The organism is Nocardioides exalbidus (genome assembly GCF_900105585.1).
In the GTDB taxonomy this organism is placed as follows: domain Bacteria; phylum Actinomycetota; class Actinomycetes; order Propionibacteriales; family Nocardioidaceae; genus Nocardioides; species Nocardioides exalbidus.
In genome coordinates this window covers 1-56,921 of record NZ_FNRT01000002.1, presented here as the reverse complement: position 1 = coordinate 56,921, position 56,921 = coordinate 1, and the positions used below count along the sequence as shown (strand labels likewise).

Sequence of the window (56,921 nt, the reverse complement as noted above, 5' to 3'; positions counted from 1 at the left end):
TGACGACATGCACCAGGAGACATTTGTGAAGAGCGCCGTCGAGACCTTGAGCCCGACCCGGGCCAAGCTGACCGTCGAGGTGCCCTTCGAGGAGCTCAAGCCGAGCCTCGACGCGGCGTACCAGAAGATCGCGAAGCAGATCAACGTCCCCGGCTTCCGCCGCGGCAAGGTCCCGCCGGCGGTCATCGACCGCCAGGTCGGCCGCGGACCGGTCCTGGACGAGGCGATCAACGCCGTCGTCCCCCAGCAGTACATGGCCGCGCTCCAGGAGCACGACCTCGAGCCGCTGGCGCAGCCCGACATCGAGGTGACCAAGCTCGAGGACAACGACGTGCTCGAGTTCACCGCCGAGGTCGACGTGAAGCCCGACTTCGAGCTCCCCTCCTACGACGGCATCGAGGCCAGCGTCGAGGACATCGAGATCACCGACGGTGACGTCGACGAGCAGGTCGAGGCCCTGCGCGAGCGCTTCGGCACCCTCGCCCCGGTCGAGCGCGCTGCCGCCACCGACGACTTCGTGACCATCGACCTCGTGGCTGCCAAGGACGGCGAGACCGTCGAGGGCGGCGAGGTCACCGGCATGTCCTACAAGGTCGGCCGCGGCGGCATGATCGACGGCCTCGACGAGGCCCTGGTCGGCCTCTCGGCCGGCGAGGACAAGACCTTCGACTCCGAGCTCGTCGGCGGCGACCTGGTCGGCGAGCCGGTCCAGGTGACGGTCAAGGTGACCGCCGTCCAGGAGCAGCAGCTGCCCGAGTACGACGACGAGTTCGCGCAGCTCGCCTCCGAGTTCGACACCGCCGAGGAGCTCACCGCCGACGTGCGCGAGCGCCTCGGTCGCGGCAAGCGCCTCGAGCAGGCCGCCGCCGCGCGTGACGCCGTGCTCGAGGCCCTCCTCGAGAAGGTCACCATCCCGCTGCCCGAGGTGATGGTCACCGACGAGCTCAACGCCCGCCGCCAGAACGTCGAGCAGCAGCTCATGATGGCCGGCATCACCATGGAGAAGTACCTCGAGGACGAGGGCCAGACCCAGGAAGAGTTCGAGGCCGACCTCGAGCGCCGCGTCCGCGACGCCGTCGCCGCGCAGTTCATCCTCGACAAGATCGCGAAGAAGGAGGAGTTCGCCCTCGACCAGAGCGAGCTCTCCGAGCACCTCGTGCGCCGCGCCCAGCAGTCCGGCCAGGACCCGCAGGAGTTCGCGAACCACATGTTCGAGCACAACCACATCCCCGAGCTCGTGCAGGAGATCATGCGCGGCAAGGCCCTCGCCACGATCGTCGAGGCGGCGACCGTCAAGGACGCCTCGGGCAACGTGGTCGAGCTGAAGAACCTGCGCCCGGACGGCACCATCGGTGAGCCCGAGGCCGAGGTCACCGAGGAGGCGGCCGACGAGGCCGCCGACGAGGAGAAGGCCGACGCCTGATCGGCTCGTAGCGGCACGGACGGCGCCCACCCTGCGGGGTGGGCGCCGTCCGTCATTTCACGCTCGTGGACGCCGGTCCAGACCTCGTGCCCGCACCACTGACAACGCCCTGTCGCCGCTGGCAATCTCTCGGCGGGAAGTGACTCGGAGCGGACTGTCGTGGGGGTTGTCGTGGGATCTGTGGCTGGGGTGCGCGCGCGTGCGCGCCGGATGTTCGTGCGCGCCGTGGGTGCGGTCATGGTCGCGACCGGCCTGGTGGCCGTCGTGCCGACCGGACCGGCCGGTGCCGCCGAGTGGTGGGAGGGCTCCCAGACGGCGAACTGGTACGACGGGCAGGTCAGCTACAGCTCGGTGCTGAACTGCTTCTCGGTCATCCAGGGCAGCCCGGCCTACGAGAACGGCGTCGGTGCCTACATCGGCTACCTCGCCGACCCCGACAACGCGACCGGGCCGAAACCGGTCGTCAACGACAAGACCTGGATCCGCTACCGCGTCTACGGCATGGGCAACCCGTGCTCCGGCGGCAGCTACTTCCGCCCGAAGTTCTACCTCCCGGTCGGCTGGTCGTGGGACACCTCGCGCCAGATCGCGTGCGCGTACGACGGTTCCGGCGGCTCCGCCCCGCAGGCCAACTGCCCGGGCTGGTCCAACATGGACGCCTCCCACGCCTACTGGAACAACGGCTCGGGCTCGGGCGGCAACCTCTGGGGTGTCGCACAGGGCCACTACTGGGAGTTCCAGTTCCCGGTGAAGGTCGGTCCGAACGCCCAGTCCGGTGTCGTCCTCGACGCCCACCTCGACGTCGCCGACGGCAACTTCAACCCGCAGATGCTGCTGCGGACCAACAACGTCTACGTCTTCAACGGCACGCCGGGCGCCAACAACGTCGGCGTGATGTACGACCAGCCGTCGTCGTACGACCAGGCGACGCTGCCCTTCGCCCCCGGCGGGCCGACGAGGTACGGGATGCTCTCCGCCTTCCAGGCGGTCATCGGAGGCCGGGCCGGATCGGCGAAGTTCGAGATCAGCACCAACCCGGGCATGACGCCCGTCCTGGGGTCGGAGTCGTTCAGCTTCCCCAGCGGTCAGTTCCCGGGGTCGGCCAAGGCCATGACGGACTGGGCGGATGCCGGCGTCGCGCTCCAGCCGGGCGTCACCTACTACTGGCGCGGCAGCATCATCCCGACCAGCGGGTCAGCCGCGGTCGGTGAGGTCCAGTCGTTCACACTGAAGCCGGGCGGCGGTGTCGACGCCACGTCCCTCGGTGCGACGAACTCCGGTGGCGGTGTGGGCACCGGTTCCGGTGGAGTCCCCGGCGGCGTGATCACCCCGGTCCCGCAGCCCACGCCGCCCTCCCCGAACCCGCCGGTGGCTCCGAGCGCCACGCCGTCGGTCCCGAGGACCGCGACGGCCAAGAAGGGCGTCGTCGTCACCCTGACCTGCACGGGTGCGTGCTCGGCGAAGGCGTCGGCGACGGTGACGAAGAAGCTGGGCAAGAAGCTCGGCACGACCACGCTCGGCTCGGCGAGGGGGTCCCTCGGGGCCGCCGGCTCGACGACCCTCACGATCAAGCTGTCGAAGAAGCTGCGCGCCAGGCTGAAGAAGGTGGGCTCGGTCAAGGCGACGGTGAAGGTCACCACCACCGTCGCCGGGACGTCCACGACCACGACCGCGAAGGTGACGATCAAGGGCTGATCCGCGCCCGGTCCGCGCCTCGCTCGGTCGTGAGTCTCCAGGAGACTCAGGGCCGAGCGCGCCGCTCAGGTCGGCGCAGGTCGGCTCAGGTCGGCTCGGTGTCCGCGAGGACGTCGAGCGCGTAGCGGGCGATGCCCGCGCGCTGGCGGGCCATCTCCTCGTCGCCGAGGTCGAGGGGGAGGCTCGGCAGCCCGTTGAACAGCATGAGGCTGACGGCGTGGGCCCGCCGGACCTCGGCCGGGGGGACGTCGAGCCCCTCGTCGGCGAGCCCGGCGGCGTACGACTCGACGCAGGCCGCGGCGCGCCCGGGCAGGTCGGCGACGTCCTGGCGGCCGAGCTGGATGTCGCCGACGAGCAGCTGGGACAGGTCGAAGCCGACGGGCTGGGGACGCCAGAAGCCGAAGTCGATCAGCGTGAAGCCGGGGTCGCCCTCGCGGCGCAGCAGGTTGTTCGGGCATGCGTCGCCGTGCGAGGTCAGGTGGCGTGAGGAGGCGAACTCGTGGGCGAGCGCGTCGAGGCGATGCGCGGTCGCCGTCAGGCCGTCGCGCAGCTCGCCGAAATGGGTGGCGATCGCCGGGTGCCGCCACGTGCCGTCGTCGTGCAGGCCGGGCAGGACGGTGAAGGCCAGCCGTCCGGCGACGAAGTTCTCGATGTGCCAGGGCTGCGGGTCGATCGCCCCGAGCGGCTCGACCGCGGCGCTGGCCGAGAGCCGTCCGAGCAGGTGGGCGGCGCGGACGCTGTCGTCGTACGTCCAGGGCACGGGGTCGCACTCGACCGCCTCGATCCACACGACGGCGGTGTCGTCGGGGTGCTCGACGACGCGCAGCCCGCGCGGCATGGTGAGCCCGTCGGGGAGTCGGGCGGCCAGGTCGGAGGCGTAGAGCAGGGGCTCGGCCCGCCACGGCACGGAGGCGGCCGCCCACTCGCTGATCTCCACGGGGACGTGGACGAACTCGGGGGCGTGGCGCCAGCTGTGCACGCGCTTGACGAAGAGCGTGAAGGGCCGGGGCCCGTCGCCGGCGTCGGCGTGTCCGCGCACCCAGGTGCGCGCGCCGGTGAGGATGGACGGCACGTCGTAGGCCACGCGCTCGGCGCAGGAGTCGAGCAGCGTCACCGACCCGACGCCCCAGAGGTCGGCGACCATCGACTCGAGCTCGGCGTCGGTGACGTCGTCGTCCCCCAGCAGCTCACGCCGCGCCGCGCCCGGCGGAGGTGCGAAAGTTGCTTTCATGATCCGAAAAGGTAAGTTGCTTTCATGACTGGTGTCAAGAGGCTCCCGGCCGCCGAGCCGCACCTTCCGATGCTGATGGGCATGGTCTTCGACCAGCTCCGCGCTCGGCTCGCCGAGGACGCCCCCGAGCTGCGCCCCTCGCAGCTGCGGGTGCTGGAGTGGCTGCCGCCGGAGGGCATCACCATCAGCGAGCTCGCCGAGTGCGTCGACATGACCACCCAGGGTTGCGGCCAGTTCGTGCGCCAGCTCGCCGCGCTCGGGATGGCCGAGGTCACGGTCGCCGAGCACGACGCGCGCGCCAAGGTCGTACGCCTCACGGCGGCGGGGCAGCAGGCGCTGGACCGGTCGAACGCCGTGCTCGCCGCCTGCGACGAGGCGTGGGTCGCGCGGGTCGGGGTCGAGCGCTACCGGGTGTTCCGCGAGGTGCTCGAGCAGGTCGCCCTCGGCTGAGCCGCGACCCGGCGGCAGCGGTCGTACGCCGACTCGTCCCGCTCCCGCCCGCGAATCCGCTGTGGGCGAACAGGGTGGGTTTGCGCGTGGATGTGTCCGACCTTCCGGCTAGTGTCGCCAGCGTGAACCAGAACTCCAGCCCAGCCCTCTCGCCCGAGATGAACGGCGCCGGTGGGATGTATGGCCTCGACGACCACATCTACCAGCGCCTCCTCCGTGAGCGCATCGTCTTCCTCGGCTCGGAGGTGCGCGACCAGAACGCCAACGCGATCTGCGCCCAGCTCCTGCTGCTCTCCGCCGAGGACCCGGAGGCCGACATCTTCCTCCACATCAACAGCCCCGGTGGCTCCGTGGACGCCGGCATGGCGATCTACGACACGATGAACTACATCCCCAACGACGTGGCGACCGTCGGCATGGGCCTGGCGGCCTCGATGGGCCAGTTCCTGCTCTGCGCCGGCACGAAGGGCAAGCGCTACGCCCTGCCCCACGCGCGGATCATGATGCACCAGCCCTCGTCCGGCATGGGCGGCTCCGCCTCCGACATCAAGATCCAGGCGCAGCAGTCGCTGCACATCAAGAAGGTGCTGCTCGACCTCATCGCCGAGCACACCGGCCAGACGGTCGAGCAGGTCGTGACCGACGCCGACCGCGACCGCTGGTTCACCGCCGACCAGGCCCTCGAGTACGGCCTGGTCGACAAGGTCATCACGAGCGCCCGCGAGGCCGCTGACGAAGGTCGCCCGGCCCGACAGGCCGGATCGAAGCAGGAGGACTGACACATGAACTACTACATCCCGCAGTGGGAAGAGCGCACCTCCTACGGCTTCCGTCGGATCGACCCCTACGCGAAGCTCTTCGAGGAGCGGATCATCTACCTCGGCACCCCGATCAGCGACGACGTGGCCAACGCGGTCATCGCCCAGCTGATGTGCCTGGAGACGATGAACCCCGACACCGACATCAGCATCTACATCAACAGCCCCGGCGGCTCGTTCACGGCGCTGACCGCGATCTACGACACGATGCGGTTCATCAAGCCCGACGTGCAGACCGTGTGCCTGGGCCAGGCCGCCTCCGCGGCCGCGATCCTGCTGGGCGCCGGCGCCAAGGGAAAGCGGATGGCGCTGCCCAACAGCCGCATCCTGATCCACCAGCCCTACACCGAGGGCACGTTCGGCCAGACCTCCGACATCGAGATCCAGGCCAACGAGATCCTGCGCATGCGCGAGCTCCTCGAGCAGATGATCGCCGACTCGAGCGGCAAGACGGTCGAGGAGGTCAGCGCCGACATCGAGCGCGACAAGATCCTCACCGCGCAGCAGGCAGTCGACTACGGCCTCATCGACGCCGTGATCGAGTCCCGTAAGGGCGTGCCGGCCCTCGTCTGAGGACCGGACCGCTCCGCATGACCATCAAGTCTCGCGACATCCCGTGTCCGGCCCCCACCCGGGGCCGGCACGGGGTACCGTCGTGAGGCCCGTTGTGAGATACCGGGACCCTCGCCCGGCAAGACTGGAGGACACGACTCGTGGCACGAATCGGTGACGGCGGCGACCTGCTCAAGTGCAACTTCTGCGGAAAGAGCCAGAAGCAGGTCAAGAAGCTCATTGCTGGCCCCAACGTCTACATCTGCGACGAGTGCATCGAGCTGTGCAACGAGATCATCGAGGAGGAGCTCGCCGAGGGCTCCGAGGTCAGCCTCGAGGAGCTGCCCAAGCCCCGTGAGATCTTCGAGTTCCTCAACTCCTACGTCATCGGCCAGGAGCACGCGAAGAAGTCGCTCGCCGTGGCGGTCTACAACCACTACAAGCGCGTCCAGGCCGGCCTCCAGCCCGTCAGCGGCAAGGCCAAGGACGACGTCGTCGAGGTCGCCAAGTCCAACATCTTGGTGATCGGCCCGACCGGCTGCGGCAAGACCTACCTCGCCCAGACCCTCGCCCGGATGCTCAACGTCCCGTTCGCGATCGCCGACGCCACCGCGCTCACCGAGGCCGGCTACGTCGGCGAGGACGTGGAGAACATCCTCCTCAAGCTCATCCAGGCCGCCGACTACGACGTCAAGAAGGCCGAGACCGGCATCATCTACATCGACGAGATCGACAAGGTGGCCCGCAAGGCGGAGAACCCCTCGATCACGCGCGACGTCTCCGGCGAGGGCGTCCAGCAGGCGCTGCTCAAGATGCTGGAGGGCACGACCGCGTCGGTGCCCCCGCAGGGTGGTCGCAAGCACCCCCACCAGGAGTTCATCCAGATCGACACCACCAACATCCTGTTCATCGTGGGTGGTGCCTTCGCCGGGCTCGAGCAGATCATCGAGCAGCGCGTCGGCAAGAAGTCCCTCGGCTTCACCGCCGAGGTCCGCGGCGCCGCCGAGCGCGAGGCCGACGACCTGCTCGCCCAGGTCCGCCCGGAGGACCTCACCAAGTTCGGCCTGATCCCCGAGTTCATCGGTCGACTCCCGCTCATCGCGAGCGTGAGCAAGCTCGACCGCGAGGCGCTCGTGCAGATCCTCACCGAGCCGCGCAACGCGCTGGTCAAGCAGTACCAGAAGCTCTTCGACCTCGACGGCGTCGAGCTCGAGTTCACCCCCGACGCGATCGACTCGATCGCCGACGCGGCCCTCGAGCGTGGCACCGGTGCCCGCGGCCTGCGCGCGATCATCGAAGAGGTCCTGCTCTACGTGATGTACGACGTGCCCTCCCGTGGCGACGTCGCCAAGGTGATCGTGACCCGCGAGGTCGTCGAGGACGACGTCGCCCCGACCCTCATCCCGCGCGAGGCCGAGGGCCGCAAGAAGAAGTCCGCCTGACCCGGTCCAGACAACTTCTGGAGAAAGTTCCGGAAGTCACGTCATGCCCGGGTGAGTGGCCCGTCTAGTTGTCATGTGGGCGGAACCAATGGGCAGTGGCTCGAAGCGACCCTTCGTCGGGTTCGCGCTCGTGGCACTCCTCTGCGTCGTGCTGATGGTCTTCGCCTTCGGCGCAAGCTGAGCGCGGCTGCAGACCGTCGTCGACCCGGGCGTGGGGGCCAGTGTCGACGGCGGTCAGTGGCGCGCCCGACGCCGTACCCCCGCTGCTCGAGCGGTGAGTGAGCCACATTCCTGGCCGCTCCGACGTGGGTACGACACCGCCGGCCCGCGTGTCGTACCCGACTCGCCGCGTGGGCGGTGCGTGAACCACCTTCCCGCCGTGCGACATGTGGCTCACTCACCGCCCGCCCGCCCGCCCGCCCGCCGGCCCGCCCTCCGCCCGCCGCCTGAGTAGGCCGGCGCGCTCGCGAGCGGTGGCTGAGGGGCGTTCCGGTGTGCAAGAACCCCCTCACGAACCGCTCCGGGGGCGCGAGGGGGTTCCGGCGGGCGTCAGTCCTCGGTGGGCGCGAGCTCGGCGGTGACCGAGAGCTCCCTGGCCTGGTCGTCGGCGACGAACTCGAGGTCGCCGACGATGGTGCCGACGGCGCGGAGGTCGTCGGAGGCCTGCTGGGCACCCTCGACGAGCAGGGTCGGGCCGGTGATCACCACGCGGGAGAGCGGGGCGCGCATCTTGGCCTTCGCCTGCGACTTGGCGCCGCGGATGCCGGTGAGGGCGGCGGCGACGGCGTCGAGGACGAGCGGCTGCGACGCGGCCGCGGAGCCGAGGTCGGCCGCGGTCGGCCACGGGCTGTGGTGGATCGAGCCGTCCTGCCACCACGACCAGACCTCTTCGGTCGCGTAGGGGAGGAACGGCGCGAGCAGCCGGAGCTGGACGTGGAGCGCGATCGCGAGCGTGGCGCGGGCCGAGTCGGTGCCGGCGCCGCCGTCGGTGTCGTACGCACGCTCCTTGACCAGCTCGAGGTAGTCGTCGCAGAACTCCCAGAAGAACTTCTCGGTGACCTCGAGCGCGGTCGTGTAGTCGTAGGCGTCGAACGCCTCGGTGGCCTTGCGGACCACGACCTCGAGGCTGCCGAGCAGGGCGCAGTCCACCGGGGCGCTGACCGCGGCCGGGCTGAGCTCGGTGGCGCCGACGTTGCCGAGGACGAACTTCGAGGCGTTGAGGACCTTCATCGCCAGGCGGCGGCCGACCTTCATCTGCGACTCGTCGAAGGGCGAGTCCATGCCGGGACGGCCGATCGCGGCACGCCAGCGGACGGCGTCGGCGCCGTACTTGTCGAGGATGTCGGTCGGGACGACGACGTTGCCCTTGGACTTCGACATCTTCTTGCGGTCGGGGTCGACGATGAACCCGGAGATCATCGCGTGCGACCACGGCACGACCTGGTGCTCGAAGTCGGCGCGGACGACGCGGGAGAACAGCCAGGTGCGGATGATGTCGTGCGCCTGGGTGGCGAGGTCGAACGGGAAGACCCGGGAGAAGAGGTCGTCGTCGACGCCCCACTGGCCCGCGATCTGCGGGGTGAGCGAGGAGGTCGCCCACGTGTCCATCACGTCGGGGTCGCCGATGAAGCCGCCGGGCTTGCCCCGCTGGTCCTCGGTGTAGCCCTGCGGCGCCTGCGTCGACGGGTCGATCGGGAGCTGGTCCTCGGTCGGCATCAGCGGGTGGGCGTGGTCGGGCTCGCCGTCGGCGTCGAGCGGGTACCAGACCGGGAACGGGATGCCGAAGAACCGCTGGCGCGAGATCAGCCAGTCGCCGTTGAGGCCGCCGACCCAGTTGTCGTAGCGGTGCTTCATGTGGGCGGGGATCCAGGTGATCTCCTCGCCGCGGACGAGCATCTCCTTGCGCAGCGCCGCGTCGCGGCCGCCGTTCTTGATGTACCACTGGCGCGTGGCGATGATCTCGAGGGGCTTGTCGCCCTTCTCGTAGAAGTTCGCCATGCGCTGCGTCGCCGTGGGCTCGCCGTCGAGGTCGCCGGACTCGCGGAGCAGGGCGACCATCGCCTCGCGGGCGGAGAAGGTCGTCTTGCCGGCCAGCTCGGCGTAGGCCGTCGAGGCGGCGTCGGCCGCGAGCCACTCGGGCGTCTCGCGGGTGAGCCGCCCGTCGCGGCCGACGACCGTGCGGACGGGCAGGTCGAGCTCGCGCCACCACATGACGTCGGTGAGGTCACCGAACGTGCAGCACATGGCGATGCCGGCGCCCTTGTCGGGCTCGGCGGCGGGGTGGGCGAGCACCGGGATCTCGACGCCGAAGACCGGCGAGGTGACCGTGGTGCCGAAGACGCCCTGGTAGCGCTCGTCGTCGGGGTGCGCGATGAGCGCGACGACGCTCGGGATCAGCTCCGGACGGGTCGTCTCGATGTGGATCGGGGAGCCGTCGGCCTGGTGGAACGCGACGCGGTGGTAGGCGCCCGGGTAGTCGCGCGCCTCGAGCTCGGCCTGCGCGACCGCGGTCTGGAAGGTGACGTCCCAGAGGGTCGGTGCCTCGGAGAGGTACGCCTCGCCGCGGGCGAAGTTGCGCAGGAAGGCGCGCTGGCTGACGGTGCGCGAGTGGTCGCCGATCGTCGTGTAGGTCGGGTTCCACTGGACCGACAGGCCGAGCTGGCGCCACAGCGCCTCGAAGGCCTTCTCGTCCTCGACGACGAGCTGCTCGCACAGCTCGATGAAGTTGGGCCGGCTGATCGGGACCTGCTTCTTCGGGTCCGGCTTCTCCGGCGGGGTGAAGTCGGCGTCGTAGGGCAGGGCGGGGTCGCAGCGGACGCCGAAGTAGTTCTGGACGCGACGCTCGGTCGGCAGGCCGTTGTCGTCCCAGCCAATCGGGTAGAAGACGGCCTTGCCCTGCATGCGCTGGTAGCGCGCGATCAGGTCGGTGTGGCTGTAGGAGTAGACGTGGCCGACGTGCAGCGAGCCGCTGACGGTCGGCGGGGGAGTGTCGATCGAGTAGACGTTCTCCCGCGGCTGCGTGCGGTCGAAGGCGTAGGTGTCGTTCGCGGCCCACGCCTGCGACCACTTGTCCTCCAGCCCCTCCAGCGCCGGACGCTCGGGTACGACGACGGCACGCGGCTCGGTGCTCGTCGTATCCGTGGTCGGGGTGCTGGGGTTCTCAGTCATGCCGTGAAGTCTATTGATGGGCCTCCTGCCTGCGAAAACGAGTATCGAGGTGCGCGCTGCGCGACCTAGCGTGACGACATGACAGAGGCCTACACGCTGGAGTTCTTCGACGCCCCGCAGTCCTTCCTCGACCAGGCCGGTGAGGTGCTCGCGGCCGAGCCCGTGCTGGGCAGCGTGATCGCCAGCGTCAGCGAACGCACCGCGCGCGAGATCGCCGACGGCATCGACTCGTGGGCGGACGTCGACGCACCCTTCGAACGCTGGTGGGTGGTGGTCCGCGACGGCGCCGGTACGCCGGTCAGCGCCGCGATGCGGACCGCACCGTTCCGGCCGTACCCGTCCTTCTCGATGCCGATGCCCGAGGCGGCCGCGCGGCTGCTCGCCACCGCGGTGCACGAGCGTGGCGAGCACCTCGGCGGCGCCAACGGCGCGCTGCCGGGTGCGGAGGTCCTCGCCCGGACGACCGCCGAGCTCGGCGGCGGCGAGCTGGTGACCGACAAGGCGACCCGGCTCTGGGAGTGCACGACCGCCGTGGTCCCGCCCGCTCCGGAGGGTCGGCTCCGCCTCGCCACCGAGGACGACGCGGAGCTGGTCCTCGCGTGGTTCACCTCCTTCCACGAGGAGGCCGACGAGCAGGCCGGCCGCGAGCCGGACCCGGGCTCGGGCGAGCACAACACCCTCGACAGCGTCCTGGTCCGGATCCGCGAGGGCGTCGAGTGGCTGTGGGAGCTCCCGGACGGCACGGTCGCGCACCTGACCGGGTCCGGGCTACCGTCCTTCGGCGTCGGGCGGATCGGGCCGGTCTTCACGCCCCGCGAGCACCGTGGCCGCGGCATCGCGTCGTACGTCGTCGGCGAGCTCACCCGCCGCGGGCTCGAGGCCGGGCACCGGATGTGCCTGTTCACCGACATCGCCAACCCGACGTCGAACAAGATCTATGCCGGCCTCGGCTACGAGCCGGTCGTCGACATGGCCGAGCACCTCGTCACCGACCCCGCGAAGCCCTAGCCTCGGCAGATGCGCAGGTTCGCGGCCCTCACCCTGTCCCTCGTCGTGACGGCCACGGCGTCGTCGCCGGTCCTCGCCGGGGAGGCACCCGAGCGCCGGGCGCCGGTGCACGCGGTCGGCGGGTGCGAGCTGTTCCCGGCGAGCAGCCCGTGGAACCAGCGGGTCGACCAGCGGCCGGTGTGGAGGCACTCGCAGGCGATCGTCGGCACGCAGGCGGCCGGGCACGAGCTGCACCTCGACCTCGGCACGACCGAGGAGTACTACGGCATCCCGGTCAACGTCGTCGACGAGGAACAGCCGCTGCTGCCGCTGCAGTTCGGCGTCGGCGGCGAGGACTACCGCGACGAGAGCGACCGCGGCCCGGTCTTCGTGCCGGCCGACGCGCTCATCGAGGGCGGCAGCACGCGCGACCCCGACCCGGCCGAGGGCGACCGTCACGTGCTGACCGTGCGGCGCGGCACCTGCGACCTCATCGAGCTCTACGCCGCCGAGCGGGTGCGCGACGCGGCTGGCGACGTGGTCGCCTGGCGGGCCGCGTCCGCCGCCCGCTGGGACCTCTCCTCCACCCGGCTGCGGCCGGCGGGGTGGACGTCCGCCGACGCGGCCGGGCTGCCGATCCTGCCCGGGCTGCTCTCCTACGACGAGGCGGCCTCCGGCCGGATCACCCACGCGCTCCGCTTCACCCTGCCGAGCGCCCGCAGCGCCTACACCTGGCCGGCCCGCCACTGCGGCCCCAGCGGCAACACCGCGCGGAACCTGCCGGCGTACGGCATGCGCTTCCGGCTCAGGAGGTCGTTCCCCACGAAGGGCTACACCGGGGCGGCCAGGGCGATCGTGGTGGCGATGAAGCGGTACGGCCTGGTCTACGCCGACCAGGGCTCCTCGATGTACGTCACCGGCACCGCCGACCCGCGCTGGGAGGACGCGATCGACCAGTTCCGGGCCCGCCCGCTCGACGGGAGGTCGCTGGAGGTCGTGAAGCCCTGGCGGCGGATCGTCTCCTGCTGACCCGCGGCCCATAGACTCGGCACGAGATGACTGAGACCCCCGACGCACCCCGCCTCGCCCAGACCTTCGCCGAGGTCGAGGACGCCCTGCTCTCCCGCTGGCCGGAGACCAAGCTCGAGCCCAGCCTCGACCGGATCGAGGCGTTCACCGAGCTGCTCGGCGAGCCGCAGCGCTCCTTCCGGTCGATCCACCTGACCGGCACCAACGGCAAGACCAGCACCAGCCGGATGGTCGAGACCCTGCTGCGCGCGCTCGACCTGCGCACCGGCCGCTTCACCTCCCCGCACCTGGAGAAGATGAGCGAGCGGATCAGCATCGACGGCGAGCCGCTCGACGACGAGACGTTCGTCCGCGCGTTCAACGACGTGGCGCCCTACACGCACCTCGTCGACGCAGAGCAGGACCACCCGCTGAGCTTCTTCGAGACCATCGTCGGGATGGCCTACGCCGCCTTCGCCGACGCCCCCGTCGACGTCGCGGTCGTCGAGGTGGGGATGGGCGGCGCGTGGGACGCGACCAACGTGATCGACGCCGACGTCGCCGTCGTGCTCCCGATCGCCGTCGACCACGAGAAGTACCTCGGCGCGGATCCCGCGACGATCGCGGTCGAGAAGTCCGGGATCATCAAGCCCGGATCGGTCGCCGTGCTGGCCGAGCAGACCCCCGAGGTCGCCGCCGTGCTGCTCGCGCGCGCGACCGAGGTCGGCGCGACGATCGCGCGCGAGGGAGTCGAGTTCGGCGTGGTGCACCGCACCCCCGCCGTGGGGGGTCAGGTCATCTCGCTCCAGGGGCTCCGCGGGCACTACGACGACATCTTCCTGCCGCTCTACGGCGCCCACCAGGCGCAGAACGCCTCGCTCGCGCTGGCCGCGGTCGAGGCGTTCGGCTCCGGCGAGCTCGACGCCGACCTCGTCCGGTCAGCGTTCGCCGAGGTCACCTCGCCCGGCCGCCTCGAGATCATCCGGCGCAGCCCCACGATCGTGCTGGACGCGGCGCACAACCCCCACGGCGCCGAGGCGCTCGGCGAGGCGCTCGAGGACTCCTTCTCGTTCAGCCCGCTCGTCGGTGTGATGGGCGTGATGGAGGACAAGGACTACGAGGGCGTGCTGGCCGCGCTGGAGCCGCACCTCGCCTACCTGGTCTGCACCCAGAACTCCACGCCGCGCTCGATGTCCGCCGCCGCCCTCGGGCGCGTGGCCGTCGAGATCTTCGGCGAGGACCGCGTCAGCGTCGTGCCCGACCTGGGCGAGGCCATCGAGCGGGGCGCCACCCTCGCCGAGGCCGGCGAGGCGATCGACGTGTCCATCGGCTCCGGCGCTGTCCTGGTCACCGGGTCGGTGGTCACCGTCGGCGAGGCCCGCGCGCTCCTGAAGGCCCGCCGATGAGCGACGGGAGCGACGGGGCCGTCGGACCCGCCACTGCCGTCGCCACCCCCGAGCGCTCGCCGCGGCGGGGCATGGCGGCTGCGGTCCTGACCCTCGAGGCGATCACGCTCGGCCTCACCACGCCGGTGATGATCACCATCGCCGACGTCGACACCGGCACCGCCCTCGGCGTCGGCCTCGGGCTGGCCCTGGTCTGCATCGTCCTGGCCGGAGCGCTGCGCGCCGAGTGGGCCTACGCGGCCGGGTACGTCGTCCAGGTCGCCGCGATCGCGCTGGGCTTCGTGGTGCCGGTCATGTTCGGCCTCGGCGCCGTCTTCGCCGCGCTCTGGGCGGGGGCGGACGTCCTCGGTCGCAAGATCGAGCGCGAGAAGGCCGCCGCGTGGGCGGCGTACCACGCCGAGCAGGCCGCGCTGGCCGAGCAGGACAGGGACCCCCGGGCGGACCAGCCGGGGGACCAGCAGGAGTGAGCCCGGTCACCGCTGGCTAGGCTGCGCGCATGACCGACGTCCAGCGTTCCCTCGTCCTCGTCAAGCCCGACGGCGTGCGCCGCGGCCTCTCGGGCGAGATCCTCCGCCGGATCGAGGCCAAGGGCTACACGCTCGTGGCCGTCGAGCTGCGCGAGGCCACCGAGGAGATCCTCGCCGCCCACTACGCCGAGCACGAGGGCAAGCCGTTCTACGCCCCGCTCGTGGAGTTCATGCTCTCCGGTCCGGTCCTCGCCGTCGTGATCGAGGGCCAGCGCTGCATCGAGGGCTTCCGCTCCCTCGCCGGCGCCACCGACCCGACCACCGCCGCGCCCGGCACCATTCGCGGCGACCTCGGTCGCGACTGGGGCCTCGCCGTCCAGCAGAACCTCGTCCACGGCTCCGACTCCGAGGAGTCCGCCGCGCGCGAGATCGGGATCTGGTTCCCATCGCTCTGACTCAATTTGGTTTCCCCGCCTCTGCGGTGAAACCGGAACTTCAAGGGGCGTACAAACCCCCAGAAGTTTGGGATTCACCGCAGAAGCGGGGAAACCAAGAGGAAGACCCGCCGCCGCATCTTTCACCCCAGCCCCACCAGCCCCGCGCGTGTCCTGCCGGAAACGAAGCAGGGACGTACCTAACCTGAGCGTGGGTCGGCAGCACCGCTGACCCACCTTCCCCGGTACGACCCGACCTGCAAGGGCAGCAGCGGCAATGGCACTGAACAGCATCACAGGGGGCTTCATCGGCCGCGACATGGCCGTGGACCTCGGCACCGCCAACACGCTGGTCTATGTCCGCGGGAAGGGAGTCGTGCTCGACGAGCCGTCGGTCGTCGCGATGAACACCACCAACGGCGAGGTGCTCGCCGTCGGCCACGAGGCCAAGCGGATGATCGGGCGCACACCCGACAACATCGCCGCCATCCGGCCGCTCAAGGACGGCGTGATCGCCGACTTCGAGGCGACCGAGCAGATGCTGCGCTACTTCATCCACCAGGTGCACCGCCGACGCTACTTCGCCAAGCCGCGCATGGTGATCTGCGTGCCGAGCGGCATCACCGCGGTCGAGCAGCGCGCGGTCAAGGAGGCCGGCTACCAGGCCGGCGCCCGCCGGGTCTACATCGTCGAGGAGCCGATGGCCGCCGCGATCGGCGCCGGGCTGCCCGTCCACGAGGCCACCGGCAACATGGTCGTCGACGTCGGCGGCGGCACCACCGAGGTCGCCGTGATCAGCCTCGGCGGCATCGTCACGAGCCTGTCCGTGCGGACCGCCGGCGACAAGATCGACCAGTCGATCATCGCGTGGATGAAGAAGGAGTACTCCCTGATGCTGGGGGAGCGCACCGCCGAGGAGATGAAGATGTCGCTCGGGTCGGCCTTCCCGCTCCCGAGCGAGCCGGACGCCGAGATCCGCGGCCGCGACATGGTCTCCGGCCTCCCGCGCACCGTGGTGGTGTCGAGCTCCGAGCTGCGCCAGGCGATCGAGGAGCCGATCCACAGCATCATCGACGCCGTGCGCACCACCCTCGACCAGACCCCGCCCGAGCTGGCCGGCGACATCATGGACCGCGGCATCGTCCTCACCGGCGGAGGCGCGATGCTTCGCGGGCTCGACGAGCGGCTGCGCCACGAGACCGGGATGCCGGTCCACGTCGCCGACGACCCGCTGTCGTCGGTCGCCTACGGCGCCGGCAAGTGCGTGGAGGAGTTCGAGGCCCTCCAGCAGGTGCTCGTCTCGGACGTGAGGCGCTTCTGATGCGGGGCTTCTCACCCCAGGCCGGGCGCGAGCGTCGCTGGACCGGCCTCGAGCGGCTCGAGCAGCGCAACCGCCCGCCGCGCTCGCTGCTCGTGGCGCTGGTCCTGGCCAGCATCACCTTCATCACCCTCGACGTGTCCGGCGGCGGCAGCTCCCCGCTGGAGCCCGTACGCCGTGCCGTCGGGGAGGCGTTCGGCCCGGCCGAGGCGGCCGCCGATGCCGCCGTGCGCCCCTTCACCGCCGTGCCGGCCTGGTTCCGCTCAAAGGGCGACCTGCGCGACCAGGTCCGCGACCTCGAGGCGAGCAACGCCGAGCTGAAGAACCAGGTGGAGCTCGCCGGCTTCGACCGCAACCGCCTGGAGCAGTACGACGGACTCACGAGCGCCGCCGAGGACCTCGGGTCCGCCCTCGTCCCGGCCCGCGTGGTCGCGATCGGCTCGCGGCAGTCGCAGAGCTTCACCGTGACCATCGACGCCGGCTCCGACGCCGGGGTCGGCCCGGACATGACGGTCGTCAACGACGACGGCCTGGTCGGCCGGGTCCTGCGGGTCACCCGCAGCACGGCCACCGTGCTGCTGATCATCGACCCCGACTCCACTGTCGGCGGGCGGGTCGGCTCCAGCATGGAGATCGGCTTCGTCACCGGCAGCGGCTCGCTCACCTCCGACGCCGCGCTCGACCTCCGGCTCGTGGACGACGCCTCGGTGCCCGCCCGCGACGACACGGTCGTCACGTGGGGGAGCACCACCGGTCCCTACGCGCCGGGTGTGCCGATCGGCACGATCACCGAGGTCTACAGCTCGGTGCGCGAGGCCTCGCAGCGCGCGGTCGTGAAGCCGTTCGTCGACTTCTCCGCGCTCGACGTCGTCGGCGTGATGGTGCCGAGCGGCTCGGCGAGCGACCGGGCGATCGTCGAGGCGGACGGGAGCCTGCGATGAGCCACCTCCGCTGGCTCGCCGCGCTCGGCGCCGTCGTCGTGGCGACCGTGCTCCAGGTCTCGCTCTTCCCGCACGTCGCGTGGCACGGCATCGTGCCCAACCTCGCGCTCCTCGTCGTGGTGGCGGCCGCACTCACCGTGGAGGCGCCCTTCGCGCTCGTCCTCGGGTTCGTCGCCGGCCTGACCCTCGACCTCGCCCCACCGGCCGACCACATCGCCGGCCGCTGGGCGCTCGCGCTCACCATCGCCGCGTTCCTCGCCGCCCGCGTGCGGCAGGACCAGAAGCCGAGCGCGCTCGCGGTCGTCGGCACCGTGGCCGCCGCGTCGTTCGTGGCCACCTCGCTCTTCGCACTCAGCGGGGTGCTGCTCCGGGACCCGACGATGTCGATCTCCGGCCTCCTCGAGGTGGTCCTGGTCGCCGTCGTCTGGGACGTGCTGCTGACCCCGTTCGTGCTGCCGCCGCTGATGAAGCTCTTCACGCGCCTGAGCCCGCAGTGGGCCACCTCGTGAGCCCCTTCGCCCAGAAGAGCCGGCTCCGCCTCGTCGTCGTGCAGGTCCTCGCGTTCTCGCTCTTCGCCACGCTCTTCGTCCGCCTCTACTACCTCCAGGTCATCGGCGGCGACGCCTACCAGGCGCAGGCCGCCAACCAGTCGGTCCGCGACATCGTCGTGCAGCCGCAGCGCGGCCTGATCCTCGACAGCCAGGGTCGCCCGCTCGTGGCCAACCGCACCTCGTGGGTGATCTCGGTCGACCGCACCCTCCTCGGCAAGCTCGACGCCGACTCACGCACCGAGCTCATCCGCCGCGTCGCCGTCGTGGTCGACGAGAAGCCCGCCGACGTCGAGGCGAGCCTGGTGACCTGCGGCGACCCCGGCAGCGTCAAGGACGTCTGCTGGAACGGTTCGCCCTACCAGCCCGTCCCGGTCGCCTCCGACGTCTCCAAGGACGTCGCGCTGCGGGTGCTCGAGCAGCCCGAGGACTACCCCGGTGTCGTGGCCGAGCAGCAGAGCGTGCGGTCCTACCCGCGCCCCTTCGGCATCAACCTCGCCCACGTGCTCGGCTACCTCAGCCCGGTCACCGAGGACGAGTACGACCTCGCCGTCGAGAAGGACGACGAGTCCCTCAACGGCGCCTCCGTCGTCGGTCGCGCCGGCGTGGAGAAGCAGTACGACGAGTGGCTGCGCGGGCTGCCCGGCTACCGCCGCGTGGCGGTCGACTCGATGGGCCGCGTGCTCGGTGACGACTCCACCGTCGAGAGCACCCCCGGCGACACCCTCGTCACCTCGATCGACGCCAAGGTCCAGTCGGTGGTCGAGAAGCAGCTCGCCGAGCGCATCGCGACCCAGCGCGCCACCCTCGACCCGGTGACCGGCCGCAACTTCGAGGCCGACTCCGGCGCCGCGGTGGTCCTCGACGCGAGGACCGGCCGGGTCGTCGCGATGGCCAGCCAGCCGACGTACGACCCCGACGTCTGGACCGGCGGCATCAGCGAGAAGCAGCTGCAGCGCCTCTACTCCGAGGACGCCGGCACCCCGCTGCTCTCGCGGGCCACGCAGGGCCAGTTCGCGCCCGGCTCGACGTGGAAGCCGTTCATGACCGCCGGCGCCCTGACCAACGGCTACCCGATGGACACCGTCCTGCCCTGCTCGTCGGGCTTCCAGGTCGGCAACCGCGTCTTCAAGAACCACGAGTCGGCGGCCGAGGGCAACATCGGCTTCGTCCGCGCGCTCGAGGTCTCGTGCAACACGTTCTTCTACCGGATCGGCTTCAACTTCTGGCAGCGCTTCGGGAGCGACCCGGCCGATGTCGACGCCAAGGACCCGCTCGTCGCGATCGCCAAGAAGTTCGGCTTCGGCTCGCGCACGGGCATCGACCTGCCCGGCGAGGCGCCCGGCCGGATCGCCGACCGGAAGTGGAAGCAGGCCTACTACGAGTCGCAGAAGGACTATTACTGCGACCTGAGCAGCAAGCCGCAGGACGACTCGACGAGCGACTTCGTCTACCGCTTCGCCCGCGAGTTCTGCCTCGAGGGCAACCTCTACCGCGCCGGCGACGCGGTGAACTTCTCGATCGGCCAGGGCGACACGATCGTCACCCCGCTCCAGCTCGCCCGCGCCTACGCCGCCCTCAGCAACGGCGGCACGCTCTACGCGCCGACCGTCGCCAAGGCGATCGTCAGCCCCGAGGGCAAGGTGCTGCGCCGGATCGCGCCGAGGAAGGTCGCCCAGGTCGACGTGCCGCAGAAGTACCTCGACTTCATCGACTCCGCCCTCCAGGGCGTGACGCGCGAGGGAACCATGGCCTGGAAGATGGGCGGCTTCCCGCTCGACCAGGTCACCGTCCGCTCCAAGACCGGCTCGGCCGAGGTCTACGGCAAGCAGTCGACCGGCTGGGTGGCCTCCTACACCAAGGACTACGTCGTGGTGATGATGATCAGCCAGGCCGGCACCGGCTCCGGCTCGACGGGTGACGGCATCCGGGCGATCTGGGAAGCGTTGTACGGCGTCGACGGCGAGGCGGTCAGCCCCGCCCGGGCCGCGACGCCCGGCACCGTCCCGCCGACCAGGCTGCCGCAGTTCCTGAATGACGGCTCGATCATGCCGCCGGCCGTGGGGGAGTGACGCCATGACGATCCTGCAGGCCCGCCCGTCACGCCCGGGCCAAAGCGCCAGCACCCTCCGGGCGCCGGGACTCGACTGGCTGCTGATGGCTGCGTCGCTCGCCCTGGTCGCGCTCGGCACGCTGCTCGTGTGGTCGGCCACCTCGACCCGCGCCGACCTCACCGGCGGCGACGCCAACGCCTACCTCCGCAAGCAGCTGGTCAACGTCGCCATCGGCCTGGTGCTGATGGTCGCGGTCATGGCCACCGACCACCGGTGGGTGCGGATCCTGGCCCCACTGGCCTACGTCGCCAGCGTCGGCGGCCTCGTGATGGTGCTCGTCGCCGGCAGCACGATCAACGGCTCGCGCTCGTGGCTCCAGATAGGAGGGATGTCGATCCAGCCGTCGGAGTTCGCCAAGCTCGCCGTCGTGATCGGCATGGCGCTCGTCGTCGCCGAGCGCACCGAACGCCGCTGGGGCCGCACCGTCCGGAGCCTCGAGGTGGTCGCCATGCTTGCCATCGCGGGCGTCCCCGCGGCACTGATCCTGCTGCAGCCCGACCTCGGCACCATGCTCGTGCTCTCGGCCACCGTGTTCGGCGTCCTCGCGGTGGCCGGTGCCGGCCGGCTCTGGCTCGCCGGGCTGACCGTCGGCGCGGTCGTCGGAGCGACGGTCGCGGTCGTGGGTGGCGTGCTCAAGCCCTACCAGGTCGACCGGTTCCTCGCCTTCACCAACCCCGACCTCGACCCCCGCGGCGCCGGCTACAACGTCGAGCAGGCGCGCATCGCCGTCGGCAACGGCGGCCTCTTCGGCCAGGGCCTCTTCGAGGGCTCGCAGACCCGGTCCGGCTTCGTCCCGGAGCAGCACACCGACTTCATCTTCACCGTCGCCGGCGAGGAGCTCGGCCTGGTGGGCGCGGGCATCCTCATCCTGCTGCTCGCCGTCGTGATCTGGCGGTCGCTCACCATCTCCGCGCAGGCGGGCGACCTCTTCGGCCGGGTCGCCGCGGCGGGCATCGCCTGCTGGTTCGGCTTCCAGGCCTTCCAGAACATCGGCATGTGCCTCGGCATCATGCCGGTCACCGGCGTCCCGCTGCCCTTCGTCTCCTACGGCGGCAGCTCGCTCTTCGCCGGCATGCTCGCCCTCGGCCTGCTGCAGAACATCCACCTGCGCTCCACGGCCCCACGGCGCTAGCCCTCGCCCGAGTCCTTGCCCGAGTCCTCGCCACAGGTGTCGGGAGCCGTGAGCCGGACGTCGGCCCAGAGCCGGTTGTGGTCGGAGGCGCCCGAGGGTGCGACCTGGCTGACCAAGGGCTTGAGGCCACGGACGAAGAGGTAGTCGATCTTCCGGCCGCCGCGGCTGGTGTCCTCGCGCCCGACGCCGGAGGTGGTCCACGTGTCGGTGAGCTGGCGGCCGATCGTGGCGACCGCCGCGGAGGCGGGCCAGGCGTTGAGGTCGCCGCCGAGCACGACCGGGAGGTCGTCGTCGGCCAGCACGTCGGCGACCTGCTGCGCCTGCGCGAGGCGTACGGCGGGACGGGTCGCGTCGAGGTGGGTGTTGTAGACGCGCACCGGGCGACCGTCGACGTCGATGGTCACCCACTGCAGGCCGCGGGCCTCCGAGCGCGGGTTGCGCACGAGCGGGATCCGGCCCTGCTGCACGACGTCGTACTTGCTGAGGATGAGCGTGCCGTACTGGCCGGAGCCGCGCACCAGGTTGGAGCTGAACGAGCCGTCCATGCCGACGGCGTCGGCGAGCACCTCGGCCTGGTCGACCGACCCGGTCCGCAGCATCTTCCGGTCGACCTCCTGCAGCAGCACGATGTCCGGGTCGATCTCGAGGATCTCCTCGGCGATCGCGTTGACCGTGCCGGTGGAGCGGTGGGTGTTGAACGACAGCAGCCGCAGCCGCAGCGGCTGGCGGAACTGCTGGCAGACCAGGTCCTCGAGCCCGGCGGGCGGGGACGGCACGGTCTCGGCGTCGGTCGGATCCTGGCTCGGCTCGACGACGACCGGGTCGCTCGGCGTGACGTCGGACCGGTCGGGGGTGGAGGTGCGCTCCTCCGGGCTGTTGTCGCGGAGGAACAGGAGGGCCAGGATCGCCACGATCACCACGACCGCGCCGATGCGCAGCCACTCCTCGCGCCGCCCCATCGGCCCCCCTCCGTGTCGCGTGCTCGTCCGGCCGTCGCTCGTCCGTGGTTAGGCCCGTCCGGGCGCGGCGACGTAACCTTGATGATCGCCCATCGGGCCAACCTTCCCCGCATCCCCCCGCAGTGCCAGCCACCACAGATCGAGGTGTTCGCAGACATGTCCGTCGCGTCGGTGTTCCCGCGCCTGGAGGCCAAGCTCCCGTCGGTGCAGAAGCCCATCCAGTACGTCGGCGGCGAGCTGAACTCGGTCGTCAAGGACTGGGACTGCGCCGCGTCGTCGGAGGCCGGCGGCCCGACCGTGCGCTGGGCCCTGATGTATCCCGACGCCTACGAGGTCGGCCTGCCCAACCAGGGCGTGCAGATCCTCTACGAGGTGCTCAACGAGCGCGACTGGATCCTCGCCGAGCGCACCTACTCGGTGTGGCCCGACATGGAGCAGGTGATGCGCACCGGCGACGAGCAGGGCCGGATCCCGCAGTTCACCGTGGACAGCCACCGACCCGTCGGTGCCTTCGACCTCTTCGGCCTCAGCTTCTCCACCGAGCTCGGCTACACCAACATGCTCAACGCCCTCGACCTCGCCGGGATCCCGCTCCACGCGGTCGACCGCGGTGAGGACGACCCGGTCGTCATCGCCGGCGGCCACGCCGCCTTCAACCCCGAGCCGATCGCCGACTTCATCGACGCCGCCGTGCTCGGCGACGGCGAGGAGGTCGTGCTCGCGATCTCGGAGGTGGTGCGCGAGTGGAAGGCCGAGGACCGTCCCGGTGGTCGTGACGAGCTGCTGCGCCGGCTCGCGGTCACGGGCAACATCTACGTCCCGCACTTCTACGACGTCGCCTACGCCCCGGACGGCGTCATCGAGGCCGTCGTGCCCAACCGGCCCGGCATCCCGTTCCGCGTCCGCAAGCACACGCTGATGGACCTCGACCAGTGGCCCTACCCGGCCAACCCGCTCGTGCCGCTCGCCGAGACGGTGCACGAGCGGTTCTCCGTCGAGATCTTCCGCGGCTGCACCCGCGGCTGCCGCTTCTGCCAGGCCGGCATGATCACCCGCCCGGTGCGCGAGCGCTCGATCAAGACGATCGGCGACATGGTCGAGAACGGCATCCGCAAGTCCGGTTTCGAGGAGGTCGGCCTGCTCTCGCTGTCGAGCGCCGACCACACCGAGATCGGCGACGTCGCCAAGGGGCTCGCCGACCGCTACGAGGGCTCCAACGTCTCGCTGTCCCTGCCCAGCACGCGCGTCGACGCCTTCAACATCACCCTCGCCAACGAGTTCTCCCGCAACGGCCGCCGCTCGGGCCTGACCTTCGCCCCGGAGGGCGGCTCGGAGCGGATGCGCAAGGTGATCAACAAGATGGTCAGCGAGGAGGACCTGATCCGCACCGTCGCGACGGCGTACTCCCACGGCTGGCGCCAGGTGAAGCTCTACTTCATGGTCGGTCTCCCCACCGAGACCGACGAGGACGTGCTCCAGGTCGCCGACCTCGCCAAGCGGGTCATCGCCAAGGGCCGTGAGGTCACCGGCCGCAACGACATCCGCTGCACCGTCTCCATCGGCGGCTTCGTGCCGAAGCCGCACACCCCCTTCCAGTGGGCCGCGCAGCTCGACCACGAGGCGACCGACGAGCGGCTCCGCCTCCTGCGCGAGGTCGTCCGCCAGGACAAGAAGTACGCCCGGGCGATCGGCTTCCGCTACCACGACGGCAAGCCCGGCATCGTCGAGGGCCTGCTCTCGCGCGGCGACCGCCGCGTGGGCCGGGTCATCGAGGAGGTCTGGCGCGACGGCGGTCGCTTCGACGGCTGGAGCGAGCACTTCTCCTACGACCGCTGGATGGAGTCGGCCGACAAGGCGCTGGCCGGCACCGGCGTCGACGTCGACTGGTACACCACCCGCGAGCGCGGCTACGACGAGGTGCTGCCCTGGGAGCACCTCGACTCCGGCCTCGACAAGGACTGGCTGTGGGGTGACTGGGAGGACGCCCTCGCGGCCGCCGAGGGCGCCGACATCGAGATCGAGGACTGCCGCTGGACGCCGTGCTACGACTGCGGCGTCTGCCCCGAGATGGGCACCGAGATCCAGGTCGGGCCGACCGGCCAGACGCTCCTGCCGTTGTCCGTGGTCTGACCCGCGTTGCCGGCCGAGCGCGCAGGGTCCCTGCGGTAGCCTCGACCGCCGACGCACCGGCGTCGCAGGGCAGTGACCGCAGGACACGGACAGGAACACGATGGGTGACGAGCAGCAGGGCCAGGCCGCCGGCCTGGTCACGGCGGACGACGCAGGGGCCACGCTCGCCGCGCAGGTGGAGGAGCTCCGGCGCGAGCTGCTGGAGGCCCGCCAGGCGGCCCTGGTCAGCCGCGACCACGTCGTCGGCATCGAGGCCGAGGTCGGCCGCCAGAACGCCGACATCCTCCGGCTCACCACCGAGCTGCGGCGCGAGAGCGCCCGCGCCAAGCGCCTCGCCCAGCGCAAGCAGGCCCAGGCCAAGCGCATCACCGAGCTCCAGGACCGGCTCGCGACCGCACGGAAGCGCAACGCCGCCCTCACCCGCCGCGTCGGCGAGCTGGAGGCCGCTCGTCCGTCCCTCGCGCGCCGGGTCGCCCGCCGGCTGCGGGGCCCGCGCCGATGAGCGCACCCCTCTTCTCGATCGTCACGCCCGTCTACGAGCCCCCGCTCAAGGTCTTCCGCGAGACCTTCGCGTCGGTCGTCGCCCAGGAGCTCCCCGACTGGGAGTGGATCCTCGTCGACGACGCGTCGCCGTCGCCGAAGGTGCGCGACTGGATCCGCGAGCAGGCCGCCACCGACCCCCGGATCCGCCTGGTCGAGCGCGCCGACAACGGCCACATCGTGCGCGCGACCAACGACGGCGTCGACGCTGCGCGCGGTGAGTTCATCGCCTTCGTCGACCACGACGACCTCCTCACCCCGGATGCCCTCGCGGTGATGGCACGCCAGGTCGCCGCCCACGACGACGTCGACTACCTCTACTCCGACGAGGACAAGGCCGACGCGGACGGCACCCTCCACTCGCCGTTCCCCAAGCCGGACTGGTCGCCCGAGCGGCTGCGGGGCCAGATGTACACCTCGCACCTGTCGGTGATGCGCACGTCGCTCGTCCGCGAGGTCGGCGGCCTCCGCGAGGGCTACGACGGCTCCCAGGACCACGACCTCGCCCTGCGGGTGAGCGAGCGCGCCCGTCGCGTCGTCCACGTGCCGAAGGTGCTCTACCACTGGCGCGCGATCGCCGGCTCCGCCGCCGCCGACATCGGCGCCAAGCCCTACGCCACGATCGCCGGGCAGCGCGCCGTGCAGGACCAGCTCGACCGCCTCGGCATCAGGGGACGGGTCGAGCAGGGCGCCGAGCCCGGCCGCTACGTGATCCAGCGCGAGCTGGACCCCGCCGTCCGCGTCTCGATCGTGATCCCGACGCTGGGAGGGTCCGCGCTGGTGTTCGGCGAGCGTCGCGTGCTGGTGGAGGAGACGGTCCGCACGGCCCTGGCGCTGACCGACCACGACGACGTCGAGGTGGTCGTCGTGCACGACACCCCGACGCCCCCCGCGGTGCTCGACCGGCTGCGCGAGATCGCCGGGGACAAGCTCGTGCTGGTCGAGTTCGAGAAGCCGTTCAACTTCTCGGAGAAGTGCAACGTCGGCGCGCTCCACGCGACGGGGGAGCGGCTGGTCTTCCTCAACGACGACGTCGAGGTGATCAGCGAGCGCTGGCTCGAGAACCTCGTCGGCCCGCTCGACGAGCCAGACGTGGGCCTCACCGGCGCCAAGCTCTACTTCAGCGACAGCTCGATCCAGCACGCCTGCCACGGCTACTGGAACAAGCACTACCACCACCCGTTCCGATTCCGGACCCGCCAGGACCCCGGTCCCTTCGGCGAGCTGGCGGTCAACCGCGAGGTCACCGGTGTCACCGCCGCCTGCGCCGCCATCCGGCGTGAGGTGTTCCTCGAGATCGGCGGTTTCACCGAGGCGCTGCCGTCGAACTTCAACGACGTCGACTTCTGCTACAAGGTCGCCCACCACGGCTACCGCACGGTCTGGGTCGCCAACTGCGAGCTCTTCCACTTCGAGTCGCAGACGCGCGACGGCACCGTGCAGGCATGGGAGCGCCACGTCGTCGTACGCCGCTGGGGCGTGCCCGACGTCGACCGCTTCACCCCGGCCGCGCTGGCCTCGCCGATGCTCGACCCGCACCGGCTGCTCGACATGCAGCTGGTCGAGTCCAGGCCGGCGCCGGTCCGCAAGCGCGCCGGCAAGCAGGCCCGCGCGTAGGCAGCACGTACGCCCCCGGGCCGGCCGGCCCGCAGGTCAGGACGCGGACATCGCCTTGAGCATCGCGCGCCCGAGGTAGGGCGCGAGCGTGCGGGAGAACGAGCTGGTGAAGTGGTTGAAGTCGGCGTAGACGATGATCCCGCCGATGACGGCCGGGCACACCGTCCTCGTGCACACGAACCGGTTCAGGTCGACCCGGTGCACGAGCGGTGAGTCGCTCTCCTCGGCCGCCGAGGTCAGGGGGTCCTGCCGGATCCACGTGGCGGGCGTGCCGTCGCACAGGCTCGGGTCGGAGGCGTTGACGCCGAGGCAGGTCGGGGTGTCCTGCGAGAAGTCGAGCGGCGCCGGGGTGTCGCGCACCACGAGCACAGGGATGCCGGCGTCGGTGAGCGTCTCCAGGGTGCTCGCGTAGACGTTGGTGGCCGGCACCTCGTGCGACGGCTCGAGGTCCATCGTCGAGGCCACGACGAGGGAGTAGTCGCCGCTCGTGATGCCGTCGAACTCCTCCTGGGTGAGGCGCTCGCAGTCCCGGAGGATCTGCTCGGTGGAGACGCCGTTGACCGGGTCGGGCACGGGCACCGGCTCGGTCGTCGGCTGGCACACGCCGACCGCGTAGGTGTCGACCTGCCAGTGCTCCTCCTTCGCGATCGCCTCCAGCGCCGGGACGAGGTGGCCGGCGTGGGAGTTGCCGAGGACCGCGACCTTCAGCTCCGGCCGCTCCAGGTCGCCGAAGCTGCACGAGACCAGGTCGCCGAACGGCGGCCAGTTGAGGCACTTGCCGGCCTGGATCGTCGTCGGGATGTCGGTCCGGGCGAACTCGGGGGTCGTGACCATCGGGGCGTCCGGGTCGCAGTCGGCACCCTTCTCCATCGCGGCGGCGCCCACGCACGGCTGGGCGCGGACGCCGGCCGTCAGGGCGTCGATCCGCGCCTGCACGGCGTCGTTGCGCTGCACCACCACGGTGTGCAGCGCGAACGCCGCCCCGAGGACGAGCACGGTGCTCGGCACCAGGCAGACCACGGCGCGCAGCCGCAGGGAGCCGCCACGTCGTACGCGGCGGAGCGGGTTCTCGAGGTGGACCGTGCTGATCCACGACACCACGGCCAGCACGGGCAGGAGAGCCAGCTTCACCGCGGTCTCCGCGGCCGTGCCGGAGGCCAGGGCGGGTGGCACGAGCAGGACGAGGGGCCAGTGCCAGAGGTACGCCGCGTAGGACACGTCGCCGACGAGCTGGACGGGCCGCGCGTGCATCAGCCGGCGCAGCGTGAACCGGCCGTCGGGGTCGCCGGCGTGCAGCAGCGCGAGCGTGGCCACCGTCGGCAGCAGGGCGGCCCAGCCGGGGAACGGCGTGCTACCGGTGATCAGCACGCAGCTCAGCGCGAGCCCGCAGAACCCCGCCCACGACAGCGCCGCCCGGACGTTCTCCGGCCCCCGGCCCGGGCGCAGCGCGTGGACCAGCGCGAGGGCCCCACCGATCGCGAGCTCCCACATCCGGGCCGGGCTGGCGAAGTAGGCCGCCGGCGGGTTGGACCACGTGAGGTGGAGGCCGTAGCCGAAGCTCGCGACGGCAGCCAGCACGACGACGGCCAGCATCGCGCGGAGGCGCAGCGCGGGGCGACGCCGGGTGGCGAGCACGGCGACGCCGATGAGGAAGGGCCAGACGAGGTAGAACTGCTCCTCGACCGACAGCGACCAGAAGTGCTGGAACGGCGACGGCTCGGCGTCGGCGCGGAGGTAGTCCGTGGCGTCGCGGATCAGCAGCCAGTTCTCGACGTAGAGCATCGACGCCGCCGCGTGCTTCGCGGCGAGCAGCCACTCGGCGCCGGACTGGGTGAGCAGCACCAGGGCCAGGGTGCCGAGCATCGCCGCGGCGGCCGCCGGGATGAGGCGGACGACGCGACGGGACCAGAACTCGGTGAAGCCGCGGACGCTCGTCGGCGGGTGACGCACGAGGTGGCTGGTGATGAGGTAGCCGGAGATGACGAAGAAGACGTCGACGCCGACGAAGCCGCCCGGGAGGACGGTCGGCCAGAAGTGGTAGACGATGACCATCGACACGGCCACGGCGCGGAGGGCCTGGATGTCGCGCCGGATCTGCGTGCCGACGACCTGCTCGGTGGAGGTCGCCGACAGCTCTGGATGACCCCCCACGCGCCGGAAGTCTAGGTGACGCCGCTTCGTGCCGACCCGTCCGGGGCCGCGGTCGCGCGCACCGTCCGACTAGTGTTCGGGCCATGTCCCAGCGAGCCGACGGCCCCGATCCGACCAAGGGAGTGACCGAGGCCTTCGCCGGCACCGACTCGCCGTACTGGTCCGAGACCCGCAGCCACGTCGCCGACCTCGTGCCCGCGTCGGCCGGGCGCGTGCTCGACGTCGGGTGCAACGACGGCACCTTCGGCGCAGCCCTGCTGGCCCGCAAGACCGGTCGCGAGGTGTGGGGGATCGAGCCGCACGACCTCGACGCCGACGCCGCTGCCACCCGCCTGACCGGGGTGACCCACGGGTTCTACCCCGACGCGCTCGGCGAGGTGCCCGGCACGTTCGACTGCGTCAGCTTCAACCACGTGCTCGAGCACATGGTGGACCCGTGGGCCGCGCTGCGGGCGACGCGGGAGCGGCTGGCACCCGACGGCTGCATCGTCGGCGAGCTGCCCAACGTGCGCCACCTCCCGTTCCTCGTCGACCTCACGGTGCGCGGGCGCTTCGACTACGTCGACTCGGGCCTGCTCGACCGCACCCACCTGCGCTTCTTCACCCGCTCGAGCGCCCACGACCTGTTCCGCTCGTCCGGCTACGAGGTCGACGCGTTCTTCCCGGTGGTGGCGATGGGCAACGCGCGCTTCCCGCGCACGTCGAAGGTGGTCGCGAAGGTCATCGGCGACCTGTCCTACATGGCCTTCGCCTTCCGGGCGCGACCGACAGCCTGACCGGCCCCGGCGCGACGACCTCGGCTAGGAGATCCCGACGAGCCGCACGAACGTGAGCACGACCGAGACGGCGGCGAGGCCCGCCAGGATCGCGGTGGCGGAGCGGGAGCGCACGCACGCGGCGGTGCTCAGCACGAGCGGCGCCGCCAGCGCTGCGCCGTAGCGCGACGGGATCGGGACGTAGGAGCCCGAGGTGACGTAGGCCATCACCACGAGGCCGGCACCGGTGACCAGCGCGCCGACGAGGGTGGCCCGGGCCAGGTCGCGCTCGCGCTCCTGGCCGACGCCGAAGACCGCGGCGGCGACGGTGCCCGAGGTGAGGACCAGCGAGCCGATCGTGCAGGTGAGTGCCGTCAGCTGGGCGTTGCCCACGACGACCCAGGGGTTCGTGAAGGGCTGGACGAGCACGAAGATGCTGTCGGCCAGGCCCGCCCACGGGAAGTCGGCCACCTTGAACTGCGTGGCCATGGTGGGCAGCTCGGCCTCGGTGATCTGCGGCAGCGTGGCGACGTATGCCGTCCACGCGAAGGCGGCCACGAGCGCAGTCACCGCGCCCGCCACGGCGACGACGATCGTCCCGTGCGCACGCTCCCCGCGCCGGAGGTCGCGCACCCACCTGATCAGGAGGTAGAGGGCGATGACCGCCACGACGCAGAGGTAGGTCAGCTTCACCAGCGCGACGACCGCGGCCAGGCCGACGAGCAGCGCGGCGCGCCGCCACGACGGCCGCTCCTCCCACCAGGTCAGGGCGAGCAGCAGTCCCGCGCCGGCGGCGAGTGCCGAGGCGTCCGGCGCGATGGTCGAGGAGGGGTAGAGCAGGGCCGGGGCCGACACCAGCAGGGCGCAGAGCGCCGCGAGCGGCCCACGATCGAGCCCGCGGCGACGGCCGACGGCGAAGACCAGGATCGCGCCGAGCGCCAGCCAGGCGGCGCCGGCGAGGCGGCCCGTCGTCACCAGGTCGTCGAGCGGCGTCACGAGGCTGATCGCGCCCGCTGCGACCTTGGTGACCGTGTAGTAGAGCGGGGTGTAGATGGCAGCGGTGTTGAAGCCGCTCTCCTGGAAGATCTTCGGGTCCAGACGTCCTCGCACGCAGCCGGGCGGCGCGAAGCCGGGCGCGTCGATGCCGCGGCACACCTGCTGGTGCAGGGCGTACTGGCCCACGCGGTCGTCCGGCTCGGGGTGGCCGGGCGCCCGGTCGAGGTAGTCGATGTGCTGGAGCTCGTCGACGGGGCTCAGCGTGGTGTAGCCGTGGACGTGCATGCCGACGAAGAGGCCGGAGAGCACCACGATCATGCCGATCACCAGTGCGTTCGCGCGTCCGAGACGCTTTCCCACGTCCCGTGCAAGCATGGCGCTCACCCTACCGGCGGGCGGACCGACGTCCTCAACCGCTCGCCAGGGCCCGCAGCATCGCCGCGCCGAGGTAGGGCGCGAGGGTGCGGGAGAACGTCGCCGAGAGGTGGTTGAAGTCGGCGTAGGTGATGATCCCGCCGACCACGGCCGGGCACGTGGTGTCGGTGCAGATGTGCCGGTTGAGGTCGACGCGGTGCACGAGCGGGGAGTCGCTGCGCTGGGCGGCGACCGTGAGGGGGTCCTGCCGGATCCACTCCTGCGGGGTGCCGTCGCAGGCCGTCGGGTCGTCGGCGTGGAGGCCCAGGCAGGTCGGCGTGTCCTGCTCCTGGTTCATCGAGGCGGGCGTGTCGCGCACGACGAGGACCGGGACGTCCGCGTCGGTGATCGTCGCCAGGGTGCTCCGGTAGATGTTGTCGCGCCACTGCATGTGGGCGGGGTCCTGGTCGAGCGTCGACATCACCACGAGCGAGTACCCGTCAGAGGTGATCCGGTCGAGGGCCTCCTGGTTGAGGCGCTCGCAGTCGGCGGTGAGCTGCTCGGGTGAGACCCCCGACACCGGCTCGGGGTGCGGCACGTCCTCGACCGACGGCTGGCACACCCCGATGACGAACGAGTCGACCTGCCAGCCCTCGGCCTCGCCGACCGCCTCGAGGGGCGGCATGAGGTGGCCGGCGTGGGAGTTGCCGAGGAGCGCGATCTTGCGGGTGGGGTCGGAGGTGTCGCCGAAGCCGCAGCTGACCACGGCGTCGGCGAACGGCGGCCAGTTGAGGCACTCGCCGACGCGGATCGTGCTCGGGATGTCGGTGCGGGCGAAGTCGGGCGTCGTGACGAGCGGTGCGTCCGGGTCGCAGTCGGCACCGGGGTCGAGCGCCGCGGCACCGAGGCAGGGGGTGGCGCCGACCTGGCTGGTGAGCCGGTCGACGCGCGCCTGCACCGCGTCGAGCCGGCGGTCGACGACCGTGCGCACGACGAGGGCCGAGCCGAGCACCAGCCCGGTGCACACCACGAGGCACACCAGCGCCCGGCGCCGCAGCGAGCCGCCGGGAGGCACCCGGCGGAGCGGGTTCTCCAGGTGGAACGTGCTGATCCAGGCGACGAGCACGATGACCGGGAGCAGCGCGACCTTGACGATGTCGTGGGCGAGACCGTCGGGCGCGATGGCCACCGGCACGAGCAGGACCAGGGGCCAGTGCCAGAGGTAGGCCGCGTAGGAGACGTCGCCGACCAGCTGCACGGGACGCGCGTGCATCACGGGGCGCAGGGTGAAGCGGCCCTCGGGATCGCCGGCGTGGAGCAGCGCAACCGCGGAGAGGGTCGGCAGCAGGGCGGCCCAGCCCGGGAACGGGGTGGTGCCGGTGATGAGCGCGCAGCTGGCGGCGAGGCCTGCGACACCGAGCCAGGCCAGCGCAGTGCGGCTGCGGTCGGAGCCGCGACCGGCGCCGGTCGCGTGCAGCAGCGCGAGAACACCGCCGAGGGCGAGCTCCCACATGCGGGCCGGGGTGGCGAAGTAGGCGACCGGCGGGTTGGTGCCGGTCAGGACCAGCCCGTAGCCGAAGCTGACGACCGTCACGACCCCGACGACCGCGAGCATCGCCCGTCCGCGCAGCACGGCGCGTCCGCGGGTGGCGAGCACCGCGACCCCGATGACGAACGGCCACGCGAGGTAGAACTGCTCCTCGACCGAGAGCGACCAGAAGTGCTGGTACGGCGACGGCGCGGCGTCGGCGCGGAGGTAGTCGGTCGCGTCGCTGATCAGCTTCCAGTTCTCGACGTAGAGCATCGAGGTGACGGCGTGCTTCGCCGCGTCGAGCCACTCGGCGCTCGAGAGCGTCACCAGCACCAGCGCGAGCGTGCCGAGGATCGCGGCCGCCGCAGCCGGGAGCAGCCGCACCACCCGGCGCGACCAGAACTCCAGGAAGCCGCGCACGCTGGTCGGCGGGTGGCGGTGGAGGTGGCTGGTGATGAGGTAGCCGGAGATCACGAAGAAGACGTCGACCCCGACGAAGCCGCCCGGCAGCAGTCCCGGCCAGAAGTGGTAGACGACCACCATCGAGACCGCGCCGGCTCGCAGGGCCTGGATGTCGCGACGGATCTCGGTGCCGACGACGCGCTCGGTGCTGACCGCGTGGCCCAGTGACGGTGTCGTCATCGGGGCCCCGACTCTCCGCGCAGGCCGGCGCGGAGACCGGCGTACGCCTCACGGAGCCGCGCGACGCGACCGGGCGCGGCGACCGTGACGATGGCCAGGTGGCGCACGGCACGCACGACCGCCAGGACCGCCCAGCCGGGGTGGCGCCCGGCGTGGCGGCGCAGGAGGGTCACGAGGTTGCGCCACTGGTAGTGGTAGCGGAAGGTGCTCGCGACGAGCAGCGGCAGCTCCCGGCCGTCGCCGGTCGTGACGGCCTGACCGAGACGGTGCTCGAGCCGGGTGCCGGGTGCGACGACGCACTGCAGCCGGAGGTCGCGCGCGCGGAGGTAGAAGTCGGTGTCGACACCGTCGATGAACAAGGCCTCGTCGAAACCGTGCAGGCGATCGAGCACGTCGACCGGCACCAGCAGGCCGGACTGGATCGGCTCGCCGCCGAGCCGTACGCCGTCGGGTGCGGCCCGGAGCGACGGGATCCGCGGCAGTCGCACGATCGAGCCGACGCTGTCCGGGGCGACCATGCCGACGCGGACGCGGGCGGTGCGCGCCGTGGAGCCGGCGTCGAGGAGCGCGGCGACGTAGCCGTCGGGGACGGCCGAGTCCTGGTCGAGGGTGATCACGTCGGTGAGGTCGGGGCGCAGCTCGCGGAGCCGGTCGGAGCCGGTGTTGAGCGCGGCGCCGATGCCCCGGTTGGCGGGGTGCTCCACCACCTCGGCGCCGACGGCGCGACAGGCGTCGACGACCTCGCGCGTCGCACCCGAGACGGGGTGCTCGTCGACCACCACGACGACGGCGGCCACCTGGCCCCCCACGGCCTCGACACCGGTCACGAGCTCGGGCCCGGGGCGGAACACGGCGATCGCCGCACCGACCACGGGAGCGGCGGTTTCGTCGGTCTCCCCGGCGGGGATGGGCCTGCGCACCGTGCGTAGAGTAGTGCACGATGTCTTCGGCACCCGGCCCCGTCAGTCGGTCGCGACGAGACGCCGTCGGAGCGTCCTCGGTCGCGGCTGCCTCGCTGTGGTCGGCGGCCGTCACCTACCTGGTGATGAGCATCGCCGCCTGGGTGCTGCCCAAGCCGGAGACCACGGTCCTGCTGACCTTCCTCTCGGCGCTGTTCGCCGTCTACGGCGTGCTCTCGGGGGTCGCGCTGGAGACCACCCGGTCCGTCGCCGCGGCCATGCGTGACGAGCAGGCGGCCGGGCCCGCGCTGGGGCAGGTCGCCGCCGTCGTGGCCGGGTGCTCGGCCGTCGTGGTGGCGGCCCTCACCCCCTTCTGGCGGGAGCGGGTCCTCCACGGCAGTGACGGTCTCCTCGTGGTGGCCCTGGTGGTCGCGGTGGTCGCCTACTCCGTGCACTCGGTCGTGGTCGGCGCGACGTCGGGGCACACGTGGTGGCACCAGACCGCCCTCGTGATCGCCGGCGAGGCGACGCTGCGACTCCTCGTCACCGTCGCGGTGGTGCTCGCCTCGGCGACGGTCGTCGGGATGGGTGTCGCCAGTGCGCTCGGCGCCTTCGCCTGGCTCGTCCTCGCAGCCCGTCCGGGGCGCGTGCGTGACGCCCTGCGCCTGCACGCAGACGTCCCCGCCTCGGTCCTTGGACGACGCATCGCCGCCTCACTGGTGGGGCAGGGGGCCGGCGCGGTGCTGGTCGTCGGCTTCCCGATCCTGCTGGCCTCGTCGACCGGCCGCGCGGAGTACGCCGGTGCCGCACCCCTGCTCCTCGCCATCCAGCTCACCCGAGCCCCGGTCCTGCTGCCGCTCAACGCGCTCCAGGGCGTCGCGGTCTCCCACCTCGTGCGCGCCGGCTCCGGGCTCGCGCGCCTGCTGGCCCGACTGGTCGCGCTCGTCGTCGGGGTGGCCACTGTCGGGGCGGTGCTGGCCTGGCTGGTCGGCCCCTGGCTGCTGAGCCTCCTCTTCGGGGCCGGCTACGACGTCGACGGCTCCGTCCTCGCGCTCCTGACCCTCGCTGCCGGCGGCACCGCGGCGCTCACCCTCACCGGTGCGTGCGCGCAGGCCCTCGCCGCCTACGGCTGGTACGTCGCGGGCTGGCTCGTCGCGCTCCTCGCGTGCGTGGCGCTCCTGCAGGTCCCCGGCTCGTTGGAGGTCCGCACCTGCCTCGCCCTGGGCCTGGCGCCCCTGGCCGGGCTCGCCGTCCACGTCCTGGGCCTCGAGCGCATCCGCCGGTCCGGTCGCGTCGCCCGCCCGGAGGCGGTCGATGCCTGAGTCCCCTGCCGGACCTGCGCTGCGCGTCTCCGTCGCGATGGCGACGTACAACGGAGCGCGGCACGTGGCCGAGCAGCTCGCCTCGATCCTCGAGCAGCTCGCGCCCCACGACGAGGTGGTCGTCGTCGACGACGCCTCCACCGACGACACCCGAGACGTGCTCGCCAGCGTCACCGACCCACGGGTGCGGGTCGTCGAGAGCCCGGTCAACCGTGGCTACGTGCGCACCTTCGAGGCCGCCATCGTCGAGACCACCGGTGACGTCGTCCTGCTCTCGGACCAGGACGACGTGTGGCTGCCCGGACGACGGGACGCGATGGTCGAGGCGCTGCGCGACCACCAGGTCGTCGCCACGAACCTCACCACCCTGGGCGGCCCCGACGCGCTGCAGGGGCCCTTCGGCCAGGCCGACTGGAGGCTTGGCCCGCGCGACGACCGCCGCCGGTGGGCCAACCTGCTCGGGATCATCGCTGGGCTGAGGCCCTACTACGGCTGCGCGATGGGCGTCAGGCGCGATGCGCTCGAGGTCGTGCTGCCGTTCCCCGACCACCTCGTCGAGTCCCACGACCTGTGGCTGGCGACCTACGGCAACCTCGCGGGCACCATCGCCCACCTGGACCAGCGCACGGTGGCGCGGCGCCTCCACGACGACAACGCGACGCCGACGCGTCCGCGCGGACCCCGGGCCGTGCTGGTGTCCCGGGCCCGACTGGTGCGGGTGCTGGTCGACCTGGCCGGCCGCGTCCGGCGTGCCCGGCGGACGGACCGGGCGCGCTAGCTAGCGCGTGCGGACCGCGTGGCGGGTGAGCGTGCGCGCCGAGCCCCACGACCGGGCGAGCAGGGCCCCGGGCAGCTGGGTCACGGCGTAGAGCCGGGAGGCGAGGTGGACGCGCGCAGCCCGGGTGGCACGCGGCCAGCCGGCGCGCGCGCAGCGCTCGGCGGCGATCGCGAAGTAGTCGCGCTCGCCCTGGAAGCGGCCGCCGTCGGCCACCGTGGTGGACGACGCGCTCGCGGCGTGGCGCCGGTAGGCGAAGACCACGTCGGGGAGCACGAGCATCCCCGAGCCGGCGAGCGCGAGGTCGACGAGCAGGGCGAGGTCCTGGACGAGCGGGAAGCCGTCGATGAACCCCTGCCGGCGCACCGGCTCGACCCGGAAGGCGAGCGAGGGCCAGTAGGTCCAGTTGCCACGGAGCACCGAGACCGCGAGCTCCTCGCCGGCCAGGACCCGCGGGCCGGCCAGGCGCGGGGCGAAGAGGCGTTGCTTCACCCGGTCGACGAGCGGGTCGGCGTCGGCGCCCGTCCCGTCGATGACCTTCGCGCCCGGGGACACGATGTCGACGCCCGCCGGCGCGGAGGCGATGGCCGCCTTCACCGTCGCGACGTACGTCGGGAGCATCAGGTCGTCGCACCCGAAGAACACCATCCACTCCCCGGAGGCGAGCTCGAGGCAGCGGCGGTAGTTGTCGGTGATGCCGAGGTTGGTCTCGTTGCGCACGTAGGTGATGCGGTCGTCGCCGAGCCCGGCGAAGAACTCGGCCACCGACGCGTCGGGGTAGTGATCGTCGACGACGACCAGCGTCCAGTCGGGGTCGGTCTGCGCCTGCACGCTCGCCACCGCGGCGCGCAGGAGCGCGGGATCTCCCCAGAACGGGAGGAAGACCTCAATCATCCTGCGGCTCGGTCCGGGCCTGGGTCTCGGTCTCGGGGTGGGTCTCGTCGCGGTGGTCGACGCGGTAGCGCTCCAGCGCCTCGAGCACCGCGATGCGACGGGCGAGGCGGTGCACCTGCTGGCGGCTGTCCTGGCCGCGCAGGTAGTCGTTGACGACGTAGAAGCCGAACGCCACCGCGAGGAGGTAGAGGACGAGGTCGGTGCCGCGGCCCACGCCGACGAGGTTGGCGACGTCGGTGACCAGGTTGGGCGCCAGCACGGCGATGACCAGGACGGCGAGGAACGCCATGAACAGCAGCTTCTTGGACGCCGAGACGCTGTGTGCCGTGCGACTGCGGATCGCGACGAAGAAGAGGAAGAGGAAGGCCGCGATGAGGAGGAACTGGACGACGATCACTTGCGGGTCACCCTTCGCAGGAGCGTGTCGACGGCGATGTTGATCGCGTTGACGCTGGCCTGGCCCTTGCTCGTGGAGTAGTCGGTGTAGTGGATCGTCACCGGCACCTCCTGGTAGCGGTAGCTGTTGGCCGCGATCAGCTCGATGATCTCGCTGGCGTGCGTCATGTCGGGTGCGGTGATCTCCATCGTCTCCGCGACGTGCCGGTTGAACGCCCGCAGCCCGTTGTGGGCGTCGGTGAGCCGGATGCCCGAGGTGACGTTGCTGAACTTCACCGCGGCCTTGAGCAGCGCCTTCTTCGCGCCCGACGCCCCGACGGTCTCACCGAGGAAGCGCGAGCCCAGCACGATGTCGAGCTCACCCGACTCGAGCAGCTCCAGCATGCGCACGGCGTCGGACACCAGGTGCTGCCCGTCGGCGTCGAAGGTGACGAACCGCTGGATCTGGGGGAGCGCGCGGGCGAACTCGATCCCGGTCTGCAGCGCGGCGCCCTGGCCCATGTTGATCGGGTGGTCCACGAGGTAGCCGCCGGCCTTCACGATGACCTGCGCCGAGCCGTCCCGGCTGCCGTCGTTGACGCACACGACGTGGGGGGTCACCGTGCGGATGTCGGCGATGACGTCGGCGATCACGGAGGCCTCGTTGTAGACGGGCACGACGAACGCGACATCATTCACGTCGCGGGATGCTACCGGCGGCGACGCCTCGTGCCGACTCGGCGGCTGCGCCGTCGGCTGTCTAGCCTGAGCACGTGCCCCAGCAGCAGCCCGAGCAGCAAGCCCCGCCCGTCCAGCGCCTCCGCGTCCGCTACGCCAAGCGCGGGCGGCTCCGCTTCACCAGCCACCGCGACTTCAGCCGGGCCTTCGAGCGGGCGGTGTTCCGCGCGCGGGTGCCGATGGCGTACTCCTCGGGCTTCAACCCCCACCCCCGGATCTCCTACGCCGGAGCCGCGCCGACCGGCTCCGCGAGCGAGGCGGAGTACCTCGAGCTCGCGCTCGCCGAGGTCGTCGTGCCCGCCGACGTGCACGCGATGCTCGACGAGGCGCTCCCGCCCGGCCTCGACGTGCTGGAGGTGGTCGAGTCGCCCGGCGGCTCGCTCGCGGACCTGCTCGAGGTCAGCCGCTGGCAGATCGACCTCGCGGGTGGGCGTGACGCCACCCTCGCCGCCGTCGCGGCCTTCCTCGCCGCCGACGAGGCCCTCGTCGAGCGGATGACCAAGAAGGGCATGCGGGAGTTCGACGCCCGCGGCGCCGTGATCGCCCTCGAGGTGCTGCCCGCCGACACCGCGCCCGGTCGTACGTCGCTCGACGTGGTGCTGCGGCACGGCACCCCCGCCGTACGTCCCGACGACGTCCTGCGCGGGCTCGAGGCCGTGGCCGGACTGGCCGCGGGGGAGTCCCCGCTGATGACGCGGCTGGCCCAGGGTCCGCTGCTCGGGACGTGCCAGGTCGGTGACCCGTTGTCGTCTCCCGCGTGAGGGCTCGCTGACGCGCGCGGGGTCCGGGTATGGGGATGGTTGACCGCGCGTGTGCGATACTCGCCACGTTCGACGCCCGGGTGAGAGTCGGGACCTGTCGAGCCGACGACGTTCTCGCCGGCCACCACGAGTGGTCGGCACCCGGGAGGGTGGACGTCACCGGACCGCGACGCGGCCGGAGGACCTGTGACAGAGGATCCTCGGGCCCGGCGACCGCGGCAGGTGACGAACCGGTCTCCCGAGACGCTCCTGCGGAGGGAGTCGCCGCCACTGAAGCTTTGCGTCCCCGGGATCGTTCCGCGAGAGCGGTGGACGCCGTATCGGCGCCGTGATCGGCGCCCGAGGAGCACCACATGCTCGATGACGACCAGCCCGACCGCACCGACGCCGCGAACGCGGCCCCTTCCGCCCCGACGCCCGATGCCCCGGCGGAGGCGTCGCCCCCCGTGGTGACGCGCCGCACCCGCAAGGCGCCGGCGAAGAAGGCGGCCGCGGCACCCGCCGTCGATGCCCCGGCGGCAGACGCCGCGGAGCCGGCCGCGGAGGAGCCCGCCGCGCCCGCGAAGAAGGCCGCCGCGAGGAAGGCGCCGGCCAGGAAGGCCGCGCCCCGCAAGGCAGCAGCCAAGAAGGCGGCCACGGCCGCCGACGTCGAGGCCCCCGAGCTCGAGGCCGCCATCGAGGCGGCCGAGGCGGCCGAGGTCGCCGCCCCCGCCAAGAAGGCTGCAGCGAGGAAGACCGCCAAGGCCCCGGCGAAGAAGACCGCCGCCAGGAAGTCCGCGGCGAAGAAGACCGCGTCGCCCGAGCCGGTCGTCGCGGAGGGCGAGGGCCCTGCCGACGAGGCTCCGGCCGACGATGCCACCGGCCACGCCGTCCTCTTCCAGGCGCCGGTCGTCACCACGACCACCCGACGCGCCCGCAAGCGGCCCACGCCCGTGCCCGTCGAGACGGCCACCGACACCACCGGCGAGCCGACCGTCGAGGCGTCCGTCGACGGCGCCGACGAGGCCGCCGCTCCGGCGAAGAAGGCCGCCGCCAAGAAGTCCGCCGCGAAGAAGTCGTCCGGCAAGAAGTCGTCCGGCAAGCGCGGCAAGAAGGCCGACCAGGCCGTCGAGCAGCCCGCCGAGCTCACCCCCGACGACGAGGCCGCCGACGAGGAGGCCACCGACCCGACCGACGGCGAGAGCGTCGAGCCCACCGAGGCCGCGACCGACTCCTCCGACGACTCGTCCGACGAGGACACCGACGGCTCCTCCGACGACAGCACCGACGACAACGCCGACGACAACGCCGACGACGAGGGCCCCGCCCGTCGTCGTCGCCGCCGCGGCGGCCGTCGCCGCCGGAAGTCCTCGGACTCGGGGCAGGACGGGTCGCAGGACGGCGACGCCGACTCCTCCGACGACGCAGGCGAGGCCGCCGACGCCGACTCCGACGGCGACTCCGCGACCTCCGACAACGGTGACGCGAACGGCAGCGCGAACGGCAACGGCAACGGTGACGGCGACGGCACCTCGCGCCGCCGCCGCCGGCGTCGCCGCGCCGGCGACGACGCCGCCTCGGACGACGACGAGCCCAACACCGTCACCCGGGTCCGCAGCCGCCGCTCCGCCGAGGACCAGATCACGGCCGTGTCCGGCTCGACCAGGCTCGAGGCGAAGAAGCAGCGTCGCCGCGAGGGCCGCGAGGCCGGCCGTCGCCGCGCCCCGATCGTGAGCGAGGCCGAGTTCCTCGCCCGCCGGGAGTCGGTCGACCGCGTGATGGTGATCCGCCAGCGCCACGACCTCACCCAGATCGGTGTCCTCGAGGACCGCGTCCTCGTCGAGCACTACGTCGCCCGCGAGTCGCAGACCTCGCTGATCGGCAACGTCTACCTCGGACGCGTGCAGAACGTCCTGCCGTCCATGGAGGCCGCCTTCATCGACATCGGCAAGGGCCGCAACGCCGTGCTCTACGCGGGTGAGGTCAACTGGCAGTCGCTCGGCCACAAGGAGGGCCAGCCCCGCAAGATCGAGTCGGTGCTCTCCAGCGGCCAGATGGTCCTGGTGCAGGTCACCAAGGACCCGATCGGCCACAAGGGCGCCCGCCTCACGAGCCAGGTCAGCCTCGCCGGCCGCTTCCTCGTCTACGTCCCGGACGGCACCACCTCCGGGATCTCACGCAAGCTCCCCGACACCGAGCGCAACCGCCTCAAGACCCTCCTGAAGGAGATCGTCCCGGACACCGCCGGCGTCATCGTGCGCACCGCGGCCGAGGGCGCGAGCGAGGAGGAGCTCACCCGCGACGTCGAGAGGCTCAAGTCGCGCTGGGAGGAGATCGAGAAGAAGTCCTCCAACAAGGGCTCCGGCCCGCAGCTGCTCTACGGCGAGCCCGACCTCACGCTCAAGGTGGTGCGAGACCTCTTCACCGAGGACTTCTCCAAGCTCGTCATCGAGGGAGACGACGCCTGGAACACCGTCCGCGGCTACGTCGAGTCGGTGGCGCCCGACCTCGCCGAGCGCGTCGAGAAGTACGAGCGCAACGGCGCCGGCGACGTGTTCTCGACCTACCGGATCGACGAGCAGATCCACAAGGGCCTCGACCGCAAGGTCTGGCTACCCTCGGGCGGCTCGCTGATCATCGACCGCACCGAGGCGATGACGGTCGTCGACGTCAACACGGGCAAGTTCACCGGCTCCGGGGGCAACCTCGAGGAGACCGTCACCAAGAACAACCTCGAGGCCGCCGAGGAGATCGTGCGCCAGCTCCGGCTGCGCGACATCGGCGGCATCATCGTCGTCGACTTCATCGACATGGTCCTGGAGTCCAACCGCGACCTCGTCGTGCGCCGCCTCGTCGAGTGCCTCGGCCGCGACCGCACCCGCCACCAGGTCGCCGAGGTCACCTCGCTCGGCCTGGTGCAGATGACGCGCAAGCGGATCGGCACCGGCCTGCTCGAGGCGTTCAGCGAGAACTGCGAGCACTGCCACGGGCGCGGCGTGGTCATCAAGGACCAGCCGGTCGACCCGAACGGCAAGGGCTCGTCGTCCGACGACGCCGGCGAGGGCCGTCGCAGCAGCCGTCGACGGGGCCGCCGCGGCGCCTCCGGCGAAGGGAACGACAACGGCGACTCGAACGGCGGCTCGAACGGCGGCGACAAGCCGGTCGAGCACCACCACGCCCCGTCCCCGAAGGACGTCGCCGCGATGGCCCGCCACGACAAGGCGGCCGACGAGGCGACGGACGAGGCAACGGACGAGGTCACGGACGAGGTCACGGACGAGCCCACGGGCGAGTCGACGGACGCGCCCACGGACGAGCCCACGGGCGAGTCGACGGACGCGCCCACGGACGAGCCCACGGACGAGGTCACCCAGGAGGCGACCCCGGCCGACGAGACCCCTGCGGCCCCGGCCGAGGTCGAGGTTGTCGCGGAGGTCGAGGCTCCCGCGGAGGAGGCAGTCGCCGAGGCACCCGTCGAGGCGCCTGCCGAGCCCGAGAAGCCGCGGGTCGTGACGCGTACGCGCCGCCGCTCCGCCAGCCGGCCGGCAGGCCCGCCGGCCACCCTGTCCGCAGCGGCGCCGATCGGTGACGCCGGCACGCCGCCGGGATCGGGCATCGTGGAGCCGGTCGCGGTCGACGTCGACCCGGGTGTCGGCACCCCGCTCGCGAGCGGTTCCGAGGACGCGGCCGCCGAGGCGGAGTCCGAGGCGCCGGCGATCGAGCACGTCCCGATCAAGAAGAAGGGCTCACGCAAGCGCTGAGCCCGTCCGACGGTGGGGAGTGCGGGTGAGGAGGCGTTCCGACGTCGTTTTGCCCGGTCGGCACCCGATCCCGTACTCTTGACCGTCGGTGTTCACCACACCACCCTGCGCGCCCGCCCGGCGGCCGCACCTCGCCAGAAGTCCAGGCGGTGTCGTGCGCAGGACCCCAGTTCTTCCAGCCGTCTTCAACCGTAGAACGTATCGAGGAGAGTGACTCGCCGTGTACGCAGTCGTGCGCAGTGGCAGCAAGCAGCAGAAGGTTGCCGTGGGCGACGTCATCGAGATCGACGCGCTCGGCGCAGCTGGTGACACCCTCACCCTGCCCGTGGTGATGGTCGTCGATGGCGACAAGGTCACCGCGACCGGCCTCGACAAGGCCAGCGTGACCGTCGAGGTCACCGGCCGCACCAAGGGCCCGAAGATCATCATCCAGAAGTACAAGAACAAGACCGGCTACAAGAAGCGCCAGGGTCACCGCCAGAAGTACACCCAGGTCAAGGTCACCGACATCTCCCTCTGAGCCCCGCTCGAGGTCGACCACCATCTCTTCGTTCGCAAAGGACTGAACAATGGCTCACAAGAAGGGTGCTGCGAGCACCAAGAACGGCCGTGACTCCAACTCCCAGCGCCTCGGCGTGAAGCGCTTCGGCGGCCAGGTCGTCGGCGCGGGCGAGATCATCGTGCGCCAGCGCGGCACCCACTTCCACCCGGGCACCGGCGTGGGCCGTGGCGGCGACGACACCCTCTTCGCCCTGCAGGCCGGCGCCGTCGAGTTCGGCACCCGCCGCGGCCGCCGCGTGATCAACATCGTCCCGGGCGAGTGACGACGCGACACTGATCCACTTCTGCACTCCGCAGATTGCGAAAGGGCGTCCCTGACCGGGGACGCCCTTTCGTTGTTCCACCACCACTGACAGGAATCCCATGGCCATCCCCACGTTCGTCGACCAGGTCACGCTGCACCTCGCAGCAGGACGGGGTGGCAACGGCGTGGCCTCGGTGAAGCGCGAGAAGTTCAAGCCCCTCGGCGGACCCGACGGCGGCAACGGCGGCGAGGGTGGATCGATCATCCTGCAGGTCGACACCAGCGTCACGACCCTCGTCGACTACCACCACAGCCCCAAGCGCAAGGCCGACAACGGCGGCCAGGGCGCCGGCGACCACAAGAACGGCGGCAACGGCAAGGACCTGACCCTCGCGGTGCCCGACGGCACGGTGGTCAAGGACGCGGACGGCACGGTGCTGGCCGACCTCGTGGGCCACGGCACGACGATGGTCGTCGCGGCCGGCGGCCGCGGCGGCCTCGGCAACGCGGCGCTCGCCTCCTCCAAGCGCAAGGCCCCCGGGTTCGCGCTGCTGGGCGAGCCCGGGGACGAGCTCGTCGTACGCCTCGAGCTGAAGGTCGTCGCCGACATCGGCCTGGTCGGGTTCCCGAGCGCCGGCAAGTCCTCGGTGATCGCCGCCATCTCGCGGGCACGGCCCAAGATCGCCGACTACCCGTTCACGACCCTCATCCCCAACCTCGGCGTGGTCACCGCCGGCGAGACCACCTTCGTGGTCGCCGACGTGCCCGGCCTCATCGAGGGTGCGGCGGAGGGGCGTGGCCTCGGCCACGACTTCCTGCGCCACATCGAGCGCTGTGCGGCGCTGGTCCACGTCGTCGACACCGCCTCGATCGAGCCCGGGCGCAACCCGCTCGACGACCTCGACATCATCGAGGGCGAGCTCTCGCGCTACGGCGGCCTCGACGACCGGCCCCGGCTGGTCGCCCTCAACAAGGTCGACGTGCCGGACGGCCAGGACATCGCCGACATGGTGGTCGAGGAGCTGCGCGGCCGTGGCCTGGAGGTCTTCGAGGTCAGTGCCGCCTCGGGTGCCGGCCTGCGCGAGCTGACCTTCGCGATGGCGGAGATCGTCAGGGCCGCCCGGGCGGCCGCCCCCCAGGTCGAGGTCGAGCGGATCGTGCTCAGGCCCAGGGCCGTCGACAGCGGCGACGACTTCGAGGTCGTCGCCACGGACGACGGGTGGCGGGTGCGCGGCACCAAGCCCGAGCGCTGGGTGCGCCAGACCGACTTCAGCAACGAGGAGGCCGTCGGGTTCCTCGCCGACCGCCTCAACCGCCTCGGCGTCGAGCTCAAGCTCGCGAAGATGGGCGCGCAGGAGGGCGACGCCGTCCTCATCGGCAGCGAGGCCAACTCGGTCGTCTTCGACTTCAAGCCCAGCATCGAGGCCGGCGCCGAGATGCTCGGCCGTCGCGGCGAGGACGAGCGGTTCCGCGAGGACCGCCCCGCCCGCGACCGCCGCCGCGAGATCGCCGAGGCGATGGAGACCAAGGGCGAGGAGGAGGCCCGCGCCGATGTCGCGCGCCGCCTCGACGCCGAGCGCCGGTCGAAGGGTCCCAACCGCAGCACCGGCAGCTCCGGCGTCGGACCGATGTCCTACGAGATCGGCGGCAAGGACGACCCCGACTGGGGTGGCGAGCAGGACGACGAGTGAACGACCGCGCCGGGTCGGACCGTGCGGGGCTGGTGCGTGCCGCCCGGCGCGTCGTCGTCAAGGTCGGCTCGTCGTCGCTGACGACCGCGGCCGGCGGCATCGACCCGGCGCGTGTCCGCCAGCTCGTCGAGGTGCTGGCCGCCTCGCGTGACGCCGGCGCCGAGATCGTCCTGGTGTCGTCCGGAGCGATCGCGGCCGGACTCGCGCCGCTCGGCATGAAGAAGCGCCCCCGGGCGCTCGCCTCCCAGCAGGCCGCCGCCTCGGTGGGGCAGGGCCTGCTGGCCCACCGCTACCAGGAGGAGTTCGCCCGGCACGGGATCGTGACCGGCCAGGTGCTGCTCACCGTCGACGACGTCACCCGTCGCGCGCACTACCGCAACGCCCACCAGACCTTCGCCCGGCTCCTCGAGCTGGGCGTCGTGCCCATCGTCAACGAGAACGACACCGTCGCCACCTCCGAGATCCGGTTCGGCGACAACGACCGGCTCGCGGCCCTGGTGGCGCACCTCGTGCACGCCGACCTGCTGGTGCTGCTGTCCGACGTGGACGGCCTCTACGACGGCCCGCCGAGCCGTGCGGGATCGCGGCTGATCCCGGTCGTGCACTCCGAGGCCGACCTCGCAACGGTGACGATCGGCTCCGCCGGCGCGTCCGGCGTCGGCACCGGCGGCATGACGACCAAGGTCGATGCCGCGCGGATCGCGACCGGCGCCGGGATCGACGTGCTCCTGACCTCGGCCGACCAGGCCGCGGCGGCCCTCTCGGGGGCCGAGGTCGGCACCCACTTCGAGGCGACCGGCAAGCGTCGTCCGACCCGCCTGCTCTGGCTCGCGCACGCGACCTCCGGGCAGGGCACCCTGACACTCGACGCCGGCGCCGTGCGCGCGGTGGTGGAGCGCGGCGCCTCGCTGCTGGCTGCCGGCATCACCGGAGTCGGCGGCTCCTTCGTCGCCGGCGACGCGGTCGACGTCCTCGACCCGGCCGGCACGGTCGTGGCCCGCGGACTGGTGAACTTCGACGCCGACGAGCTCCCCGCGCTCCTCGGGCGCTCGACCGGCGAGCTGAAGGAGTCCCTCGGGGCAGCCTACGAGCGCGAGGTCATCCACCGCGACGCGATGACGCTGATCCAGCCGACACCGACCCGCTAGCTAGCCCTCCGAGAGCACCCGGTCGAGCTCGTCCATGGTGCCGGCGAACGCGCCGGCCAGGTCGACGTCGTACGCGTCGGCCAGGGTCATCACGCTCCAGAGGCAGTCGGCGAGCTCGTGGGCCAGCGCCTCGTCGAGGTCGTCGCGGGGCCGCACGCCCGCCTTGCCCTGCACGAGCTTGGCCAGGTCGCCGACGTCGCCGAGGAAGCCGAGCATGATCTCCTCGGTCGTCCACGACCGGCCGTGGGTCGCCGCCTCGACCTCGGCGTACTTCGCCCGCACCGACCGGGCCCGCTCCTGCATCTGCTCGAAGTCCATGGAGCGATCCTGCCTCAGCCGAAGTCGCGGGGGAGGCCGAGCGCCGCGGCGAGGCGGTCGGCGTACGGCCGGCGCTCCTCCGGTGGTGCGAAGCGGGCCCGGCGGTGCTGCTCGTAGAGCCGGTCGCCGGTGAAGCGCGGGAACACGTGGACGTGGAGGTGCCAGACGTCCTGGTCCCCGGCCGGCTCGTTGTGCTGGCGCGTGGAGATGCCCTCGCACCGGTAGGTGTCGCGCATCGCGACCGCGACCCGCTGGACCAGGTCCCACACGCCGTGGCCGACCTCGGCCGGGAGGTCGTAGAGGTTCTCGTGGTGGGCGCGCGGGATGACCAGCACGCCGCCCGGGTTGTCGGGCCACCAGCGCGGCGAGACCCGCACGAACGCATGACCGGTCACGGCCACGACGTCCTCGGGCTGGTTGTGGTCGTTGTGGACGCCCTCCTGGATCAGGCAGAACGGGCAGCGGTAGCCGTCGGGCTCGTGGGTGTGCACGCAGGCCACCCTGTCAGCCTCCCCGTGGGCGGGACGGGCCCGGCTAGCCTGCGGGGATGCACTGGACACCCTCGGAGGCGGACGTGGCCGAGGAGGTGGCGTTCCGGCGGCTGTACGGCGAGTGGGAGGCGCTTGACCCGGCCGGGCTGGCGGCCTTCATGGCGGCCTACGACCGCGAGTGGTGGGTCGTCGGTGGGTGGGCGATCGACGCCTTCACCGGGCAGCAGCGCGAGCACGACGACATCGACCTGGTGATCTGGCGCCGCGACCTGCCGGCGTTCCAGGAGCTGGTGGGGGAGCGGCACCACGTGTGGAGCGTCGGCTCCGGGATGCTGCGCCCGCTCGACGCCGACTGGCCCGAGCTGCACCCGGAGGCCGGGCAGGTGTGGCTGCGCGACCACGCGCTGGCGCCGTGGTTCCTCGACTGCATCCTCGCCGAGGACCGCGACGGCCTCTGGGTCTCGCGTCGCGACGACGACCACGTCGCCCCGCTCGCCGACGTGACGTGGGTGGCCGCCGACGGGATCCGCTACATGCGGCCCGAGGTCGTGCTGCACCACAAGGTCCGCCTCGACCGGCCCAAGGACCGTGCCGACCTCGAGGTCTCTTGGCCGCTTCTCGGCGCCACCGAGCAGGACTGGCTGCGCGAGGCCGTACGCCGGTGGGATCCGCACCACGGGTGGCTGGAGCTGATCGGCTGAGGGTCAGCCGGACCGCGCCCATGCGAGGGCGGAATCGCGCAGCTGCCCCGACGACAGGCCGAGCTCCGAGCGGAGGAGGTCGTCCGCCTCCCCGAACGTGGCGAAGGACCGACCTCTGAAGGTGTCCATCAGGCCCCAGAGCACGTCGTCGCCGCGCGTGCTGGCGAGGTAGTCGCACACGAGACCGGCGAGCTCGTAGTTGAGCCACGTCTCGCCCCGCTGGTAGAAGTCGGTCCCCATGCGGAGGCGTAGACCGGGCCGGCCGTCCAGCGTGGAGAAGTAGTCGAACCTGCGCTGGGCGACCGAGTAGGTCGCGGCCCTGGCGACGTACTCGGCGGTGCCCTCGGCCAGCCAGACGGGGCTCCAGTCGTCCCGCCCCGCGAGCGCGACGTGCACGAGCTCGTGACGCATCAGCAGGTCGCGCTCGAGACCGCCTCCCAGATTGGTCGGGTTGACGGCGAAGCGGTATGCGGCGACCCTCCTCCGGTCCGGTCGTGAGAGGACCGGGAAGGCGACTCCACCCGTCTGCTCGATCGTCATCGTGCTCATGTCGTCGATGGCGTCGGTGTCGCTGATGTCGTAGGCCACGACGCGTCCCGACCACGGCGGCAGGAGGGGCTCGATCGCGTCGCGCGCGGCGACGATGTCGGCCTGGATGTCGTCGGACCCAGCCCGGGTCTCGTCGTCGAAGACTCCCAGCACCCCGTCGGACTCCTCGACCGTGATCGTGGTGACGTCCCACGGCGCCGGCACCCACCCGGTCGCGGCGTCGCTCTGGAGGTTGCGGTCGTTGGTCAGCCGCACCTCGTCCTCGTCGCCCACGAACGTGTAGATCAGGGGCTGGGTGACCGGGTGCTCGTCGTAGCCGTCGAGACGCATCGTGAAGTCGATCGGCAGCTGGAGGTCCCCGTCGCCCGAGATCCGCGTCATCACGCCCTCGTCGCCGAGCTCGAGGGAGAAGTCGGTCGCCGGCAGCCGGGCGACGTTGTCCCACCACCGCGCCTGTGACGTCGCGAATGCCTCGGCACCGGGGTCGACGGTGGCGAGGAACGCGTCGCGGTCACCGTCGACCAGCGCCTGCTCGCGCTCCTCCACGAGCGCGAGGGCGGCGTCGCGGAGGGACTCGTCCATGCCGGCAGGGGCCGAGCGCTCGGGCAGCGCCGGGCCGGACTCGACCTCGGCGTCCGCCTGGCAGGCCAAGGTCGGCAGCAGGAGGAGGCAGGCGATCGAGCCCAGGGACACGCGCATGGCGGGAGCGTAGGCGTGGACCCGTCCGCGCGCGGCCGGAACGGGAAAGCCGGCGGACGGTCGGGAGAACTGCGGCCGGACGACGGTCGGGGCGGCGTGCTGGTCGTCGTACGGCCGCAGTTCTCCGCGCCTCTCGGCCCCCGCGTAGGCTTGGCAGGTCATGACCACCCCGCTCGTCTACCTCGACCACGCCGCGACCACGCCCATGCTGCCGGTCGCCGTCGAGGCGATGACCCGGCAGCTCGGCGGCGTCGGCAACGCCAGCTCGCTGCACGCGTCCGGACGCGGCGCGCGCCGGGTCGTGGAGGAGTCGCGCGAGGCCATCGCCGGGATGATCGGCGCGCGCCCGGGTGACGTCGTCTTCACCTCCGGCGGCACCGAGTCCGACAACCTCGCCCTCAAGGGCATCTTCTGGGCGCGCCGCGCGGAGGACCCGCGTCGTACGCGCATCCTCTCCACCGCCATCGAGCACCACGCCGTCCTCGACCCGCTGCACTGGCTGGCCGAGTCCGACGGCGCCGAGGTCGAGCTGCTGCCGGTGTCGTCCGAGGGCGTGCTCGATCTCGAGTCTCTCCGCGACTCAGTGGCGAGGGACCCCGGGTCGGTCGCGCTCATCTCGGTGATGTGGGCCAACAACGAGGTCGGCTCGCTGCAGCCGATCGACGAGGTCGTCGCCCTCGCCGCGGAGCACCGGATCCCCGTGCACACCGACGCCGTGCAGGCGCTCGGGCAGGAGCCGGTGGACTTCGCCGCCTCGGGCGTCGACGCCCTCACCTTCACCGGTCACAAGGTCGGTGGCCCCTACGGCGTGGGTGCGCTCGTCGTACGCCGTGACCTGGCCGTGAGCGCGCTGGTGCACGGCGGCGGGCAGGAGCGCGACATCCGCAGCGGCACCCTCGACGTGCCCGCCATCGCCGGCCTCGCAGCCGCGGTCGAGGCGTCGGTGAAGGCGCAGCACGACCACGCGATCCGCGTCGCCGAGCTGCGCGACGACCTGGTCCGGCGGGTCTGCGAGGTCGTCCCCGACGCCCACCTCCACGGCACCCCGACGGGCCCGACCCGGCTGCCGGGCAACGCGCACCTCGGCTTCCCCGGCTGCGAGGGCGACTCGCTGCTGATGCTCCTCGACGCGCGCGGCATCGAGTGCTCGACCGGCTCGGCCTGCTCGGCCGGCGTGCCCCAGCCCTCCCACGTGCTGCTGGCGATGGGCTGCGACGACGACCAGGCCCGCCACTCGCTGAGGTTCTCGCTCGGCCACACCACGACCCCGGGCGACATCGACCGCCTGGTCGAGGCGATCGGGCCGGTCGTCGAGCGCGCCCGGGCCGCCAGGGCCCGATGAGGGTGGCCCGCTGATGCGCGTCGTCGCCGCCATGTCCGGCGGGGTGGACTCCGCCGTCGCCGCCGCTCGCGCGAAGGAGGCCGGCCACGACGTGACCGGCGTGCACCTGGCGCTGAGCCGCAACCCGGCGTCGTACCGCTCCGGGGCACGGGGCTGCTGCACCATCGAGGACAGCAACGACGCCCGTCGCGCCGCCGACGTGATCGGCATCCCGTTCTACGTCTGGGACCTGTCCGACCGCTTCCACGAGGACGTGGTCGAGGACTTCATGGACGAGTACGCCGCCGGCCGCACGCCCAACCCGTGCCTGCGGTGCAACGAGAAGATCAAGTTCGCCGCGGTGCTCGACCGCGCGCTCGCGCTCGGCTTCGACGCCGTCGCGACGGGCCACTACGCGCAGCTGCGCACGGGTGCCGACGGCCTCATCGAGATGCACCGGGCCGTCGACCACGGCAAGGACCAGTCCTACGTCCTCGGGGTGCTCGACCAGGACCAGCTGCGGCACTCGATGTTCCCGCTGGGCGACACCGACAAGCCGGCCGTCCGCCGGGAGGCGGAGGCCCGCGGCCTGCTGGTCGCCGACAAGCCCGACTCGCACGACATCTGCTTCGTCGCGGACGGCGACAACGCGGGCTGGCTGCGCGAGAAGCTCGGAGACCGCGCCCCCAACCACGGCGGCGACATCGTCGACGCGACCACCGGAGAGACGGTCGGCAGCCACACCGGCACCTACGGCTTCACCATCGGCCAGCGCCGCGGGCTCCGGCTCGGCGTCCCGGCCGCCGACGGCAAGCCGCGCTTCGTCCTCGACATCGAGCCGGTCTCCGGCACGGTCACCGTCGGCCCGCGCGAGCGGCTCGCGGTCGACCACGTCGCCGGGACCAGGCCGCGCTGGTGCGGCACCGTCCCCGAGCGCGTCGACGGCACCGTCCAGCTGCGCGCCCACGGACGGGAGCACCGCGCGGTCGTCACCGTCGAGGGCGACCGCGTCGCGATCGAGCTGCTCGACCCCGCCGAGGGCATCGCGCCCGGCCAGGCGGCCGTGATCTACGACGGCACCCGCGTCGTCGGCTCGGCCACCATCGCCGCCACCCGCCCGGTCGGCGTCGGCCGATGACGACGGCGACCGGTGTCGGGTCGATGCCCGGCACCACCGACGAGGGGTACGCCGAGGCCGTCCGCGTGGTGCTCGGCGAGCTGCCCGACCTCCCGCACGTCCCCGAGGTCCCCGGGCGCGGGGTCACGGCCGGGATGACCGGACGGGCGCTCGCGGTCGTCGACGGGCTCGCCGCCGACCTCCAGCCCGCCGGCTGGCGGCTCACCGACACCAGCGGCGTCGACCACCGCCGCGCCCGTTCGCTGCTCGCGCAGGACCTCGACGCGGTCGAGGAGCTCGCGCAGGGCTACGTGGGCACCTTCAAGACCCAGGTGACCGGGCCGTGGACGCTCGCGGCCACCGTCGAGAAGCCGCGCGGCGACAAGGTGCTCAGCGACCACGGCGCGCGCCGCGAGCTCGCCCAGTCGCTCGCCGAGGGCGTCCGTGTCCACCTCGCCGACCTGCGCCGCAGGATCACCGGCGTCGACCGGTGGATCGTGCAGCTCGACGAGCCCGCGCTCGCCGCGGTCTCCCTCGCCCACGTCCCGACCGCCAGCGGTTTCGGCCGGCACCGCCGCGTCGACCCGCCCGAGCTGTCCGCGCACCTCGAGTGGGTGGTCGCCGCGATCACCGACGCCGGGGGAGAGGCCTGGGTGCACTCCTGCGCCCCGCAGACGCCGTGGTCCCTCGTCGCGGGCACGGGCGTCGTCGGCCTGTCGGCCGACCTCGACGTGCTCGGCCCCGCCGACCTCGACACCTTCGCGGAGGCCCTGGAGGGCGGTCGCAGCGCCGCACTGGGCGTCGTACCGTCCACGTCCGCCAGCGACGACCCGGCGACGGACCCGTCGGACGCGCGGCTCACCGAGCGGGTGCAGCGCTGGCTCGACATGCTCGGCCTCGACCCCGAGGTCGTCGACGAGCACCTCGTCGTGACCCCTACCTGCGGGCTGGCGGGTGCCACTCCGGGATGGGCGGGACGAGCGGTCCGTCTGTCGTCGACGGTGGCGCGCAACCTGAGCCTGCAGCAGCCTTCCTGAGCCCGGCGCCGGGAAGGTCGGCGCGGTCGAGCCAGGCCGTCGCGGGTGCGGTGTGGAGCAGCCGCACGGCCACGAGGGCGACCGCCATCGTGAGCGCGACCAGCGGCAGCAGCTCGGTCGGGCGGGTGAGGAGCGCGTCGACGAAGGCGTTGCGCCACCAGACGTCGCGCACCTTGGCATACATGTCGTCCGAGATCGCCCCGGGCGCGATCAGCACCAGCTGGAGCACCGCGACCGGGACGAACCAGCGGCGCGCGCGCTCCGAGAGCCACGGGGTCGCGAGCGCCAGCGCCGGGGAGAGGCTGACGACGAGCTCGAGGCTGGTGCGGTAGCCGTAGAAGTGGTCGCCGCCGCTGAAGCGGTTGAGCACCGCCTGGCTGAGGGTGTACGCCGCCCCGCCCGCGGCCAGCCAGCGGCTCCAGTCGGGCAGGTCACCGCGGTGCCGCCACGCGGTCGGACCGAGCACCAGCAGCAGCGGTGCCCACCAGAGCAGGCCCCGGTCGGCGGAGACGACGAAGCCCAGCCAGTTGAGCGGGTCGAGGGCGTAGCCCGCCGCGTTGCCGATGAAGTCGCCGGCGCGGTAGCCCGAGGTCGGGTCCCACGAGCCGTACATCCACCGGGTCCAGACCGAGGACAGCCCGAGCGAGGCGAGCGCGACCACGCCGACGCGGACGGCGATCGCCGGCCGGCGGCGCGTCCAGGCCGGGCCGAGCCCGACGACCGCGCAGACGAGGGCGGCGTGGAGCCGGCCCCACAGCATCACCCCTCCGAAGAGCCCGACCAGCCACCAGCGCCGGCGGTCCGCGGCCCACGCGGTGCCGAGGATGCCGAGCGTGGTGAGGGTGTGCGGCCAGACGGCGTCGGCCGACACCGACCAGACCGGGGTCGCGAGGCCGAGGATGCCCGAGGCGACGAGGGCGGCGTGGGTGCCGATCCGGTCGCGCAGGACGAGGAAGAACAGCACGACGGCCAGCGCGCTGAGGAGGGCGGCGGTCAGCCCTCCGGGCAGCGGGTCGACCGTGGCCGGGCGGGCGAGGGCGTACGCCGGGACGACGGCCGCGATCACGCCCGGGGCGCGACCGACCGCCTCGCGTCCGTCGGCGGTCTCGACGATCCACGTCTCGCGGATGATGTTGTGGTCGAGGTAGGGGAAGCCCGAGATGTCCGGGACGGGGTCGCCGGTCAGCGCGATGTGGCGCCCGGCGAAGTCGGCGGTGAACGCGTCGGGGCTCGGATCGGGGTTCGTGGTGAGCGCGTAGACGCCCGCGAGGAGCACGAACAGGAGGAGGGGGACCAGCCGCCGGGGCATGCGCGCCATTGTCCGCGCCGGGCGGGTGGCGGGCGAGGGCTGTGGCCGAGCGCTCGCCCATCGTTCGCCGACCCGTCACCTGGGTGAGGTCCGTGGGTACCGGGTCGTCCCTAGCGTCGCGGACATGAAGCTCGTGGTGCAGGTCCCGTGCCTCAACGAGGAGGAGACCCTTCCCCTCGTCCTCTCGTCGATCCCGGGGTCCATCCCGGGCATCGACGAGATCGTCGTGCTCGTCGTCGACGACGGGAGCACCGACCGGACCGTCGAGGTGGCCCGGTCGTTCGGCGTCACCGAGATCGTCAGCCACCCGCGCAACCAGGGCCTCGCCCGCTCGTTCACCGACGGGGTCAACCACGCCCTCGCGATCGGTGCCGACATCGTCGTCAACACCGACGGCGACAACCAGTACCCCCAGGAGCGCATCGCCGACCTGGTCCAGCCGATCCTGCGCGGCGAGGCCGACATCGTCATCGCGGACCGGCAGGTCGGGCTGATCGACCACTTCTCGCCGGCCAAGAAGGCGCTGCAGCGGTTCGGCTCGCGGGTGGTCAACATCGCCGCGCGCACCGAGCTGCCCGACGCCGCGAGCGGCTTCCGCGCCTACTCGCGCGAGTCGCTGATGCGGCTCAACACGGTCACGCGCTTCAGCTACTGCATGGAGACGATCATCCAGGCGGGCAACAAGAACCTCGCGATCGCGAGCCTGCCGGTGATCACGAACGCCAAGACCCGCGAGTCACGGCTGTTCTCCTCCACGCGCCAGCACGTCTTCCGCTCCGGTGCCGCGATCGTGCGCGCCTACGTGATGTACCGCCCCTACGTGATCTTCGGCGTGATGGCGATGCTCTTCGGGGTGCTGGGGCTGCTGCCCTACCTCCGGTACGCCGTCCTCGCCGCGGCCGGGCAGGGCGGCGGCCACGTGCAGTCGCTCCTCGTCGGCGCCGCGCTGGTCGTGGTGTCGTCGCTCTGCGTGATGCTCGGCATCGTCTCCGACCTGATCCGCACCAACCGCGCGCTCATCGAGGCGAACCTCGAGCACACCAAGCGCGCCCGCTACGACATCCTCCGCGTGCCCACCACGCCCGCGATCGACGCTCCTGTCCCACGGAAGGCCGGCATCCGGTGAAGTCGCTCTACGTCCGTCTCGTCCGCCTCGTCGCGGCACCGCTGCGCGCGATCGGCGTCCTCGGCTGTCTGCGCCGCCGCGCCCCGCGCTCGCGCACGGCCACGTGGCTGCTTTCGCTCTTCGCGATCCACGACGTCGACGGGCTGCAGGAGCTCGACGTGCCGTGGTGGACGTTCGACTCGGCCGACCGGGCCGCGGACTGGCTGCGCGAGCACCCCGGCGCGCGCGTCTTCGAGTGGGGCTCCGGCGCCTCGACGATGTGGCTCGCCTCCCGGGCGGGCTCCGTCCACTCGGTCGAGCACCACGCCGGCTGGGCGTCGATGATCGCGCCCCGCCTGCCGGACAACGTCGAGCTCCGGGTCGTCGAGCCGGTCGCCAGCGACGCGCCGGTCGTGGGCTCGGCGAAGCCTGGCCACGGTGGCCTGGACTTCGCCGACTACGTCGCCGCGATCGACGACGTGCCGGGCGAGTTCGACCTGGTGGTCATCGACGGCCGCGCTCGCGAGGCGTGCCTGGCCCGGGCCGTCGACCGGCTCGCCCCCGGCGGCGTCATCGTCTTCGACAACGTCGACCGCCGGCGCTACGTCGACGCCATCGACAGCACGGTCGCCGCGGTCGGCGACCGGGTCTCGGTCACCATGACCCGCGGCCTCACGCCCGCCCTGCCCTACCCGACGCGCACCGCCCTGCTGCACTCGTCGCTGGTGCCCACCCGTGACGCCGGGGTGACGTGACCCGCCGACGGGCGCTCCAGCTCGCCCGCGTCCTGTTCGTCCTCCTCACCCTCACCCTCGCCTGGTGGGGTTCCGGGGTCGCTGGGACGAGATCGGCGACGCGGCTCCGCACCGGTCCGCTCCGGCTGCCGCGCGGTGCTCTGCGCGGTCGCCGGGCTCGCGCTGACGGGGTGCTCTGGCGGCTGCTGCTGCGGTGGCTGGCTCGAGGTCGGGCCCTCGCGACGCCGCGCGGTCTTCTTCGTCGGCCAGCTCGGAAGTACGTCCGGCTCCGTCGGAGCGTCGCCGTCAGGCGCAGCTCGGCCGGCGCCACGACTGCCCGCCCGCTCAAACTCTTCTCGCCACCCTCGAGGCAGATGGGCGGTGCGGGACCTGCCTCAGCCCGCTGTGGGGCTGGGCCGCGCTGCTCGTCGGCGCGGCGTCGCTCTCCCCGCCGCTGCTGCGCCTGCTGGCCGACCGCCTCGCCGGACACGGGGTGCGGGCCGCGCTGGGTCCGGCGGAAGTGGCGCGCTCAGTGGCCCTGATGGCGCTCGTGTGGCTGGCCTACGGCGCATCGCTCCTGCTGCTCGTGACCGGCAGGGCCGCGGCACCGAGCCTGCTCGCCGCGGCGGCGGCCTTCGCGCTCGCCCACGCGGTCGGCGTGCTGGTCGTCTTCGCACCCGCCGGTGTCGGCGCGCGCGAGGCGGTGCTCGTCGCGCTGCTCGCGCCCGTGCTCGGGGTGCCCGGTGCCGTCGCGGTCGCCCTGCTCTCGCGGGTCGCGCACGCGGTGGCCGACTTCCTCCTCGCCCTCCTCGCGTCGACGGCAGCGGGCCTCGCCGCGCCGTCCCGGCACGCGGGGGAGCCGGCAGGTGTCCGCGGACGGTGAGGCGGTGGCCGGGACCCACGCGCCCGGCCGACCGTCCGTCCCGTCCGGCCGCGCGACCCTGCGCGCCGCCCTGCCCGTCGCGGTCGCGGTGCTCGCGCTGCACGTGGTGTTCGTCGTGGCCAGGGCCGCCCTGGTCGGCGGGCTCGACGGGTTCGTCGTCTACGACGGCCGCGCCTACTTCCGGATCGCGCTCGACCCGCTGACGCGCGCCGTCTCCGACCACGGCATCACCTTCACCCCCGCCTACTGGCAGACCCGCATCGGGTACCCGCTGACCGCCTGGCTCGGCTCGCTCGGCGGTCGCCACGCGCTGGTGGCGGCCGCTCTCGTGGTGGTCAACCTGCTCGCCGTCACGGGGATCGCCCTCGTCGCCGCCTGCACCGCCCGGCGGCTCGGTCGCGGCGTGTGGTGGGGAGCCGTCCCGGCCCTCTGGGCCGGCTTCCTCGTCGGTCTCGGCCAGGACCTCACCGAGCCGCTCGCCGGGCTGCTGCTCCTCGGTGCGCTCGTGCTCCTCCGCTCCCACCGGCACCTGCTCGCCGCGCTCGCGCTCACCGCTGCCGCCCTCACCCGGGAGACGACGCTGCTCGTCGCCGCTGCCGTGCTCGTCGTGTCCCTCGTGCCGTCGCGCGGTCGTCGTACGGCGCCGGGGTGGTGGGTGGGCACGCTGCCGCTCGCGGTGTACGCCGGGTGGCGCACGTGG

The 56,921-nt window shown here is 72.2% G+C and carries 50 protein-coding genes; 36 read left to right on the top strand and 14 right to left on the bottom strand.

Annotation, left to right across the window (positions count from 1 at the left end):
- Positions 1 to 25 precede the first annotated feature (25 nt).
- A complete protein-coding gene (gene tig / locus BLV76_RS00670; RefSeq protein ID WP_090967407.1) occupies positions 26 to 1,423 on the top strand; it encodes a trigger factor in 1,398 nt (465 codons plus the stop codon).
- Between the two features lie 171 nt (positions 1,424 to 1,594).
- A complete protein-coding gene (locus BLV76_RS00665; protein ID WP_139306419.1) occupies positions 1,595 to 3,118 on the top strand; it encodes a hypothetical protein in 1,524 nt (507 codons plus the stop codon).
- 85 nt (positions 3,119 to 3,203) lie between these two features.
- Here the strand turns inward: BLV76_RS00665 and BLV76_RS00660 are convergent, their stop codons facing one another.
- The gene (locus BLV76_RS00660) at positions 3,204 to 4,349 is read right to left on the bottom strand and encodes a phosphotransferase (protein ID WP_090967405.1); all 1,146 of its coding nucleotides are present in this window, start codon (positions 4,347 to 4,349) and stop codon (positions 3,204 to 3,206) included.
- A 24-nt stretch (positions 4,350 to 4,373) separates the two neighbouring features.
- On the opposite strand from BLV76_RS00660, the gene BLV76_RS00655 reads away from it, so the two are divergent.
- From BLV76_RS00655 to clpX, 4 genes are all read left to right on the top strand, one after another.
- Positions 4,374 to 4,799 (top strand): MarR family winged helix-turn-helix transcriptional regulator, encoded by a 426-nt coding sequence (locus BLV76_RS00655; protein ID WP_090967404.1) that lies wholly within the window; start codon positions 4,374 to 4,376, stop codon positions 4,797 to 4,799.
- Positions 4,800 to 4,957: 158 nt separating this feature from the next.
- On the top strand, positions 4,958 to 5,578 hold the full coding sequence (locus BLV76_RS00650; protein ID WP_090972139.1) for an ATP-dependent Clp protease proteolytic subunit: 621 nt from the start codon (positions 4,958 to 4,960) through the stop codon (positions 5,576 to 5,578).
- Positions 5,579 to 5,581: 3 nt separating this feature from the next.
- Entirely contained in the window at positions 5,582 to 6,190 is a 609-nt protein-coding gene (locus tag BLV76_RS00645; protein ID WP_090967403.1) for an ATP-dependent Clp protease proteolytic subunit, read from the top strand.
- Positions 6,191 to 6,330: 140 nt separating this feature from the next.
- Positions 6,331 to 7,611 carry an ATP-dependent Clp protease ATP-binding subunit ClpX gene (gene clpX / locus BLV76_RS00640; protein ID WP_090967402.1) on the top strand — a complete coding sequence of 427 codons (1,281 nt, stop codon included), beginning with the start codon at positions 6,331 to 6,333 and terminating at the stop codon, positions 7,609 to 7,611.
- Positions 7,612 to 8,160: 549 nt separating this feature from the next.
- Here clpX and valS read toward each other — a convergent pair.
- Positions 8,161 to 10,779: a valine--tRNA ligase gene (gene valS / locus BLV76_RS00635; protein ID WP_090967401.1), complete on the bottom strand. Its 2,619-nt coding sequence runs from the start codon at positions 10,777 to 10,779 to the stop codon at positions 8,161 to 8,163.
- A 78-nt stretch (positions 10,780 to 10,857) separates the two neighbouring features.
- Here valS and BLV76_RS00630 point away from each other — a divergent pair, with 78 nt between their 5' ends.
- The 10 genes from BLV76_RS00630 to rodA all read left to right on the top strand — a co-directional run bounded on the left by BLV76_RS00630 (position 10,858) and on the right by rodA (position 21,134).
- Complete coding sequence (locus BLV76_RS00630) at positions 10,858 to 11,787, top strand: GNAT family N-acetyltransferase (protein ID WP_090967400.1); 930 nt, start codon at positions 10,858 to 10,860, stop codon at positions 11,785 to 11,787.
- Positions 11,788 to 11,796: 9 nt separating this feature from the next.
- Positions 11,797 to 12,795, top strand: a complete 999-nt coding sequence (locus BLV76_RS00625; RefSeq protein ID WP_090967399.1) for a hypothetical protein — start codon at positions 11,797 to 11,799, stop codon at positions 12,793 to 12,795.
- 26 nt (positions 12,796 to 12,821) lie between these two features.
- Positions 12,822 to 14,180 (top strand): bifunctional folylpolyglutamate synthase/dihydrofolate synthase, encoded by a 1,359-nt coding sequence (locus tag BLV76_RS00620; RefSeq protein ID WP_090967398.1) that lies wholly within the window; start codon positions 12,822 to 12,824, stop codon positions 14,178 to 14,180.
- Positions 14,177 to 14,647: a DUF4233 domain-containing protein gene (locus tag BLV76_RS00615; RefSeq protein WP_245734478.1), complete on the top strand. Its 471-nt coding sequence runs from the start codon at positions 14,177 to 14,179 to the stop codon at positions 14,645 to 14,647. Before BLV76_RS00620 ends, BLV76_RS00615 begins: the two co-directional genes overlap by 4 nt.
- 29 nt (positions 14,648 to 14,676) lie before the next feature.
- Positions 14,677 to 15,102 (top strand): nucleoside-diphosphate kinase, encoded by a 426-nt coding sequence (gene ndk / locus BLV76_RS00610; RefSeq protein ID WP_090967397.1) that lies wholly within the window; start codon positions 14,677 to 14,679, stop codon positions 15,100 to 15,102.
- 256 nt (positions 15,103 to 15,358) lie between these two features.
- On the top strand, positions 15,359 to 16,402 hold the full coding sequence (locus tag BLV76_RS00605; RefSeq protein ID WP_175539505.1) for a rod shape-determining protein: 1,044 nt from the start codon (positions 15,359 to 15,361) through the stop codon (positions 16,400 to 16,402).
- Positions 16,402 to 17,340 (top strand): rod shape-determining protein MreC, encoded by a 939-nt coding sequence (gene mreC / locus BLV76_RS00600; protein ID WP_090967396.1) that lies wholly within the window; start codon positions 16,402 to 16,404, stop codon positions 17,338 to 17,340. Before BLV76_RS00605 ends, mreC begins: the two co-directional genes overlap by 1 nt.
- Positions 17,337 to 17,849, top strand: coding sequence for a rod shape-determining protein MreD (gene mreD, locus BLV76_RS00595; protein ID WP_090967395.1), 513 nt, complete (start codon positions 17,337 to 17,339; stop codon positions 17,847 to 17,849). Before mreC ends, mreD begins: the two co-directional genes overlap by 4 nt.
- On the top strand, positions 17,846 to 19,960 hold the full coding sequence (mrdA, locus tag BLV76_RS00590) for a penicillin-binding protein 2 (protein WP_090972133.1): 2,115 nt from the start codon (positions 17,846 to 17,848) through the stop codon (positions 19,958 to 19,960). The genes mreD and mrdA overlap by 4 nt, the downstream gene beginning before the upstream one ends.
- A 4-nt stretch (positions 19,961 to 19,964) precedes the next feature.
- Positions 19,965 to 21,134, top strand: a complete 1,170-nt coding sequence (rodA, locus tag BLV76_RS00585) for a rod shape-determining protein RodA (protein ID WP_090967394.1) — start codon at positions 19,965 to 19,967, stop codon at positions 21,132 to 21,134.
- Here the strand turns inward: rodA and BLV76_RS00580 are convergent.
- Positions 21,131 to 22,093 (bottom strand): endonuclease/exonuclease/phosphatase family protein, encoded by a 963-nt coding sequence (locus BLV76_RS00580; RefSeq protein ID WP_090967393.1) that lies wholly within the window; start codon positions 22,091 to 22,093, stop codon positions 21,131 to 21,133. The genes rodA and BLV76_RS00580 overlap by 4 nt on opposite strands.
- Before the next feature lie 156 nt (positions 22,094 to 22,249).
- Here BLV76_RS00580 and BLV76_RS00575 point away from each other — a divergent pair, with 156 nt between their 5' ends.
- From BLV76_RS00575 to BLV76_RS00565, 3 genes are all read left to right on the top strand, one after another.
- Complete coding sequence (locus BLV76_RS00575) at positions 22,250 to 24,223, top strand: TIGR03960 family B12-binding radical SAM protein (protein WP_090967392.1); 1,974 nt, start codon at positions 22,250 to 22,252, stop codon at positions 24,221 to 24,223.
- Positions 24,224 to 24,323: 100 nt separating this feature from the next.
- Entirely contained in the window at positions 24,324 to 24,725 is a 402-nt protein-coding gene (locus BLV76_RS00570) for a hypothetical protein (protein WP_090967391.1), read from the top strand.
- On the top strand, positions 24,722 to 26,380 hold the full coding sequence (locus BLV76_RS00565) for a glycosyltransferase family 2 protein (RefSeq protein WP_090967390.1): 1,659 nt from the start codon (positions 24,722 to 24,724) through the stop codon (positions 26,378 to 26,380). The genes BLV76_RS00570 and BLV76_RS00565 overlap by 4 nt, the downstream gene beginning before the upstream one ends.
- A gap of 36 nt (positions 26,381 to 26,416) precedes the next feature.
- Here BLV76_RS00565 and BLV76_RS00560 read toward each other — a convergent pair whose 3' ends face one another.
- Positions 26,417 to 28,531 (bottom strand): acyltransferase family protein, encoded by a 2,115-nt coding sequence (locus BLV76_RS00560; RefSeq protein ID WP_090967389.1) that lies wholly within the window; start codon positions 28,529 to 28,531, stop codon positions 26,417 to 26,419.
- An 83-nt stretch (positions 28,532 to 28,614) separates the two neighbouring features.
- On the opposite strand from BLV76_RS00560, the gene BLV76_RS00555 reads away from it, so the two are divergent.
- Positions 28,615 to 29,307 carry a class I SAM-dependent methyltransferase gene (locus BLV76_RS00555; protein ID WP_090967388.1) on the top strand — a complete coding sequence of 231 codons (693 nt, stop codon included), beginning with the start codon at positions 28,615 to 28,617 and terminating at the stop codon, positions 29,305 to 29,307.
- Positions 29,308 to 29,331: 24 nt separating this feature from the next.
- On the opposite strand, the gene BLV76_RS00550 is transcribed toward BLV76_RS00555, so the two are convergent.
- Genes BLV76_RS00550 through BLV76_RS00540 form a run of 3 tightly spaced genes read right to left on the bottom strand, consistent with a single transcriptional unit; the run spans position 29,332 to position 33,729 of the window.
- On the bottom strand, positions 29,332 to 30,657 hold the full coding sequence (locus BLV76_RS00550) for a hypothetical protein (protein ID WP_139306418.1): 1,326 nt from the start codon (positions 30,655 to 30,657) through the stop codon (positions 29,332 to 29,334).
- A 34-nt stretch (positions 30,658 to 30,691) separates the two neighbouring features.
- Positions 30,692 to 32,809, bottom strand: coding sequence for an acyltransferase family protein (locus BLV76_RS00545; RefSeq protein WP_090967386.1), 2,118 nt, complete (start codon positions 32,807 to 32,809; stop codon positions 30,692 to 30,694).
- Positions 32,806 to 33,729: a glycosyltransferase family protein gene (locus BLV76_RS00540; RefSeq protein WP_139306417.1), complete on the bottom strand. Its 924-nt coding sequence runs from the start codon at positions 33,727 to 33,729 to the stop codon at positions 32,806 to 32,808. Before BLV76_RS00540 ends, BLV76_RS00545 begins: the two co-directional genes overlap by 4 nt.
- 20 nt (positions 33,730 to 33,749) lie before the next feature.
- Here BLV76_RS00540 and BLV76_RS00535 point away from each other — a divergent pair, with 20 nt between their 5' ends.
- Positions 33,750 to 35,030, top strand: coding sequence for a hypothetical protein (locus tag BLV76_RS00535; RefSeq protein WP_090967384.1), 1,281 nt, complete (start codon positions 33,750 to 33,752; stop codon positions 35,028 to 35,030).
- The gene (locus tag BLV76_RS23255; protein ID WP_217630217.1) at positions 35,023 to 35,808 is read left to right on the top strand and encodes a glycosyltransferase; all 786 of its coding nucleotides are present in this window, start codon (positions 35,023 to 35,025) and stop codon (positions 35,806 to 35,808) included. Before BLV76_RS00535 ends, BLV76_RS23255 begins: the two co-directional genes overlap by 8 nt.
- Here BLV76_RS23255 and BLV76_RS00525 read toward each other — a convergent pair whose 3' ends face one another.
- The 3 genes from BLV76_RS00525 to BLV76_RS00515 are packed head-to-tail and all read right to left on the bottom strand — an operon-like array spanning position 35,809 to position 37,773.
- Complete coding sequence (locus BLV76_RS00525; RefSeq protein WP_090967383.1) at positions 35,809 to 36,699, bottom strand: glycosyltransferase family 2 protein; 891 nt, start codon at positions 36,697 to 36,699, stop codon at positions 35,809 to 35,811.
- The gene (locus BLV76_RS00520) at positions 36,692 to 37,096 is read right to left on the bottom strand and encodes a DUF2304 domain-containing protein (protein ID WP_090967382.1); all 405 of its coding nucleotides are present in this window, start codon (positions 37,094 to 37,096) and stop codon (positions 36,692 to 36,694) included. The genes BLV76_RS00525 and BLV76_RS00520 overlap by 8 nt, the downstream gene beginning before the upstream one ends.
- Positions 37,093 to 37,773, bottom strand: a complete 681-nt coding sequence (locus tag BLV76_RS00515; RefSeq protein WP_090967381.1) for a glycosyltransferase family 2 protein — start codon at positions 37,771 to 37,773, stop codon at positions 37,093 to 37,095. Before BLV76_RS00515 ends, BLV76_RS00520 begins: the two co-directional genes overlap by 4 nt.
- Before the next feature lie 74 nt (positions 37,774 to 37,847).
- Here BLV76_RS00515 and BLV76_RS00510 point away from each other — a divergent pair, with 74 nt between their 5' ends.
- From BLV76_RS00510 to proB, 6 genes are all read left to right on the top strand, one after another.
- Positions 37,848 to 38,573: a TIGR03936 family radical SAM-associated protein gene (locus BLV76_RS00510; protein WP_090967380.1), complete on the top strand. Its 726-nt coding sequence runs from the start codon at positions 37,848 to 37,850 to the stop codon at positions 38,571 to 38,573.
- A 353-nt stretch (positions 38,574 to 38,926) separates the two neighbouring features.
- A complete protein-coding gene (locus BLV76_RS00505) occupies positions 38,927 to 42,313 on the top strand; it encodes an Rne/Rng family ribonuclease (RefSeq protein ID WP_090967379.1) in 3,387 nt (1,128 codons plus the stop codon).
- 220 nt (positions 42,314 to 42,533) lie between these two features.
- Entirely contained in the window at positions 42,534 to 42,833 is a 300-nt protein-coding gene (gene rplU, locus BLV76_RS00500; protein ID WP_090967378.1) for a 50S ribosomal protein L21, read from the top strand.
- Between the two features lie 49 nt (positions 42,834 to 42,882).
- Positions 42,883 to 43,137 carry a 50S ribosomal protein L27 gene (gene rpmA, locus BLV76_RS00495; RefSeq protein WP_090967377.1) on the top strand — a complete coding sequence of 85 codons (255 nt, stop codon included), beginning with the start codon at positions 42,883 to 42,885 and terminating at the stop codon, positions 43,135 to 43,137.
- A gap of 100 nt (positions 43,138 to 43,237) precedes the next feature.
- Positions 43,238 to 44,809 (top strand): GTPase ObgE, encoded by a 1,572-nt coding sequence (gene obgE, locus BLV76_RS00490; protein ID WP_090967376.1) that lies wholly within the window; start codon positions 43,238 to 43,240, stop codon positions 44,807 to 44,809.
- A complete protein-coding gene (gene proB / locus BLV76_RS00485; protein ID WP_090967375.1) occupies positions 44,806 to 45,957 on the top strand; it encodes a glutamate 5-kinase in 1,152 nt (383 codons plus the stop codon). The genes obgE and proB overlap by 4 nt, the downstream gene beginning before the upstream one ends.
- Here the strand turns inward: proB and BLV76_RS00480 are convergent, their stop codons facing one another.
- Together BLV76_RS00480 and BLV76_RS00475 are read right to left on the bottom strand one after the other, a co-directional pair.
- A complete protein-coding gene (locus BLV76_RS00480; RefSeq protein WP_217630216.1) occupies positions 45,958 to 46,275 on the bottom strand; it encodes a nucleoside triphosphate pyrophosphohydrolase family protein in 318 nt (105 codons plus the stop codon).
- A gap of 14 nt (positions 46,276 to 46,289) precedes the next feature.
- Complete coding sequence (locus BLV76_RS00475) at positions 46,290 to 46,766, bottom strand: HIT family protein (RefSeq protein WP_090972127.1); 477 nt, start codon at positions 46,764 to 46,766, stop codon at positions 46,290 to 46,292.
- 56 nt (positions 46,767 to 46,822) lie between these two features.
- Here BLV76_RS00475 and BLV76_RS00470 point away from each other — a divergent pair, with 56 nt between their 5' ends.
- The gene (locus BLV76_RS00470) at positions 46,823 to 47,467 is read left to right on the top strand and encodes a nucleotidyltransferase domain-containing protein (RefSeq protein ID WP_090967374.1); all 645 of its coding nucleotides are present in this window, start codon (positions 46,823 to 46,825) and stop codon (positions 47,465 to 47,467) included.
- 3 nt (positions 47,468 to 47,470) lie between these two features.
- Here BLV76_RS00470 and BLV76_RS00465 read toward each other — a convergent pair whose 3' ends face one another.
- Complete coding sequence (locus BLV76_RS00465) at positions 47,471 to 48,715, bottom strand: hypothetical protein (protein WP_139306416.1); 1,245 nt, start codon at positions 48,713 to 48,715, stop codon at positions 47,471 to 47,473.
- 160 nt (positions 48,716 to 48,875) lie between these two features.
- Between BLV76_RS00465 and BLV76_RS00460 the strand changes: the two genes are divergently transcribed.
- From BLV76_RS00460 to BLV76_RS00450, 3 genes are read left to right on the top strand one after another with little or no spacing between them, the layout of a single operon-like run.
- A complete protein-coding gene (locus BLV76_RS00460) occupies positions 48,876 to 50,057 on the top strand; it encodes a cysteine desulfurase family protein (RefSeq protein ID WP_090967372.1) in 1,182 nt (393 codons plus the stop codon).
- A 13-nt stretch (positions 50,058 to 50,070) separates the two neighbouring features.
- A complete protein-coding gene (gene mnmA / locus BLV76_RS00455; RefSeq protein WP_090967371.1) occupies positions 50,071 to 51,174 on the top strand; it encodes a tRNA 2-thiouridine(34) synthase MnmA in 1,104 nt (367 codons plus the stop codon).
- Positions 51,171 to 52,190, top strand: a complete 1,020-nt coding sequence (locus tag BLV76_RS00450; RefSeq protein WP_090967370.1) for a uroporphyrinogen decarboxylase/cobalamine-independent methonine synthase family protein — start codon at positions 51,171 to 51,173, stop codon at positions 52,188 to 52,190. Before mnmA ends, BLV76_RS00450 begins: the two co-directional genes overlap by 4 nt.
- On the opposite strand, the gene BLV76_RS00445 is transcribed toward BLV76_RS00450, so the two are convergent.
- On the bottom strand, positions 52,090 to 53,499 hold the full coding sequence (locus BLV76_RS00445) for a hypothetical protein (protein WP_090967360.1): 1,410 nt from the start codon (positions 53,497 to 53,499) through the stop codon (positions 52,090 to 52,092). The two genes, BLV76_RS00450 and BLV76_RS00445, sit on opposite strands and share 101 nt — an antisense overlap.
- A gap of 124 nt (positions 53,500 to 53,623) precedes the next feature.
- Here BLV76_RS00445 and BLV76_RS00440 point away from each other — a divergent pair, with 124 nt between their 5' ends.
- From BLV76_RS00440 to BLV76_RS00425, 4 genes are all read left to right on the top strand, one after another.
- On the top strand, positions 53,624 to 54,625 hold the full coding sequence (locus tag BLV76_RS00440) for a glycosyltransferase family 2 protein (protein WP_090967359.1): 1,002 nt from the start codon (positions 53,624 to 53,626) through the stop codon (positions 54,623 to 54,625).
- The gene (locus BLV76_RS00435) at positions 54,622 to 55,359 is read left to right on the top strand and encodes a class I SAM-dependent methyltransferase (RefSeq protein ID WP_090967358.1); all 738 of its coding nucleotides are present in this window, start codon (positions 54,622 to 54,624) and stop codon (positions 55,357 to 55,359) included. The genes BLV76_RS00440 and BLV76_RS00435 overlap by 4 nt, the downstream gene beginning before the upstream one ends.
- Before the next feature lie 193 nt (positions 55,360 to 55,552).
- Positions 55,553 to 56,221 carry a hypothetical protein gene (locus BLV76_RS21930; protein ID WP_175539504.1) on the top strand — a complete coding sequence of 223 codons (669 nt, stop codon included), beginning with the start codon at positions 55,553 to 55,555 and terminating at the stop codon, positions 56,219 to 56,221.
- A gap of 4 nt (positions 56,222 to 56,225) precedes the next feature.
- Positions 56,226 to 56,921 (top strand): hypothetical protein (locus BLV76_RS00425; protein ID WP_139306414.1); only part of this gene is annotated, 696 nt, incomplete at its 3' end.

Excerpts from the sequence above, each read along its gene's own strand:
- BLV76_RS00660 (WP_090967405.1), bottom strand. The coding sequence starts at position 4,349 with ATGAAAGCAACTTTCGCACCTCCGCCGGGCGCGGCGCGGCGTGAGCTG.
- BLV76_RS00655 (WP_090967404.1), top strand. The coding sequence starts at position 4,374 with ATGACTGGTGTCAAGAGGCTCCCGGCCGCCGAGCCGCACCTTCCGATG.
- BLV76_RS00650 (WP_090972139.1), top strand. The coding sequence starts at position 4,958 with ATGAACGGCGCCGGTGGGATGTATGGCCTCGACGACCACATCTACCAG.
- BLV76_RS00645 (WP_090967403.1), top strand. The coding sequence starts at position 5,582 with ATGAACTACTACATCCCGCAGTGGGAAGAGCGCACCTCCTACGGCTTC.
- valS (WP_090967401.1), bottom strand. The coding sequence starts at position 10,779 with ATGACTGAGAACCCCAGCACCCCGACCACGGATACGACGAGCACCGAG.
- BLV76_RS00630 (WP_090967400.1), top strand. The coding sequence starts at position 10,858 with ATGACAGAGGCCTACACGCTGGAGTTCTTCGACGCCCCGCAGTCCTTC.
- BLV76_RS00625 (WP_090967399.1), top strand. The coding sequence starts at position 11,797 with ATGCGCAGGTTCGCGGCCCTCACCCTGTCCCTCGTCGTGACGGCCACG.
- BLV76_RS00620 (WP_090967398.1), top strand. The coding sequence starts at position 12,822 with ATGACTGAGACCCCCGACGCACCCCGCCTCGCCCAGACCTTCGCCGAG.
- BLV76_RS00615 (WP_245734478.1), top strand. The coding sequence starts at position 14,177 with ATGAGCGACGGGAGCGACGGGGCCGTCGGACCCGCCACTGCCGTCGCC.
- ndk (WP_090967397.1), top strand. The coding sequence starts at position 14,677 with ATGACCGACGTCCAGCGTTCCCTCGTCCTCGTCAAGCCCGACGGCGTG.
- BLV76_RS00605 (WP_175539505.1), top strand. The coding sequence starts at position 15,359 with ATGGCACTGAACAGCATCACAGGGGGCTTCATCGGCCGCGACATGGCC.
- mreC (WP_090967396.1), top strand. The coding sequence starts at position 16,402 with ATGCGGGGCTTCTCACCCCAGGCCGGGCGCGAGCGTCGCTGGACCGGC.
- mreD (WP_090967395.1), top strand. The coding sequence starts at position 17,337 with ATGAGCCACCTCCGCTGGCTCGCCGCGCTCGGCGCCGTCGTCGTGGCG.
- rodA (WP_090967394.1), top strand. The coding sequence starts at position 19,965 with ATGACGATCCTGCAGGCCCGCCCGTCACGCCCGGGCCAAAGCGCCAGC.
- BLV76_RS00580 (WP_090967393.1), bottom strand. The coding sequence starts at position 22,093 with ATGGGGCGGCGCGAGGAGTGGCTGCGCATCGGCGCGGTCGTGGTGATC.
- BLV76_RS00575 (WP_090967392.1), top strand. The coding sequence starts at position 22,250 with ATGTCCGTCGCGTCGGTGTTCCCGCGCCTGGAGGCCAAGCTCCCGTCG.
- BLV76_RS00570 (WP_090967391.1), top strand. The coding sequence starts at position 24,324 with ATGGGTGACGAGCAGCAGGGCCAGGCCGCCGGCCTGGTCACGGCGGAC.
- BLV76_RS00565 (WP_090967390.1), top strand. The coding sequence starts at position 24,722 with ATGAGCGCACCCCTCTTCTCGATCGTCACGCCCGTCTACGAGCCCCCG.
- BLV76_RS00555 (WP_090967388.1), top strand. The coding sequence starts at position 28,615 with ATGTCCCAGCGAGCCGACGGCCCCGATCCGACCAAGGGAGTGACCGAG.
- BLV76_RS00550 (WP_139306418.1), bottom strand. The coding sequence starts at position 30,657 with ATGCTTGCACGGGACGTGGGAAAGCGTCTCGGACGCGCGAACGCACTG.
- BLV76_RS00545 (WP_090967386.1), bottom strand. The coding sequence starts at position 32,809 with ATGACGACACCGTCACTGGGCCACGCGGTCAGCACCGAGCGCGTCGTC.
- BLV76_RS00535 (WP_090967384.1), top strand. The coding sequence starts at position 33,750 with ATGTCTTCGGCACCCGGCCCCGTCAGTCGGTCGCGACGAGACGCCGTC.
- BLV76_RS23255 (WP_217630217.1), top strand. The coding sequence starts at position 35,023 with ATGCCTGAGTCCCCTGCCGGACCTGCGCTGCGCGTCTCCGTCGCGATG.
- BLV76_RS00525 (WP_090967383.1), bottom strand. The coding sequence starts at position 36,699 with ATGATTGAGGTCTTCCTCCCGTTCTGGGGAGATCCCGCGCTCCTGCGC.
- BLV76_RS00505 (WP_090967379.1), top strand. The coding sequence starts at position 38,927 with ATGCTCGATGACGACCAGCCCGACCGCACCGACGCCGCGAACGCGGCC.
- rpmA (WP_090967377.1), top strand. The coding sequence starts at position 42,883 with ATGGCTCACAAGAAGGGTGCTGCGAGCACCAAGAACGGCCGTGACTCC.
- obgE (WP_090967376.1), top strand. The coding sequence starts at position 43,238 with ATGGCCATCCCCACGTTCGTCGACCAGGTCACGCTGCACCTCGCAGCA.
- BLV76_RS00480 (WP_217630216.1), bottom strand. The coding sequence starts at position 46,275 with ATGGACTTCGAGCAGATGCAGGAGCGGGCCCGGTCGGTGCGGGCGAAG.
- BLV76_RS00470 (WP_090967374.1), top strand. The coding sequence starts at position 46,823 with ATGCACTGGACACCCTCGGAGGCGGACGTGGCCGAGGAGGTGGCGTTC.
- BLV76_RS00465 (WP_139306416.1), bottom strand. The coding sequence starts at position 48,715 with ATGCGCGTGTCCCTGGGCTCGATCGCCTGCCTCCTCCTGCTGCCGACC.
- BLV76_RS00460 (WP_090967372.1), top strand. The coding sequence starts at position 48,876 with ATGACCACCCCGCTCGTCTACCTCGACCACGCCGCGACCACGCCCATG.
- mnmA (WP_090967371.1), top strand. The coding sequence starts at position 50,071 with ATGCGCGTCGTCGCCGCCATGTCCGGCGGGGTGGACTCCGCCGTCGCC.
- BLV76_RS00450 (WP_090967370.1), top strand. The coding sequence starts at position 51,171 with ATGACGACGGCGACCGGTGTCGGGTCGATGCCCGGCACCACCGACGAG.
- BLV76_RS00445 (WP_090967360.1), bottom strand. The coding sequence starts at position 53,499 with ATGCCCCGGCGGCTGGTCCCCCTCCTCCTGTTCGTGCTCCTCGCGGGC.
- BLV76_RS00440 (WP_090967359.1), top strand. The coding sequence starts at position 53,624 with ATGAAGCTCGTGGTGCAGGTCCCGTGCCTCAACGAGGAGGAGACCCTT.